We start from the raw sequence: 40,863 nt of genomic DNA, 5'->3' as shown, positions 1-40,863 counted from the left end.
TCTTTGGTCAGAACTATTTTGAGTGTAGCACAAATGGCTTTTTTAGTTGTCTAGCTTAATTTTACAATCGGCGTAATATAAAAAATGGATGCGACAAGAATTTGTCGCATCCATTTTTTTTAAAATTATTTATCTTCTTTAGGAACTTGGTTTTCTAAGTCAGTCCGGACAATCAATACATCACAACTTGCATTACGAATAACATATTCAGAAACTGATCCGATGAATAAACGTTCCACCGCATTCAATCCGGTCGCACCCAGCATGATCAAATCGATTTGGTTGTTTTCAGGAATTTGAGTGGCGATCAGTACTTTGGGAGCGCCGTATTCAATAACTGTGCTAATGTGTTCGACACCAGCTTTTTTTGCATCCGCTTCATAATCCGATAACGTTTGTTTTGCCATGTCAGTTGCTTGTTCTGCTAGCACATTATCGAAAGAAGAAACTGTTTGAAACGCACGTGTATCAATGACATGCGCCAATAATAATTCCGCTTGATTTCGTTTTGCGACGTTTACAGCTTTTTTGAAAGCTAATTCTGCTTCGCTCGAACCATCAACGGCCACCATGATTTTACTATATTCTTGATCCATCATTACCAACTCCTTTTCACACTTTTATTTTAAAACAAAATACTTAAAAATGGTACTGTTAACCTTTTTTTGTTTTTGCGCCCATTAATAATGCGAAGACAGCCGCTGCGACTAAAAGCAAAATTAGATACAGCATAGAATAAGTTCGCTGATTAAAAATGGCGACAACGATGCCGAGGATTCCAAGCAGTCCATAAAGATAACCAAATTGCCGCAAAAAGATGCGAGATTCAGTTTGGGTCTGTTTGCTAAAAAGGACTAGCAGTCCTTGTGGTTTTTTGATCAAATAATAGCTGCAAGTCAGTAGAATAAGTGCAAGTAAAAATAATAAGATCCGGATCATTTTTTTCCTCCAATAATATAAGAAAAAGCAATTTGCGTACGCAAATTGCTTTTATTCCAAAAAAAATGGAAAATTCCGTCGATGCCGTTATTCACCCGATAGTATTGATCCCGCAAAATCTAGCAGGTGGGTTCCATGGTCTAAGCATCGAACTACCAAATGAAAAGGCATGTTACCAACTTTGACACAAGACGGATCCCAAGATATCAATAAAAATGTTCGGTCAACACTGAAATAGGCAACGCGTACATCACAGAATTTCCATCTCAATCATAGCACAGTGTGCATAGAGACGCAATGAAGTGGCTTATATTTATAAACTTGAAATAACCCAAAGCCGATTCGTCTTCTATACGTATATTGTATAAAAAAGGAGACGAATATGTCAAAAAAAATCGCTTATTTTGTACTCTATCTTTTCATTTTTTTCTGTGGTCCTTACGCAGTGCAAGCTGAAACCGAATCTTTAGAACTTATTCCGCCGGTTACCCAGCAAACAAACTATCCTTTAAGCAGTGCAGGCTTGCAAGAATTGTTACTGGATCTCCATCAATTTGGCAAAGAGGACACTTATACGATCCAACTTTCCGGCAGTCTTGATCTGAGCCAGACAACGGTTGGAGAAGACGTGATTTATCCCAATCCAACGCGTGAGACAATCAATTTTGTTAGTATTCCTACAAAACTAAAAGTTAAAGGGATTTCTGCTGCTGAATTGAAGTTGCCAAATACTTGTTTTTTCGGTCAAGCTGTCCAGTTTGAAGATTTAACTTTGCAAGGAAATAAAATCTACGGAAACGGTCATCAACTTCTTTTTAAAAATATCCAACATCGCCAAGCGACGCAATTATTTGGCGGTAGCAATCGTGATCTGATCGGTGATCCCAAAATTATTTTTCAGCAAGTTACCGGCGGCAGTTGGGAAATTTATGGCGGAAATGAATCCGGGACATTGATAGGAAATCCTTCGATCCAAATTTTAGATATGACTGGAAACATCACTCAATTATGCGGTGGTTCGTTGGATGGAAAAGTTTGTGGAAATGTCACAACGGAGATCAGAAAACTGGAAGGGATACTGGAACGTTATTATGGCGGCGGTATAGGCACAACAGCTCCAGTTGAAGTGACGGGTGAGATAACCAATTATTTAGCTTCTAGTTCAGAAAATTTTCTGCTGTGCAATTTTGTCGGCGGTGTAGCTTTTGGGAGAACGGGGACGATCAATAACAATATTTCTGGCAGTGGCAGTTTTTCCAGCGAAGGAATTTTGATTGGCGGTTCGCAAGCAGGCGAGATAATTGGACACGATCGAGCAATCACCACCAAAATTGATACCCGCCGCTTTCAAAAAGGCGAGCGCAGTTTTGTTGGGGGGAATCAGTACAGCGGTAAAATCGTTGGTGACATTGAAAATCAAATCCATGCCGGCAGTGCCAATAAAGGATCCTTTATCCGAATCGATGGTGCCGGTGGAATGGATCTGCAGAAAAAAAGTCTGTCTAACTCAACTGATTTAGTCCCCGAGGTCAATCAAATAGATCCGCAAAAACGAACGGCTGAAGAATTAAGGTACGATCAGCTGAAAGCAGCGGAACGTTTGTCATTGGCCAAAGATAGTTCTGCTTTTTTAGTCGAAGGCGATGTCACAACGCGCTTGTTAGGCGGCTGTGTCAGCGGCGGGTCAGGAGTCAGTCAAACTGTTCGCGGTGCCGGTTTTGCCGGCGTGATTGACGGAAAAGTCCGTCTAATTTTAGGCGAAGTAGGGCTGGTCTACAGCAAACTTTGGGGCAATCATGCTCAGCAAGTCGGGATTAATCCGAATGTTTTGCCGAACGTAACAAATTTAGCGTCTAATTATGGTTTTAATGCGGCGGCAGGTGGCGGCGATAATCGAAACACCTGGGAAAATACATTATTCATTAACGGGTCAACAGAATTAATTGTCGAACAAGCTTTGCTGAATTTTGCTTACGGCGGGAGCACCAGCGGAACGATCGCAGGAACGCGGTACGCTCAATTGCTTGGCGGCAAGGTCAATCGTTTTTTCGGTTCAGGCGGGGGTTGTTACAGACTTTATGGAGATAGTTTTCTAGAAATAACTGGCGGCGAAGTAGAAGGGATTGTTACCGCAGGAAGTGATTTAGATCGGCGGATGATCGGCAATGCTTACACAAAAATTTTAGGCGGCGAGTTTCTAGGCCAGCTGGCCGGTTCATATGGCGCGCGTTCCAACCATATGATCGACGGAAATGTTGAGACAATCGTCCAAGGCGGTCATTTTAAGAAAAATGGGAATGTCACGCAAATTATGGGCGGTGTCGCTAAGGAAGGAATGATCAGCGGAAACGTTTCGCTGGAATTAACGGAGTCAGTGGCACTGATGTCTGGCCTGAGCATTGCGGCGGCTCGACCTAAAAATGCGGAGCGAACCAATTTGCTAGGCGGCGCTGATCAGCAAATTGATTTTACACTCGCAACAAAAACAAGTTTTTCTGAGCTGGAAGTATTAGGCGATGGCGGTACGGATGCACGTTCATTGATCACTCCGCTGATCAAAATGGATATCAATGCTCCTAACGGTGATTTTTCGCTGATTCAAGGAATGGTCAAAAATAGCTATGCTGGGCGCTTGACTCATGGGTTGGTGCTTGATATTCAAGCGGCTCAGACAATCAAGGCACTCATCGGCAGTGATCAAATTTCTTTTACCAATTCGCTGATTGAAAATAGCACTGCTGAAATTGCGATAAAATTTGGAACGCTCGCAAAGTCAAGTTTTGTTGAAACAATCCATAATTTTACTCAGCTGACTGTTGAAAATCACTTAACTGCGGGTACGATTCTAAACGGCAGTGCGGCGAATAATGCTGATTTTGGCCAAACGTATCATCGGTTTGGTGAACTTATTTTAGCAGAAGGTGCTCAGTTAGCGGTAAGCAAATTAAAAACGGGAGAACTCATCACAGCGGCAAATGCGGAGATTCATTCGTCAGCCGGAGCACAAACTATTTTTTTAAGAAAATTGACTCCAGAGAAAAAATTAATTTGGCGCTTGCTGACACCGGCAGAACCAGAAGCAGTTTCAGGAAACTATTTTGCTCAGCAAAAAGGCTATTCTGTTATGACGTTTGCAGGAAACGAGAGTTCATTATCGCCTGAAAATTTTATCGGCTTTGATGAGACAGGTCATGCTTATACGGGAGATAGCAACGGTGCAACCGGACTGGCAGTAGCGGCTACAATCGTTGAGTACCAAGTGATTAGTCCTTTAGGTAAGATCAGCCATCAGCTTTCTCCTAAGTCCAACAATCAACCGTTGGATTACTGGGCGGTTGCTGATGACAGACAAGGAGAAATAATTATTCCGGCTGAGAATGGACGGACTCTTCGACTAGAATTTCTTGAAACGGATCAAGTTTCTTTTCAGCAAGCGGAAATAACAGTGAGTAATGGGGAAAAAAGCAGCTGTACGGAACCTGTTTGGGTGGCTAAAGAAAACTATTATTATCAAATCCAAGCAATGTTTCAACAAACAGCCGAAAGTTTGAAGCTCTTGACGCTTCCGGATTTGATTGATTTTGGACAGCGATCGATCGGAGAGCAAACAAAATTTTATCCTGATGTTATTGGGCAGTTGGAAGTCCAAGATACGCGGACAGGATCAGCGCCGTGGCAATTGACTTTACATGCCGAGACGCCTGAGATTGGTGAATTGTATTTTCAAGAAGCGGGGCAACTTTCTTCATTGGAGACAGCCGTCCCACTCTTTAGCCGAAATGGTTCATTTGTAACGACGTTTGCTGATTGGTCTGAGACAAAAGGAATTTTTTTAGACGTGCCGACGAAACAGCAAAAAATGGGTACGTATTCACTAACGTTTTATTGGACGTTAACGACAAAAGTTGAGTAATTCAGTCGAAACAAAGACAGAAAAAAACACAGTCGAAAAATTTATTCGGCCGTGTTTTTTTGCTTTTTCCATTCTGCGATCCGCTGGTATTGTTGAGCTAAAGCTTGTTCATATTTCCCCGTAGTTTTAGGTTCATAATAGTGTGCGTCTTTGATTTTATCAGGCAAATACTGCTGATCGACCCAAGCTTGTTCAAAGTTATGGGGATATTGATAACCGATCCCGCGATTCAATGCTTTTGCACCTTTATAATGACTGTCTCGCAAATGGTCGGGCACTTCACCAGCATTTCCTAAACGAATATCTGCGATTGCTGCATCTAAAGCGGCATAAGCCGAATTTGATTTAGGTGAAAGACAGAGATCCACGACTGTATCTGCCAGCGGGATTCGTGCTTCAGGTAATCCTAATTTTTCAGCGGCTTGAACAGCTTGGACGGTACGAGCCGCTGCCGCCGGATTGGCTAAGCCGATGTCTTCATAACCAATCACCATCAAGCGCCGGCAAATAATCGGCAAATCACCCGCTTCGACCAACCGACCTAAATAGTGCAGCGCAGCGTTGACGTCACTGCCGCGGATAGATTTTTGCAACGCAGAGATCACATCGTAATGAGCATCGCCGTCTTTGTCATGAGTCAGCGCTTTTCGCTGAACACATTCTTCAATGATCGAAAGAGTCAAATGAATGTGTTCCTTCTGATCTTTAGGAGTCGATTTCACCGCTAATTCTAAACCGTTTAAGGCACTTCTTAAATCGCCGTTTGTTGCACGCGCCAAATGATTCAAGGCTTCTTCATCAAGGATCACCGGAAATTCACCGAGCCCGCGTTCCTCATCTGACAAAGCTGATTTGATTGCGGCAATGATATCAGTCTCATCCAAAGGTTTTACTTCAAAGATTTGAGTTCGGCTGCGGATCGCCGGATTAATGGTGATATATGGATTTTCTGTCGTTGCGCCGATCATGATGATGCGGCCACTTTCCAGATGGGGCAATAAAAAATCCTGTTTCGTTTTATCTAAGCGATGGACCTCATCGAGTAATAAAATGACTGTGCCGCTCATCTTGGCTTCTTCTGCGACAATTTGCAAATCTTTTTTCGTATCAGTTGCCGCATTCAACGTACGAAAAGCATAATTTGTTGAACCAGCAATGGCGCTGGCGATGCTAGTTTTTCCTGTCCCAGGCGGTCCGTATAAAATCATTGAAGAAAGCATTTTGGCATCCACCATGCGGCGAATGATTTTTCCTGGACCAACTAATGACTGTTGTCCCACGACTTCATCCAAGTTGCGGGGACGCATGCGATAAGCTAAAGGCTGCTGCATAAGAAACCTCCTAATCTGAAAGATAGTTGAACTAAAAAATTCGTTCAAATGAAAGTATTCGTTAAAAAATGGATTTGAATTTGTGTACGTCATTTGCGCTTTTTTTAAAATCGGTAGTGAACGTTCAAACTAAAAAAATGAGCAAATGTATGTTCTCATTATAGCATTTTTATCTTATGCACGCCGAGTTTTGATTGCTAGGCATAGCGTGTGGCAAGATTATTGTGTATCATGGAGAAGGTGATAAAAATGGAACAAGTAATCAATTATTTTACTACTGAAACGACTGAAAATATAGCAAAATATTTATTAGGAATGTATTTGGAACACGAGACACCCGCAGGAAAATTAGGCGGGTATATCGTTGATTGTGAAGCCTATTTAGGTCCTGATGATCAGGCAGCGCATAGTTATGGAATGCGCGATACTCCGCGTGTCCGTGCGATGTATGAAAAATCAGGGACGATTTATTTGTATACGATGCACACGCACTTGATTTTGAATATGATCACACAGCCGGAAGGGATGCCCCAAGGTGTGATGATCCGCGGATTTGAACCGGTGGAAGGGATCGAGCGAATGATCCAAAATCGTCATGGAAGAGCCAATGCTGCACTTTCAGATGGCCCGGGAAAATTAGTTGAAGCGCTAGGCATTTCACGTGAGTTATATGGTGCATCGATTTTCTCAAGTCCGCTGCATTTAGTTCCGGAAAAAAGACGGATCCCTAAAGAAATCGACGCACTTCCGCGTATCGGGATCCCGAATAAAGGAATTTGGACGGAACGCCCGTTGCGCTACGTCGTCCGCGGCAATCCTTACATAACAAAACAACGCAAAGCTTTAATAGATGAAAATAATGGATGGAGGAACTAACAATGGCAAAAGAGACGATGATCACTTATTTAGATGACTATTTGAACAAAAAAATTCCTGATTATGAATTAGCACTGGACTGGGATACACGCAATCATAGTTTCGAGATCGCCTTTCGCATCTACGCGGAAAATAAAGGACAAATTGAGATCGACGACGTGGACGGCGTGGCTTCTGAAGAAGAGGTCATTGAGTTTGAGGACGCGATTTTATTAGCAGATCCGGCTAAAACCGTCTATGATCCCGCTGATTTTTTAGCGGTTATTCCGTACGAAGGCAAAAAAGGAATGAAAAAAAGTGAATTGACGGCTGTTGTGGATTATTTGAAAGAGGTAATTGAAGAAGGCCAAAGTGATCTATTGGATTTCTTAGCAGACGACAGCGAAGACGCACTATTTGAAATGAAATGGGACGACGCGGCTTACAAAGCATTGATTAAAGCAGGCAACGATTACTTGCCGTATCCAAGCTACTAAAGACAAAGGGAGTACAAACAGATGAAATGGAATGAAGTAAAAGTTACCACTGAAAGTGAAGCAGTCGAAGCTGTTGCCAATATTTTAGTGGAGGCCGGCGCATCCGGTGTTGCCATCGAAGACGCGTTTGATTTTGTGAATTATCAAGAAGATCAGTATGGGGAATTGTTGGATCGGGAGAATTTTTTTAGTTTAACAGAAGGGGCTATCGTGAAAGCTTATTTCCCTGAAACAATTTTTTTACCGGAAATTCTGCCGTTCATTAAAGGCCGGATCGACGAATTGCCAGAGTTTGGCTTGAACATCGGCAAAAATATCGTTGAAGTCAGCGAAGTGGAAGAAAGCGACTGGGCAACGGCTTGGAAAAAATATTACCATCCGGTTCGTGTGACCCGCTATTTAACGATTACTCCTAGTTGGGAAAAATATGAAGCGCAGCATGAAGATGAAAAAATCATTACATTGGATCCCGGCATGGCTTTTGGCACGGGAACACATCCAACCACCAATCTGACCTTGCAAGCATTGGAAACGGTTCTGCGTGGCGGCGAAACCGTATTAGATGTAGGAACAGGTTCTGGCGTGTTAAGTATCGCCAGCTCACTTTATGGAGCAAAAGATATTTATGCTTACGATTTGGATGAAGTCGCCGTTCATTCAGCGCAAGAAAATGTCGATTTGAATGCCAATACTGAAAATATCCACGTGTCCGCGAATGATTTGTTAGTCGGAGTCGAACACGAGGCGGACGTGATCGTGGCTAATATTTTAGCCGATATCATCGTCTTGCTGGTGTCAGATGCGTGGCGCTTGTTAAAACCAAATGGGACATTGATCGTATCAGGAATCATCGAAGATAAAAAAGATATGGTGCTAGAAGAAATGAATGCGCAAGGCTTTGAAGTAGATCGGATCTTCCAGCAAAAAGATTGGTTTGCCATTATTTTGAAGAAGCCTGAGGAAGACTAGTATGCAGCGCTATTTTATTGATCAAGCGTATCAATCGACCGTGGAAATCAGCGGGGAACCGCATCATCATATGTCGCGGGTAATGCGTATGGTAGCAGGTGATCAAGTTTTTCTGGCTTTCAATGATCAAACGACCATCAAGGCCAAAATCCTTGCTATCACCAGCGACAGTGTGACATTAGAAGAAGTTGAAAAAGAACAATTGCAACGGGAATTGCCGATTAATATCACGATCGCCAGCGGTTTTCCAAAAGGTGAAAAATTAGAGCTGATTGTCCAAAAAGGGACAGAATTAGGCGCTTTTGATTTTATTGCCTTTCCCGGTGAAAGTTCAGTAGCCAAATGGGATGCGAAAAAACAACAAAAGAAACAGCAGCGGTTGAATAAAATCGCACAAGAAGCGGCAGAACAAGCCCATCGGCAAGCATTGCCTAAAGTCCGTTTCGCCGCTGAAAAAGAATTAATCACCATGTTTGCTGAATACGATGCGGTCTTGATCGCTTATGAAGAATCGGCCAAACAAGGAGAACAGGCACAACTTGTCCAAACGCTGCAGCAATTAACGGCGGGACAAAAATTATTAGTCGTTTTTGGACCAGAAGGCGGACTGACGCCAAATGAGATTGAACGATTCCAAGCAGCGGGCGGAAAACTTTGCGGGTTAGGTCCGCGGATTTTGCGAACAGAGACGGCACCTTTTTATCTTTTGAGCGCGGCGAGTTTCTATTACGAACTGCAGCACTGATTTGATTGAAAAAGTGTACTAGAGTTTGTATAATAAGAACAATCATTTTCAGAAAACAAAGGGGGAACGTCACTTGGCAAAAGAAGTTGAATTAACTGGTCCTGACGTCATCAGGATGGTTAGTACCTACATGGGAAAAGAGCACGTGACGTTTGTACAAAGGGCTTACGACTTTGCGTACGAAGCGCATAAAGAGCAAGTCCGCAAATCAGGAGAACCGTATATCATTCACCCGATCCAAGTTGCCGGAATTTTAGCGGATCTGCACATGGACCCACATACGGTTGCGACCGGCTTTTTGCACGATGTAGTGGAAGATACACCGGTAACTTTGGAAGATTTAAAGGTTGAGTTTGGGGAAGACGTGGCTTCATTAGTCGATGGGGTAACCAAATTAGGAAAGATCAAATACAAATCCCATGAAGAACAATTAGCAGAAAATCACCGAAAAATGTTGTTGGCAATGGCACAAGATTTACGAGTCATCATGGTCAAATTAGCGGACCGTTTGCACAACATGCGGACACTTAAATATTTACGCGACGATAAACAGCGCAGGATCGCGCGTGAAACGCTGGAAATCTATGCGCCGTTAGCGGATCGTTTAGGGATGAGCCGAATCAAATGGGAACTAGAAGATACGGCATTACGCTATTTGAATCCGAAACAATACTATCGGATCGTTCATTTGATGCGCAGCAAACGCGATGAACGAGAAGCGTTTGTAGATGAAGCGGTCAATGAGATCAAAGAAGCAACGAAAGAGTTAGGCATTGAAGGCGATATTTATGGCCGGCCGAAACACATTTATTCTATTTATCGCAAGATGCGAGATCAAAAGAAACAGTTTGATGAAATTTATGATTTATTAGCAATTCGAGTAATCGTAGAGTCAATCAAGGATTGTTACGCTGTCTTAGGAGCAATCCATACGAAATGGAAACCGATGCCGGGGCGTTTTAAAGATTATATTGCGATGCCTAAGACCAATATGTATCAATCATTACATACTACGATCATCGGTCCTAGCGGCAATCCGGTCGAAGTACAAATTCGGACTCACGAGATGCATCAGATCGCTGAATTCGGGGTTGCGGCTCACTGGGCATATAAAGAAGGAAAAACAGAAAAACAAGACGAGACACAAGACAACAAACAATTGGATTGGTTCCGTGAAATTATTGAGTTACAAGATGAAAGCTATGACGCTTCTGAATTTATGGAGAGTGTGAAAGGCGATATTTTCAGCGATAAGGTGTATGTCTTTACACCAAAAGGCGATGTGACTGAGTTGCCGAAAGGATCCGGTCCGTTAGATTTTGCCTACAGCATTCATACAGACATCGGAAATAAAACGACGGGTGCCAAGGTCAATGGCAAGATGGTGCAGCTGGATTATAAATTGAAAAACGGGGACATCATCGAGATCATGACCTCGGCCAACTCTTTTGGTCCAAGCCGCGACTGGTTGAACTTAGTAAAAACCAGTAAAGCAAAAAATAAAATCAAACGTTTCTTCAAAACGCAAGACCGTGAAGGAAATGTTGTCAAAGGACACGATGCAGTCGTCAAATGTATCAATGATCTAGGTTTTGTACCGAAAGAAGTACTGACAAAAGACAAGCTTGCGGAAGTATTGGACAAATTTAACTTCCACAGCGAAGAAGATCTGTATGCGGCGATTGGTTTTGGCGAGATGAGTGCTTTGACTTTTACGAATCGTTTGACCGAAAAAGAGCGCCGCGAGCAAATGAAACAAAAACAGCGCGAAGCTGTTGATGAAATGGTCAGCAACCCGAAAGAACCTGAAAAAATCAAGATCCGGCATGAAGGCGGGATCGTCATCCAAGGAATCGATAATCTATTGATCCGGATCAGCCATTGCTGCAATCCAGTTCCTGGCGATGACATCGTCGGCTATATCACAAAAGGCCGCGGGATCTCGATCCATCGTGCTGATTGTCCTAACATCACAAAGCAAAAAGATATCCAAGAGCGTTTGATCGAAGTTGAGTGGGAAGATACTGCCAACTCTGTTCAAGATTACAATGCCGATTTGGAGATTTACGGATTCAATCGTGATGGGTTGTTGAATGATGTGTTGAATATTGTCAGCGGAATGACTAAAAAATTAGTCAGTGTTGAAGCAAAACCAACGAAAGATCGCTTAGCAGTTATCAACTTGACCTTCAAGATCCAAAACTTGAATCACCTTTATTCGATCGTTGATAAAATCAAAACGATTCCAGATGTGTACAGTGTGAAACGGACGAAAGGATAACGTCCAATACGAATAGTTGGAGGAAGAGCAATGCGGGCAGTGATACAACGAGTCAGTCGGGCAAGTGTGACCATCGATGAACAAATAATCGGCAAGATCGATCGGGGATTCATGATCTTACTTGGGATCCATGAAGAAGATACTGAAGCTGATGCAGATTATTTAATTCGCAAAATTCCTTTGCTGCGTGTGTTTGAAGACGCTGAAGGAAAAATGAATCAATCGCTCCAAGATGTTGCAGGCAGCGTATTGAGCGTGTCGCAATTCACCTTGTACGCAGATACAAAAAAAGGCAATCGTCCAAGTTTTGTAAAAGCAGCGCGGCCAGAGACGGCGATTCCGTTATACGAATATTTTAATGAAGGCTTGCGTCAAGCCGGTTTAACTGTGGAAACAGGGAAATTCGGCGGCGACATGGATGTGGCACTGGTCAATGACGGCCCTGTTACGATTCTTTTTGACACACGAGACAAATAACAAATGAAGAGGTTGTGACACAGTCACGACCTCTTTTTTTCAAGTCTGATTTTTTCGATTTGAAAGATAGCCAACTATCAATTAGACGACTAGCCGCAAAATTTAAAAAGAAGAAATTTAAACTAAGATAGTTCTACCTTTTTAACAAAAAATAAGGGATAATTGAACAAAATAGTCGAGAGGAGAATGACATGGAAACACGCACTGAGCACGATTCAATGGGCCCAATCGAAGTCCCCAAAGACGCATGGTGGGGCGCACAAACCGAACGGAGTCGACAAAATTTTAAAATCGGCGGGGAAAAAATGCCGCCTGAATTATTGCATGCACTTGTTTTAGTCAAAAAAACGGCGGCTATCGCAAACCAGCAGACAGGGAAATTAGCAGCAGAGAAAGCGTTAGCGATCCAAAAAGCAGCAGACGTATTATTGACCGGAGAAAATTGGCAGGAATTTCCATTAGTCGTTTGGCAGACCGGCAGCGGGACACAAAGCAACATGAATACGAATGAAGTGATCGCCCATCTAGCAAGCCAGAAAAATCTGCCGATCCATCCCAATGATGATGTGAACATGAGTCAGAGTTCCAACGATGTCTTTCCAACGGCAATCCATATCGCTGGAACGATGGCGCTCGAAAAGAATTTATTGCCGGCGGTTCGTGAAATGATCCAAGTATTAGAGCAGCTGGAAGAAGCCAATCAAGAAATCATTAAAATAGGCCGTACTCATTTGCAAGATGCGACACCAATAACTTTTGCTCAAGAGATCAGTGGCTGGCGCTCAGCACTGGAGCACAATGAAAATATGTTGATTCACGGATTAGCCGAATTGCGTCAATTGGCGATCGGCGGAACAGCAGTTGGAACCGGCTTGAATGCGTCAAAGGCATATGAAGAAGCATTTATCGCTGCGTTGAAAGAAGAAACGGGGATCCATTTTATCAGCGAAGCAAATAAATTCCATGCATTAGCCAATCGGGATGCGGTCGTTTTTGTCAGCGGTGCATTAAAAGCGTTGGCGGCGAATTGTTTGAAAATGGCGAATGACATTCGCTGGCTGGCCAGCGGTCCTCGCAGCGGATTAGGCGAGATCACTATTCCGGCGAATGAACCTGGCAGTTCGATCATGCCGGGGAAAGTCAATCCGACGCAATGTGAAGCCTTAGCAATGGTAGCCGTTCAAGTGATGGGAAATGATACGGCAATCGGGATCGCGGCATCGCAGGGAAATTTCGAATTGAATGTCTATTTGCCGTTGATCGCTTTTGACTTGTTGCAAAGTATTCGTTTGTTGACTGACGCTTTACATTCTTTCAATGAAAATTGTCTAAAAGGTTTGACTGTCAACAAGGAGCGAATGGAAGAATTATTGAAACAATCTTTAATGCTGGTAACCGCTTTGAATACGCAGATCGGTTATGACAAAGGTGCGGAGATCGCTAAAAAAGCCTACAATGAAGGAACGACTTTAAAAGAAGCCGCTTTGACATTGGGCTATGTCACGGCAGCAGAATATGACGCTTGGGTCAGACCAGAAAAGATGATCGGAGAGAGATAGAATGACGATTTATGAGGAAGCTTTAGCTGCACACAAACAGTGGCGTGGAAAGATCGAAGTAACGAGTAAAGTAAGTGTGCTCAGTAAAGATGATCTATCGCTGGCTTATACACCAGGCGTGGCAGAACCGTGCCGCAAAATTGCTGAAGATAAAACATTAGCCTATGACTACACGTGGAAAGGCAACAGTGTCGCGGTCGTGACTGATGGAACAGCGGTGTTAGGCTTAGGGGACATCGGTCCAGAAGCCGCTTTGCCTGTAATGGAAGGTAAGGCCTTGCTGTTTAAAGAGTTTGCCGGTATTGATGCCGTGCCGATTTGTTTAGCTACAAAAGATCCAAAAGAAATCATTCAAATCGTCAAAGCAATCGCGCCAACTTTTGGCGGAATCAATCTAGAAGATATCAGTGCTCCACGCTGTGTTGAGATCGAGCGGGCATTGATCGAGGAATTGGATATTCCCGTTTTTCACGATGATCAGCATGGAACGGCAGTCGTCGTGACAGCGGCTTTGATCAACGCGTTGAAGCTGGTGAAAAAAACGCCGCCAGATTTGAAAGTTGTCATTTCTGGGACCGGTGCTGCCGGTAGCGCGATCATCCATATGCTGGTCGATTTAGGTGTGAAAAATATCATTGCCTTCAATAAAGATGGGGCCTTGAACGCGGAGATGACAAACGCGACGTTTGTTGAAAAAGAGATTTTAGAATTGATCACACCGCAAGATTTTAGTGGGACGCTGGCAGAAGCATTTGTCGGAGCGGATGTTTTTGTCGGTGTCTCTGCGCCTAATCTAGTGACTAAAGAAATGGTCGCTTCTATGAATGAAGGCAGCATCGTTTTTCCGATGGCAAATCCCGAACCAGAAATCACGTATCATGAAGCGCTGGCGGGCGGGGCGGCAGTTGTTGGGACTGGCCGGTCGGATTATCCTAATCAAATCAATAATGTGCTGGCTTTTCCAGGTTTGTTCCGGGGAGCTTTTGCGGCAGAAGCGAAGAAAATAACTCCCGGGATGCAATTAGCTTGTGCGTATGCCATCGCGGATTCCATCACCTATTCAGAATTAAATTCCGGCTACATTATCCCATCAGCCTTTGATGAAAAAGTAGTCGATTTGATTACACTGAAAGTTGCGGAAGCGGCGCGAAAGGACGGCGTGACACGTTAATCAAGATTAAACGGATGCGACTATCGCTAGTTAGAGGAGGACCATAAAATGAGCAGAGTTTTTAAAATGAGTTTTAGTGGTATTTATAAAATGTACATCGAAAAAGCGGAACGAAAAGATCGAACAAAAGACGAAGTCGATGAAATTATTTATTGGCTGACTGGTTATGACGAGGCATCATTCCAAGCGCAATTAGAAAAAGAAGTCAACGTCGAGACTTTCTTTGCGGAAGCGCCTCAAATGAATGAAAATACTTCATTGATCAAAGGGGTAATCTGCGGTTATCGAGTAGAAGATATCGAAGATCCTTTAATGCAAAAAATTCGTTACTTGGATAAATTAATCGATGAATTAGCCAAAGGCAAAAAGATGGAGAAAATATTACGAAAATAATCGCAAAGGGTGTGACAGAAGTCTTGTCACACCCTTTTTTTGATTAAACGGTGTTCCAGCTTTTTTGGAAATAAGCCGAAATTGCTTGAAGCTGTCCACTTCCATCATAACCTCTGTTTTTGGACCCAGCTAAAAGTAGCTGAGAACGATTCTAAATTGGACGTGATTTGCTGAGTGGTATCGTGCTGTCAAAAGCGGCGGACAGATTCTGATCGACGGGTATTTTTTTCCAAAATCGCTAGTTGTTTTGTGGTATACTACGTAGGAAACTATTTTTAAAGGAGGAGCCTTATGGCAGAGAAAGAAACGTTTTATATCACATCGCCAATTTATTATCCTAGTGGCAAACTGCACATTGGGAATTCTTATACAACGATTGCCTGTGACGCGATCGCTCGCTATAAACGCATGATGGGCTTTGATGTGTTTTATTTGACCGGGGTTGATGAACATGGACAAAAAATTGAAAAGAAAGCCGATGAACTTGGCGTAGAACCTCAAGAATATGTAGATAAAATGGCAACGGACATCAAGAAATTATGGAAGACGCTGGACATCAGCTACGATAAATTCATTCGGACCACGGATGATTATCATCAAGCGGCGGTCAAAAAGATTTTTGATCAGTTATTGGATCAAGGCGATATCTATCTTGGTGAATATGAAGGCTGGTATTCAGTCTCAGATGAAGAATATTTTACAGAAACACAGCTGGCTGAAGTCTACCGTGATGAAGAAGGCACTGTGATCGGCGGAAAAGCTCCAAGCGGTCACGAAGTTGAATTGGTTCGTGAAGAATCTTACTTTTTCCGTATGAGTAAATATGCGGATCGTTTATTGGAATATTACGATAATCATCCAGAATTTATTCAACCAGAGTCACGTAAAAATGAAATGGTCAACAACTTCATCAAGCCAGGTTTAGAAGACTTAGCTGTTTCACGGACGACCTTTAAGTGGGGGATCCCAGTCAATGCGAATCCAAAACATGTAGTGTATGTTTGGATCGATGCGTTATCAAACTATATCACCGCTTTAGGTTATGGGTCAGATGACGACAGTCTATTCCAAAAATATTGGCCTGCTGACGTTCACATGGTAGGAAAAGAAATCGTTCGTTTCCATACGATCTACTGGCCAATCATGTTGATGGCACTCGATTTGCCGTTACCGAAAAAAGTTTATGGCCACGGCTGGTTGATGATGAAAGACGGCAAGATGTCGAAATCAAAAGGGAACGTAGTCTATCCAGAGATGTTAGTGGAGCGCTATGGTCTTGATGCATTGCGCTATTATTTGCTGCGGGCTGTGCCATTTGGCTCAGACGGCGTCTTCACACCAGAAGATTTCGTTTCGCGGGTAAATTATGATCTAGCCAATGATTTAGGCAATTTGTTGAACCGGACAATCGCAATGATCAACAAATATTGTGAAGGTACGGTACCGGCTTATAAATCATTAGTCACTGAATTTGATAGTGAATTATCGACAACTGCTGCGAATGTAGTCAGTCGTTACCGAGAAGCAATGGACAAAATGGAATTCAACACGGCGTTGGCAGAAGTTTGGACGTTAGTTTCGCGGGCAAATAAATATATCGATGAAACTGAGCCTTGGGTTTTAGCAAAAGACGAAGAGCGCAAAGCTGAGCTTGACAGTGTGATGGTCCATTTAGCTGAAAGTTTGCGGATCGTAGCGATTCTCTTGCAGCCAATCATGACACAATCACCAAAACGTATTTTTGATCAATTAGGTTTGAATTCAGAAATGATGAACCTTTCAACGATCCACTTTGGAGAATTTCCAGAAAATACGAAAGTGACGCCAAAAGGCCAACCGATCTTCCCACGTTTAGATATGGATGAAGAAGTCGCTTATATCAAAGCAAAAATGACTGAAGGTGGTCAACCTGAAGAAGAAAAGATCAAATGGGACCCAGAAGAAACAGAACTGGTATCAGTCAAAGACAAACAAATCAAATTTGATGTGTTTGAAAAAGTCGAGTTGAAGGTCGCAGAAGTCATGGAATGCAAACCAGTCGAAGGCGCGGATAAATTATTACAATTCCGTTTAGATGCCGGCGATGACCAAGATCGGCAAATCCTTTCTGGAATCGCACAATTTTATCCAGATCCAGAAGCTTTGGTCGGGAAAAAATTAGTGATCGTAGCTAACTTGAAACCGCGTAAAATGCGCGGTGAGATCAGCCAAGGCATGATCTTGTCAGCAGAAGCACCAGACGGAACATTAAAAGTAATAGAAGCCCCTAAAATGATGCCAAACGGCGCGATCGTTGGGTAAACTAGGAGGATGTGACGCTTGTCACGTCCTTCTTTTTTTGAAAAAATAGTGAGAAATCGCGGCTTCGGAAATAAGTTGAAATTTTACAAAAAAATAAACAGTAATTTTTAACAATTCCTGCTTATTCTTGAAGCTCGCCGCTTCTATTACGATTTTTTTTATAAAAAGCCGAGAATATTTTTACTGGAAATAGTAAAGATTTGAATAAGCACAGCTTCCGATCTGCGTAACTGTTTAAAAAATCTGCTATAATACAAGTACACGAAAGATAATTGTTATGCGATATTTTAACTCATTTTGATGAAATTTAATCAAACTGGCGTAACTATAGGGTTACAAGGATGTATTAGAAGGAATTGGGAATACATCGTTTAAACGAGAAATAGTTAATTTTAGTAATAGTCAACACCCTCAACTTTAAAATAATAAATATTGATTAGTTAGATAGCCCGCTCAAGTTTGAGTGGGCTATCGTTCATTTTATAGCGGTTTTTATTCTAAATCTATTCGCAAAATGCGTCCATTTGATTAAAATATACCATTTATTTTGATTATACCAAATTTCTAAAAAAGTGGATGAAATGCCGTTAAATCAACATCTTTTTATCCGGTACCACTTGAATAAAGCGCAATTATTTTATATAATTGCATAAAATCATTCTATTCTAAACTTGGGATAGTATGGGTAATTATTTTATTAATTTAAAAAATACCATGTACAAGAAATAATTGATGTTCACATATTACCTATCAAAGTTTTATTGAATGAAGGTTAATTTTATAAGCAGTTATATGCACTATTCTGGGGGAAATTATTATGAAATGGACTTACTTGTGGGAAGGTACATTAGACGAAAAACTTGCCATGGCTGAAGAACGGTGGTCAGGGAAGGACTTTTTGTCGGATGTTAGAACTACAGAGATTCCTGAAGAATTTTATCACTACTTTCAATCTTTGCAGCAGCAAATGCAACAACTTTTAGCTGAAGATGTGGATGATAAGCTTGAATATTTAAGAGAAGTTATGGATTTGGATGCAAAGATGGCATTCTTAGTTCGTGAGTTAGCTTCTGGATTTCCTGAAAATTTTGAAGATTATTTGGTCCATGAAAAAAAATTCTATTGGCATGATTATATTTTGAATACGAGTTATGGTGAAAATACAATCATCCATCGACTTTTAGTTTTGAGCAAAAATGATTCAGATCTTTATTTCTAATAATAATCAGAATTTTTTTAATCAATCGAAAACGTAGAGGAATGTGAAATCTAGCGCGCTCCTATCGAGAATAAGTCTGTAAACGATTCAGGGTTGATGCAGACGCAGTTAAAACAAGCGAAAAAGCCAAAAATCGATCAGCGATTTTTGGCTTTTTTATATCTTTTTTGGCAAAGAATCAGGCATGCAAGACTTCGAGCATTTTTTCATTGAAGTCCGGCAGATCATCCGGTGTCCGGCTGGTCACTAATTTTCTATCGACGACGACCGGCTCATCTTTGACTGTGGCACCAGCGTAACCGATATCGGGGCGAACAGTCGTATAAGCGGTCATTGTGCGTCCTTTGGTCAAGCCAGTTTGAATGAATAACTGCGGACCGTGGCAAATTGCAAACAGCGGTCGGTCCTTTTCTAAGAAGTAGGCGACAAACGAAACAAAACGCGGATCGCTGCGCAGTTGATCGGGTGAAAATCCGCCAGGGATCAGTAAGGCATCAAATTCTGCTGGCTTCACTTCATCGATCCCTTTATCACTGGTAAATTTGGTTCCTTTTTTACCGGTAATCTCTTTTTGAGCTTCAAAGCTGATCAAAGTCACTTCGTTTCCATCTTTTTCAAGGGCTTCTTTTGGAGAGGTTAGTTCAATATCTTCTACTAAATCGGTTGCGAGAATAGCAATTTTTTTGGTCATTGATTCGACTTCCTTTCCTATTTGTTAATTTCAGCCTAATCGATTCCTAGCAACAATTCAATTAATTCGTTTTATTTCTTCAAAAAAATAAGTTTTTTTAACTGAATTTCCAACAGGAATTTTGTGAGAAACAATTGCTCAACTCGTCAGTTTTTAGTGAAACAACATAAGAGATTTGAATGATTTCAGTGACTGTTACGAACTTGAAGCAGTATCGAGTTTAGCTAAATGCAAGTCACATTCAAAAAAGCCGCTAAGAAGAAGTCTTCTTAACGACTAATGTTTCATTGCTTGCGATGGCGTCCGAAATAGTTTTTTAAAGCGTTTTGGCAAAATAAGTGAAAGCAATTCAAATGGTGTAGCTAAAATCGTCCAAGCGACTTGGCGAACATTTGGATGGAAATAATACACTTGCAGCAATACAAAATGCAATAATAACAATCCGGGTAATAGTTCAAGGCCGATTTGCCAAGGTGCATCCCACTGTGTCAAGGAGCGAAGCACACTCAACCCTAGGGGATACAAATAAAATAGGGAAGTGACTAGATTCACCCGCCAGCTTTTAGTTAATAAACGAATATTTAATAAGAAGAAAAGTGCGGAAAGAACGATTCCAATCGGTGGAAACAGACTGACTAAAAAAGAATAAAGCGCGCCGAAAAATAAAATTCCTGGTCCTTTGATTAAGGCGGAAAAGAGTACCAAAATTCCGATCAGCAACAACTGCTGTTTGATCGCGGCCACACACAGCAAACTAAATAAAGCCAATGTCGCCCAATGCCAGAAACTATTCAATGGTTCCTTGCTGGGATATTTTTGTTTTAAGTAGCGGGCAGTTTTAGGAAATTCTTGTTGGAAATTAAGCATAGGAGCCCTCCTTTAGTTGTAGTATAGAGCGAAACCTTGTCGGAAACATCCGACTTTTGGCGGATTTCATCGTAGACTTTTGGACAAAGCTGGCTAGATTTTTCGTTAGTTTTTGCGGATTGTGTTAAAATAAGTTGATTTTAGAGAAGAGGTCAGAGGAGACTTTTAGAAAATAAGTTAGCGAAGTAGGAGGATTTTAAATGATTTTTGATTCACATACGCATTTAAATGCGGAACAATTTGAAAACGAGATTCCAGAAACCGTTGAACGCGCTCGTGAGCTTGGTGTGACAGAGATGGCAGTCGTGGGTTTTGACACACCGACGATTGAAAAAAGTTTGGAGTTAAATCAACAATACGATGGAATTTATTCCATCATCGGCTGGCATCCAACCGAAGCGGGAAGTTACACTAAAGAAATTGAAGAAGATTTGATCAAGAAGCTGACACTGCCGAAAGTCGTTGCATTAGGGGAGATTGGTCTTGATTATTATTGGATGGAAGACCCAAAAGAAGTCCAAGCCAAAATTTTTCGTCGGCAAATTGCTATCGCAAAAGAAATGAACCTTCCAATCAGTATCCACACACGCGATGCATTGGAAGACACTTATCAGATTTTACAAGAAGAGGACATTCGCGATATCGGCGGGATCATGCATAGTTTCAGCGGCAGCGGAGAATGGGCGAAACGCTTTTTAGATTTAGGGATGCACGTATCTTTTTCCGGTGTAGTGACATTCAAAAAAGCGCTGGATGTGCAAGAAGCGGCAAAAATCGTGCCAATCGATAAATTATTAGTAGAGACCGATGCGCCTTATTTGGCGCCAATGCCTTATCGCGGCAAGCGGAACGAACCCGGTTATACACGTTATGTCGTTGAGAAAATTGCGGAATTGCGGAATTTACCGTTAGAAGAAGTCGCGTACCAAACGACTCAAAATGCTCATCGGCTGTTTAGGATCCCAGCACATGGCTAAAGAACGAATCGAAGAAATCATTGTCGTTGAAGGAAAAGACGATACAAAACGTTTAAAAGAAGTCTATGATGTCGATACGATTGAGACGCGCGGATCAGCGATCGATGAATCAATCTTGGAACAAATCGAGCATGCACAAGAAACCCGCGGCGTGATCGTCTTTACAGATCCTGATTTTTCGGGGGAAAAGATTCGTAAAACAATCATGGAGGCTATTCCCGATGCCCAGCACGCCTTTTTATCGCGACGGATGGCGGCACCGCAAAAACGCGGTAGCAGTCTAGGCGTTGAACATGCTAGCGACGAAGCGATTATTGAAGCGCTGCACAAAGTCGTGACACCCGCGGCTGATGATGACTTCAAAATAGCTAGACAAACACTGTTAGATTATGGTTTAATAGCGGGAGCTCAAGCCCGTGAACGGCGGGAACGGTTAGGCGATGAATTGAAAATCGGCTACACGAATGCCAAACAATTGGAAAAACGGTTAGCGATGTTTCGGATCACCGAAGCACAATTGCAGATGGCAATGAGGAAAGTAGAGGAAAACTTGTGAACAAAGACATAGCAACACCTTCGAGAACCCGCGAGATTTTACAAAAACACGGATTCTCATTTAAGAAAAGTCTCGGTCAAAATTTCTTGACGGATCCTAATATTTTACAAAAAATCGTCGCTGCGGCTGAAATCGATGAACATACTAATGTAATCGAAGTTGGTCCGGGAATCGGCGCATTAACAGAACATTTAGCGCGTGCAGCGCATCAAGTCTTGGCTTTTGAGATTGATGATCGACTGATCCCAGTCTTAGCCGACACATTGAGTCCTTATAACAATGTCAAAGTCGTACATCAAGATATTTTGCAAGTTGATCTGAAAAAAGAAACCGATTATTTTGATCAAACAGGTCCGATCAAAGTTGTGGCCAATTTGCCGTATTACATCACGACTCCGATCATGATGCATATTTTAGAATCCGATCTTATTGTTGATGAACTGGTCGTTATGATGCAGCGAGAAGTCGCAGATCGAATATCAGCTAAACCAGGAACAAAGGCTTACGGATCCCTATCGATCGCTGTCCAATATTATATGGAAGCGACGACGGCTTTTATCGTGCCTAAGACCGTGTTTATCCCGCAGCCTAATGTCGACTCGGCAATTTTACGGTTAGTCCGCCGCAAAACACCGGCTGTTGAAGTAACCAACGAAGCCGAATTCTTCAAATTGACCAAGGCGTCTTTTATCTTGCGGCGCAAAACATTATGGAATAATTTATTGAACAGCTACGGCAAAGATGACGCGGCTAAAAGTTGGTTGGAAAGCAGTTTGCAACAAGCAGAGATCGACCCGAAACGTCGTGGCGAGACCCTTTCGCTGGAAGAATTCGCTCGCTTGTCGAATGCGCTGGAAGCCAATAAAAAATAAGCCGCTCGTTTAAAAATTTTCTGCTTTTTTACTCGCTTCAGTTCTTTTTATTTCGTTAAATCCACACAAAATTTGCCATACAAAACGAAACTCGCCTATAATAGAAGACATAAATCTATTCTTGGAGGACACAATGAAAAAAATTATCATTGGATTAATCGTGATCGTACTTGGTGCTGGCGGCTATTACGCTTACACTACTATGAATAACAAAGAAACAACGAAACAAGAGACACGTAAAACGTCGATCAAACAAGTAGAACCGAAAAAAGCTGGGGAGACGATCAAAGCTAGCGACTACAGCAATTCGGATAACTGGCTAGCTAAGCCAACTGAAATCACGAGTCAAGCAGATGTCTTCATGTTGTATCCAACAGCTTATGCCCAAAAAAATAAAAATTCATCCCCTATCGCTAAAATTGGCGACGCATCAATGCAGGCTGGGGCACAAGTGTTTTTAGCTAGTCAAGGATCTGCCTTTGAATCAAGCGGCAATATCTTTGCGCCGTATTACCGTCAGTTAGATGCTAATTGGCTGTATTCAAAATCAAAAGCGGAACAGACTGAATATGTTGACGGTGTACCTAAAGCCGATGTGTATGCGGCGTTTGATTATTATATCAAACATGAAAATAACAATCGTCCATTTATTTTAGTCGGCCACACGCAAGGGGCTCGGATGATCAAAGCGATCATGTATGATTATTTCAAAAATAATCCAGGGGTCAGCGACCGAATGATTGCAGCTTATGTCCTAGGTCAATCGGTTACCCAACAAGAGATGAATGACAATCCACAAGTGAAATTTGCGACAGGACCAGATGATACGGGTGTCGTAGTATCCTATAACACAGTTGCTCCTAATTTTTCCGGTGAATTACCAACCTGGGATGACGGGGCGCTAGCGATCAATCCAATCAATTGGAAAACAGACGGTACTCCAGCAACAGCTGAGGAAAACTTAGGTTCTTATGTCCGCAGTGAATCTGGCGATTATACGAAAGTCATGAATCTTGCTGACGCAACCGTCGATACCACAAGAGGTTTAGTCGTTTCTTCAACAGTGGACCAAGCCGAGTATGAAATGCCGGAAAGCACTCGCGAGCTTTATCCAGCGGGATCGTATTTAAATAATGATATTAGTTTCTATTACTACAATCTGCAGCAAAACGCAGAAAATCGCGAAGCGCAATACTTTGCGGCCCATCCGCAATAAAGTCTATCAACTAAAAAAACGCTCAAACCTTGAAAATGGTTTGAGCGTTTTTTTATTTTAGTATCAGATTATTTAATCCAAGCTCTTATCCAAAATTGAGCGGAGAACAGTTTCTCTTAGTTCAACGGAGTTCACGTTATTCTCAACTTCATACTTTTGGACAAGCAGATCGCATAAATACAATTGCGAGATTTTTCCTGCCAATGAAGCGCCGTCTAAAAATTCCTCGATTGCCGTTTGCAAGACGATGTCTGCCAGCTGAGCGATGGGCGAGAGTAAATAATTGGTGATCGCGAGGATCTTCGCGTGATTTTTTTTCGCGATATTTAATGAATCATACGTGTCTTTAGTTCTTCCAGAAAGTGAAAAACCGATGACTAGATCTTGTTCAGTCAATAGTGAAGCAATCTGCGCTTGAAAATGTGGATCAACAACTGAGCGTGCCTGAACGCCTACGCGCAATAACATCGCTTCTAGATCATTACCGGTATTTCCACTTGAACCGACGCCGAAAATATAGATTTGCTTTGCTTGGGTGATCAATTGAACGGCTTGAGTCAGTTTGTCGCTATCTAACCGCTGATTGGTTGTTTGCAATGCTTTGTTGATCGTCAGCGTACGTTTTTCAAAAAAATCTGCCGCTTGCGAATTCTCCTGCTGCTTGCTGAAATCTTCTTTCGCGATCGCTATTTTTAAATCAGAGAAACCTGAAAAACCAATTTTTTGGCAAAAACGAATGATCGTACCATCGCCAACATTTGCCGCTGCTCTAATATCGCTCATCGTACTATAAACAATTTTTTCTCCGCTGGACAAAATATAGTCGGCGATTTTTTTTTCGGATTTTGTCAAAGTTGAGTAATTCTCATGGATCGTATAAGTAATGGACATTTGTTCTCCTTTTGTGAATACATTGTCAACTTGAATTATACGTCAAAAAAGTTTTTTTTTCATTTGCTATTTACTTTTTTGAAAGCGCATGCTATATTTTTGGAGTAATAATCCATGATATTTTAAAAATTGGAGTGAAAATGGAGTATGAAGAAAAAAGAGTTTTTGAATGCAATCAAAGGTGGCTTGATCGTTTCTTGCCAAGCCTTGCCGGGGGAACCGCTCTATACAGTAGAAGGCGGGATCATGCCATTGATGGCCTTGGCGGCAAAAGAAGCAGGCGCAGTTGGGATTCGAGCGAATACGGTGCGAGATATTTTACAAATCAAAGAAAAAGTCGAGCTGCCGATCATTGGGATCATTAAGCAGACGTATCCAGATTCAGAAGTATTTATCACACCTACGATGAAAGAAATCGATGCGTTGGCAGCCACAGGAGTTGAAGTTATTGCGCTTGACTGTACGTTGCGAAAGCGGCCAGATGGACAATCGATCAATCAATTTATCCAACAGATCAAAGCAAAGTATCCTGATCAATTGTTGATGGCTGATATTGCGACATATGAAGAAGGAATCAATGCTTGGCAAGCAGGGATCGATTTTGTGGGAACAACTTTAAGAGGATACACAGCAGCCGCGGCTTCATCCAGTGAGGAATTAGTCAAAGCGTTAGTTGCTGCAGATATTCAAGTGATTGCGGAAGGACAGATCCATACGCCGAAAGAAGCGAAGAAGATTCAAAATCTGGGAGCGGCAGGAATTGTTGTTGGCGGCGCGATCACTCGACCAAAAGAAATTGCAGCACGTTTCATCCAAGCGTTGACCAAGAAAGGAGAATAACAATGTTTAAGAAATTTTCACAGTTAGGGCGGGCATTTATGCTGCCAATTGCTATCTTACCAGCGGCCGGTCTGTTATTGGGACTAGGCGGCGCGCTGACGAATAAAAGTGCAGTCGCTGCCTATCCCTTTTTAGATCAACCGTGGCTGCAAACGATCCTCAGCGTGATGAGTTTTGCTGGGAATGCTGTTTTTGCGAATCTGGCGCTAATCTTTGCAATCGGAATTGCAGTCGGTCTTGCTAAAGGCGACAAAGGGACAGCTGGCTTAGCCGGGGGCGTAGCATTTTTAGTTTATACTGCGACGATCAGCGGCTTATTAGAATTATTTGCAGGCAAAGATGCCAGTATCGACACTGGGGTAGTTGGTTCGATTGTGATTGGTGGGACCGTCGCATTCTTGCATAATCGCTATCGAAAAATTGAGCTTCCGCAATTTTTAGGATTTTTTGGCGGTTCGCGTTTTATCCCGATCGTTTCTTCTTTTAGTGCGATTGCAATCGGCTGTGTTTTTTATCTGATTTGGCCGCCGATTCAAAATGGGCTGGTTGTAGTAGGACAGCAAATTGCGCAAATGGGCAGCATTGGTACATTCTTTTATGGATTCTTGCTTCGTTTGACTGGTGCGGTAGGATTGCATCACACGATTTACCCAATGTTTTGGTACACTTCATTAGGCGGCGTAGAGACGGTTGCCGGCCAATCAATAGCTGGCGCACAAAATATCTTTTTTGCTCAACTGGCAGATTCTAGCCATACGGGATTATTCACTTATGGAACACGCTTTTTTGCCGGACGTTTCGCGACGATGATGTTTGGATTGCCGGCGGCTTGTTATGCGATGTATCGTGCGATTCCAAAAGAAAATCGGAAGAAAAACGGCGGCTTATATTTTAGCGGCGCGTTGACTTCTTTCTTAACTGGAATTACTGAACCGATTGAATACATGTTTTTATTTGTTGCACCATGGCTGTATGTCATTCATGCATTCTTAGATGGTTTATCATTTTACTTTGCGGACATTTTAAATATTCGAATCGGAAATTCATTTTCTGGCGGCTTGATCGATTTCTTATTATTTGGTGTTCTACAAGGAAATGATAAAACAAATTGGCTGAAAGTCATTCCATTCGGGATTGCCTGGGCGTTGATTTATTTCTTTGTATTTAGTTTCTGTATCAAAAAATTCCGCGTAGCTATTCCAGGAATGACCGAAGAAGAATTTTCTGATGAACCAGCTGACTTTGGCTCAAAAACTTTGCAGGAAGAATCTTGGCAGATCATTGAAGCACTAGGTGGCGATGAAAATATCGAAACAGTCACGGCCTGCGCAACACGCTTGAGAGTCGCTGTAAAACAAGGAGAGAAAGTTCAACAATCAGTATTCAAAAGACTTGGTGCAACGGCTGTCTTCGAAGTCCAAGGCGGGATCCAAGCCGTTTTTGGCGGGAAAGCCGATTTATACAGTCAAGAGATCAATCAGTTATTAGGGCGCGATGATTAATATCAAAGATTGGAGCAAAAAGTAATGTTTGAACGATTTAAGAAAAAAAAGACCGCTTTTTTTACACCTGTCGATGGTATTTTCGTCCCATTGACAGCTGTTTCAGACCCTGTTTTTTCTCAAAAAATGATGGGCGAAGGTTTTGGGATTCAACCAACTTCAACAAAGATCTACTCACCGATCAAAGGAGTAGTAACGACGATTTTCCAGACGAAGCATGCGATTGGTTTAACGAGTAAATCGGGTACAGAAGTGCTGCTTCATATCGGATTAGACACCGTTGAATTAGCAGGACGTCCTTTTGAGGTCTTAGTTCAAGTGGGGCAAATAGTTGATGAAACGACATTATTAGTTAAGGCTGATTTTGAGCAGATTCGAGCAGTCGGAAAAGACGATGTTGTTTTAACGTTGCTGACAAATGGCGGAGAAAGTTTTGATACACTGGATAAAAAACAGGTTGCACACGGTGAATTATTAAAAAGATAATTTAGTACATTTTCAAATTCAGTCGTTTTTAAGTTATTGCATCGACTATTCGTAGATAAAAAGGGTTTGACAAAAGAATGTGGACCAGTTATTCTTACCTTATAATAATATTAAAACACGATGAGAAAGAAAGTAGAGATAACGATTTCCAGCAGAGAGTCTCGGCAGCTGAAAAGAGATGGAACGCAATTATTTTGAAAATGGCTTTTGAGTGGATTTTCTGACTAGTTAAGAAGATACGGAAAGGTTCCGTTAAACAACAGGAGTCTCCCAGTTTGGGGTACTTGTCGAGGCGGTGCTCGTGAGAACACTGTGGATTAAGGTGGTAACGTATATCTATTATACCCTTAGACAGTTTTTAGCTGTCTAAGGGTTTTTTATTATTTAAAAAAGGGGAAGATAGTATGAGTAAGATTCCATTTCGTTTTGATCAAGTAGGCAGTTTATTAAGACCCGAGAAGTTGAAAAAGGCGCGTGAAGCGTTCAAACAAGGAACGATCACAAAAGAAGCATTAACTAAAGTTGAAGATGAAGAGATCCGCAAAGTAATCCAAAAGCAAAAAGAAATCGGATTGCAGGCAGTGACGGATGGCGAGTTTCGGCGGCGCTGGTGGCATCTAGATTTCATTGCGGGACTTAATGGGATCACTGTTTATGATTTCGAGACGACAGCTTTCGGGATCACCACTGAAGCACAGGGAACTTTTGTCAGTGGTCCGCTGTCATTTGATCCTGCGCATCCGTTTTTAGCTCATTTTAAATTTACAAAGGAACAGGCGGGCGAGACCGTTGCCAAACAAACGATCCCTGGACCTAACATGATTTTTTTAGATTCTTTCATCCTGTCGAAACAATATCATGAACAGCCTGTGTATGCTGACAAAAAAGAATTTATTCAAGATTTAATCGCTACTTATCAAGCGGCAATTCAAGCTTTTTATGATGCCGGCTGCCGCTATTTACAATTAGACGATACTAGCTGGGGCGGACTATTTGATGACCGATTCCGCGAATTGATCGCAAACAACGGCTATGATCCAGACGAATTGATCCAAGAGTTTGGTGATATAACAGAAGCCGTTTTGGCTGATAAGCCTACTGATCTAGTAGTAACCTTCCATTTTTGCAAAGGAAATTTCCAATCTCATTGGCTGTACAATGGTTCATACGATAAAATCGCTGAACGTTTATTGTCCATCACCCAATTCAACGGCTTCTTCTTAGAATTTGATGACGAACGTTCTGGCAGCTTTGAACCGTTGAAAAATATCCATGATCAGCGAATCGTTTTAGGCTTAGTTACTACGAAGTCACCTGAATTAGAAGATAAGACCGTCTTGAAACACCGGATCAAAGAAGCGACTGAGTTTGTTCCTTTGGAGCAGCTTTGTTTAAGTCCACAATGCGGATTTTCTTCTACTCATGAAGGAAATAAAGTCACCGAAGCAGATCAATGGAAAAAATTGAAACTAGTAATCGAAACGGCGAAAGAAGTTTGGAACGATTAGCGAAGCGGGGGTGTGACAAAAGTCTTGTCACGCCCCTTGTTTCTTGAAGCTGCCCACTTCTGTCGCAATCTCATTTTGTAAAAAGATCCACAAGCACGAAGTTCGAAAAAATGATTTTCATCTCCTATAGTAAGAAAAGAATGAAAGAGGAGGAAAATCATGATGGACTATCGTGTTTTGCTTTATTATAACTATACAAAAATTGAAGAGCCGGAAATGTTTGCTAAAGAGCACTTGGCTTTTTGCCGTAGTTTGGGGATCAAAGGCCGCATATTAGTTGCTCCAGAAGGAATTAACGGGACACTTTCAGGAACAAAAGCAGCGACGGATCGCTATATGCAGCAGTTATTGTCGGATGAACGTTTTAAAAATACTTATTTTAAAATAGATAAGAGCGACGGTCATACGTTCAAAAAATTATTTGTCCGTCCACGAACCGAATTGGTGGCATTGCATTTAACTGAAGACGTTGATCCTCAGCAACTGACGGGAAAATATTTAGAACCGCAGGCATTTCGTACGGCTTTGCTCGCCGAAGATACTGTCGTGATTGATGCTCGCAATGATTATGAATATGATCTAGGTCATTTTCGCGGAGCAATTCGTCCTGAGATCCATAATTTTCGCGAATTGCCAGCATGGATCCGCGAGAATAAGGAACGATTTATGGATAAAAAAATCGTAACGTATTGTACCGGCGGGATTCGTTGTGAAAAATTTTCTGGTTGGCTGCTGCGAGAGGGTTTTGAAGATGTCGCCCAACTTCATGGCGGAATCGCAGCTTATGGAAAAGATGAGGAAACTCGCGGCGAACTTTGGGATGGAAAGATGTATGTTTTTGATGAGCGGATTGGCGTAGAAATCAATCAAGTGGATAAAAAAGTTATCGGGAAAGAGTGGTTTGACGGAAGCCCTTGTGAGCGCTACATCAATTGCAGCAATCCTGAGTGCAATCGTCAGTTTCTTGTTTCTGAAGAAAACGAAGAGAAATATTTAGGTGCGTGCTCGATCGAATGCGCAAAGCATTCGAAAAATCGTTACGTAAAAAATCATCAATTGCCAGCGAGCAAATGGGCGGATCAGCTGGATTTTTTAGAAAAAGCACAAAAGAATTGATATCGGTCTCCTAGCTGTCTTGACACATCCGCTTTTTTAAACTAAACTTAGGAACGAATTAAGTGTCTTGACATATCAAGGAGGATGAAATGAAAAATAATTCTGTTAGAAATTTGACGATCTCGGCGTTATTGATTGGATTGGGGATCTTGATCCCAATGGTCATGCCAAAAATTGTGATCGGACCAGCATCATTTACTTTAGCGAGCCACGTACCAGTATTTATTGCGATGTTCTTCTCACCGTTAGTTGCGATTGCGGTCGTTTTTGGAACGACGTTTGGCTTTTTTATCTCAACGACACCCATTATCGCGTTACGGGCGTTCTCTCATTTGATCTTTGCGGTGATTGGCGCAAAATATTTGCAAAAACATCCTGAGATCGTTTTGAAAAATGGAAAATTCACGTTAGCAAATGGCCGTTTCCAAGTTTTCAATTTAGTGATCGGCGGCATTCATGCGGTTGCTGAAATGCTTGTAGTCTCAGCTTTTTATTTCATGGGGAATATGCCAGATACTTTTTATTCGCAAGGTTATCTGTATACGATTTTTCTCTTGATGGGAGTTGGCGGATTGATCCACAGCTTGGTTGATTTCAATATCGCTTACTTTGTGGCAGGTGCGTTGTACAAGCAGTTCAACTTGCCAATCTTTGAAAAAGCAATCAAACAGGAAAAGAAATTGAAAAAAGCAATCGTTTAAACCATGATTATTATCATGGTTTTTCTTTATTTCAAATTAATAAAAACGAGATAGTTTGAAATGTTCATAATTTTATTTTATATCATCTAAAAAAAGACCTTTTATTTGCTGAAATTTAAGTTATATTCTAGTCATAATCATTATTAATTAGAAAATGAGGGTGGCTAGATGATCAGAGTTTTAGTTTTGACCAAAAATATTTTAGCAGAAGAAATTATCACTAATAAATTGCAATATTTAAATTATGAGGTTTTTTGTTCTACCAGTATTTTAGATGAGCTCCAAATGAATGGGCGAATGACAGATTTAGTGGATCACTTTCCAATCATTATTATTGGTGAAACAATCTCAAGTTATGAGATGGAATGGCTGCTGCCTAAACTGAGCAATCGAGGACAAAGTATTTTACGCGAAGTGGATCATCCAATCACTGAGAATGAACGCGCGGCATTAAAAGAACATGGGTTGAGCGGGGCGGTCCAAAACAGCGACTCAGTCGAATCATTGCGTGAGCAGTTGGCAGAAGTGGCTGCGCAATATCGCGTTCGGACATTTACGCCGATTATTTCGGAAAAAGAAACCATCGCTGAAAAAGAGCAAGGACTTTCAGCTTTGACCTTGGTCAATCTATCTTCACTTGAGCTGCAAGTCTTGGAGAAATTGCGTAATCAATGCGGCGAGATCATTTCTCGTGACGAGTTGTGCCTATCGTTGTGGGGCAATGTTTCGCAGTCTCGTTTAGCTCAGCTGTCTTCTTTGATAAAAAATATCAAATTAAAGCTGGAAACACTTGAAATGGATCGCGAAGTTATTCAAACGATTTGGGGCAAAGGGTATCGTATTCGAAAAGAAGGCGCGATTCTGAATAAATAGTAGTGTCGAGAAAAAGTGATCCTGCTTTTTCTTGGCACTTTTTCATTTGCAAACTTAAAACGCTGCGTTCTTTCTGCCAGCTATGCTAAAATGAATCATATCCTAGTTCATATGCTTGTACCTTTTAAATGAACGAAAATTTGAGGTACTGGAATCGAACAATTATTTTAACTAAGGAGTAAGAAAAGTGAAAAAAAATATTTTGGTGAGTTTGATGGTTTTGTCGGCGGTCGTACTTTTAGCCGCTTGTGGAAATTCAGGTTCGAAGCCAGCGACTAAATCGAGCAAAACAACGGACTCAATAGCAGAAACGCAAACATCCGAATCTACAAAAACGGAATTGACAGTGACTGAAGAAGTTAATCAACTAATGCAAGAAATGACGTTGGAAGAAAAAGTCGGGCAACTATTCATGGCCCGTGTGCCGGAGCAAAACCAAGTGGCGGATATCCAAACGTATCATCTCGGCGGTTATTTGCTGTTTGATCGCGACATGGAAGGCAAAGGCCAAGCTGAAGTAAAGCAAGCCATCGCAAGTTATCAGTCAGTCAGCAAAACGCCGCTGTTTATCGGATCAGATGAAGAAGGTGGCAGCGTTAGCCGTTTAAGCAGAAATCAAATCGTCTCGCCGGCTTTTAAAAGTCCGCAAGCGTTGTACAAAGAAAACGGCTGGGAAAGTATCACTCAAGAAATTGATCGGAAAGCCCAAGTTTTTTCGGAGTTAGGCATTCAGTTGGGAATGTTTCCGGATGCGGATGTATCAACAGACCCGCAATCATTTATCTATGATCGAACGATTGGAATGGACGCGGCCGGAACTAGTCAGTATGTCAAATTAAGCGTGGAAGCAATGAAAAAACAAAAACTTGGTTCGACATTGAAACATTTTCCAGGTTATGGCAATAATCGTGATTCTCATGTGGAAATTGTGACGGATGATCGTTCAATAGAGGAATTACGAAAAAATGATTTCTTGCCTTTTGAAGCGGGAATCAAAGCAGGTGCTGACAGCATCATGGTTTCTCATAATATTGTTAAAGCCATTGACGGGGATTTCCCCGCTTCAATCTCAAAACCGGTACATGATGTGATTCGCAACGAGCTCGGATTTACTGGCGTAATCATGACAGATGATATGGACATGGCGGGGCTGGCAAACTTTATTTCTCAAGAAGAGGCTGGATTGCAAGCGTTAAAAGCTGGAAATGATCTAATTTTATCTTCAAGTTACAGCACGCAGATTCCCTATGTTTTAACTGCTATCCAAAATGGAGAATACAGTGAAGAGCAATTGGATCAATCAGTTGCCCGTTTATTGAAGTGGAAAATCGAATTAGGTTTGATGGAGACAATTAAGCAGTAGCAGACGAAAAGCGAAATAATTAATGGCACTAGAAAAATTATTATAAATTAGGAGGGATTTTTATGTATTCTATTCGCTTGAGAAACGAACTAGTGATCAAATAATCAGCGTTTGACGAACTTCTTGTTTGTTCAAACGACAAACAAAGGAGCAATTATGGAAAAACAACAATGGAGAAAAAAATATTTAACAATTTTATCTGGTCAGACGGTATCTTTGATTGGAAGTTCCGCCGTCCAATTTCCCCTGATCTGGTGGCTGACTAACGAATCAAAATCAGCGATCATGCTGTCTTTAGCCGGGTTATCGGCGTATTTGCCTCAGCTATTCTTAGGACCTTTTGTCGGTGTTTGGCTTGATCGACTGAAGCGAAAATATATTGTGATTTTTGCGGATTTATTCATGGGTCTAGTCGCACTCGTTTTATCCTTTTGGTTTTTATTAGGAAATCCGGGCTATTTAGTTGTGATCGCAGCATTGTTTTTACGAGCGTTGGCAAATGTTTTTCACACACCTTCGATTCAAGCAATTGTCCCATTATTAGTCCCAGAAGAAGAGTTGGTCCAAGCGAATAGTTGGAATCAATTTTTGCAATCCGGTGCGTTTATGTTAGGTCCGGTTATAGGTGCAGCAATGTTTGCTGTAATGCCTTTATGGCTGATTTTGTTAACGGATTTGATTGGTGCTTTAGCAGCCTGTGTGACGTTATGGATCGTTGAAGTTCCCGATGTTCCGCGCAGTGAAGAAAGTATGCAACATTATTTGAAAGAGTTAAAGGCTGGTTTTGCTGTCTTTAAAGAAGATCCGCCGCTGTTAGTAGTGACATTCTTCTCCTTTTTTATTATGATTTTCTATTTGCCATTGGGCGTTTTATTTCCTTTGATGACAAATGTGCACTTTGAATTATCGGCCTGGTTTGCCAGTATAGTTGAATTTTCTTATGCTGTTGGAATGATGCTCAGTGCCTTTTTGATCGGAATAAAGAAGAATTGGCAAGAAAAATTACTAGCTTCTCAACTAGCAAATGTCGGTTTGGCTATTACATTTATCGGCAGCGGATTAGCTCCGGCAAATCTAACTGGTTATTGGCTGTTCATTTTCTTCTGTGTCTTGATGGGCGGTGTTGGGAATCTATACAATATTCCGTTTACTTCTTACTTACAAGAAACAGTCCCGCCAGAAAAATTAGGACGCGTCTTTTCACTATTTGGCAGTGTGATGTCAGGTGCGATGCCGATTGGTCTATTGTTGGCTGGACCTTTATCAGAAAAATTTGGAATTGCTCGGTGGTTCTTGATTTCAGGTTTTCTAACACTAATCATCAGTCTTTTATGTTTGGCGTTTTACCGTCGAGCGAGGGTAAAAAAGAATCAGCAGGCGAGTTAATTTGCCTGCTGATTCTTTTTGTCTGCAACTTGAAATAGTTGTAATGATTCTATTGAAAGGTTCATCAGCTTTGAGAAAATTGGGCTTGGTAGAGCTTTTTGTAATAGCCGTTTTTTTGCAGGAGTTCGTGATGCTGACCGATCTCGACGATTCTCCCGTGATCGAGTACAAGGATCTGATCGGCATTTTGGATTGTTGATAAGCGATGAGCGATGACGAAACTCGTATGATCGTTCATCATAGCGAGAAAAGCCCGCTGAATTTTTTGTTCGGTCAACGTATCGACAGAACTAGTGGCTTCATCAAGGATCAGCATGGCTGGACGGCTGATCATGGTGCGAGCAATGGTCAATAACTGTCGTTGACCATCAGAAAGTTTGATTCCCGCTTCACCTACAAGTGTGTCCAATTTGTCAGGTAAGCGCATGACAAAATCGTACATGTAGGCATCTTTTAAAGCCGCGTAGATTTCTTCATCGGTTGCAGATTTCCGACCGTAGCGTAAGTTTGCTCGCAAACTAGTGTCTAACAACCATGTTTCTTGCAGGACCATCCCGAATTGCCGGCGCAAGCTGTCGCGGGTCAATTGGCGAATGTCGGTCCCATCGATTGTGATTTTGCCTTGATCGACTTCATAAAAACGCAGCAGCAAATTCACTAAGGTCGATTTTCCGGCACCGGTTTTTCCGATGATCGCGATCGTTTCCCCCGGCTCAACAGTCAAGTTGAAGTCTTCAATCAGCGGTTGATCTTTTTGATAGGAGAAAGCCACCTGATCAAAAACAACTTTTCCTTCCGCTGTAGACAATACATGTGCAGCAGGATCATCTGCTTGTTCGATCGGTTCTTTTAATAATTCAAATGAACGATCAAGCCCGGCGACCGCTGTTTGGATTTGGATCGTAATCCCAGAAAGTTCGATAAAAGGTTTGGTGAATTGACTGGAATAGATCGTGAAACTGGAAATGATCCCGATCGTCACATCGCTGTTTGTTTTCAACGCTAATAACCCTCCGACAAGTCCCACGGTCAAATAGGCCAGATGATCGACAAAACGTGAAGCAGGATTGGTTATGGCAGAAGCAAACTGAGCTTTTTGACCCCGCACATATAATTCTTGGTTCAACGCTTCGAAATTCACTTGGTTTTGTTCTTCACGCTGGAAGGCTTTGACGATTTTTTGATTGCCGACCATTTCTGTAATGAAACCTGAGATCGAACCGACTAATTGTTGCTGGCTAGTGAAGTATTGCTGAGACGTTCGAGCAACGATATACGTCAATAAAAAGATGATAGGTGTCGCTGCTAAGACAACTAATGTCAGCAATGGGCTAAGAAATAACATAAAGACTAAAGCGACTAAAACGACAGTCATTCCAGAAAAGACTTGATTAAAAACGGCTGAAATTGCAGTCGAAATAGTATCCATATCATTCGTAAAACGGCTGACGATATCACCTTTAGAACTTTGATCGTAATAACTTAAAGGCAATCGATTCAGATGAGCAAAAGTTTCTTCCCGCAATTTAGCGACAGAATCAAAGGCGACAGTATTTCCTAGACGTTGAATAAAGTATTGGCTGACGACCGTCACTAAAAAGATTCCGATAAACAATTGAAGAATCTGAAAGAGCCGCTCAAAATCCACGGCACCTTGATTGACCATCTGATCGACAGCTACCCCGATATAATAAGTCATCAATACAGAAGTGATCCCGCTGGCGATGCCTAAAACAATCGCAGCGATCAACTCTTTCGGATAAGCCGCAAGATAAGGAAGAAACAATTTTAACGAACGAAAGAAATTCTTTTTGATCATTGGAGTGCCTCGCTTTCTGCTTGAGATTCGACCAACTCTTGATAAAGTTCAGAAGTTTGCAAGAGTTCTCCGTGGCGGCCCTGAGCCGCAATTCTCCCATTATCCAGCAACAAGATCGTTTCAGCAGCTTGAAGCGAGCGAAGGCGCTGGGAAATAATGATGACGCCGCAATCTAGATCGCGTTTTAACGCTTGCCGCAACTCTAAATCAGTCTGATAATCCAAAGCAGACAAGGAATCATCTAGAATCAAAAGTTTTGGTTTGCGGATCAACGCGCGGGCAATCGTCAAACGTTGCCGCTGTCCACCGGAAAAGTTTTTCCCATTTTCTAAGATGACAGTATCTAAACCCTCCGGCAGTGTTTCAACAAATTCAGCGGCTTGAGCGGTAGCCAGTGCCGCCCAGCATTCTTCATCGGTGGCATTGGGTTTTCCCCATTGCAGATTTTCGCGAATCGTTCCGCTGAATAAAACAGCGGTTTGTGGAACGAGCGCGATCATTGAACGTAAATTGTCTAACGACCAGTCTTTGACATTGCTGCCGGCAAAATAAATCGCTCCTGCAGCGGTATCATAAAATCGTGGGATCAAACTGATCAACGTCGATTTGCCGCTGCCAGTCACGCCGGTAATGCCAAGAATTTTATTTTTTTCCAAAGTAAAAGAAACAGCCTGCAAAGCTAGTCCTGATTTTTCAGTATAACGAAAGTCTACATTATCAAATACAACTAATGGAGCTTGTTCAGCTGTTTGGTGTACGGTACCAGAATCGATCAACGTTGAATCGGTGGCAAAAACTTCATTGATTCGATTGGCTGACGCTGCTGCCCGAGTAAAAAGAATGACTAAGTTTGAGACGACGATCAAAGCTAAGAGCATTTGATTCATATAATTGATCAAAGCTAAAATCTGTCCTTGTTCCAAGTGTCCAATATTTACTTTAAAACCGCCAAAATAAAGCAAAGCGACAACACCAGCGTTCATGATCAAAGTCGTAGTAGGAGAAAGTAGTGCCGAGATATTCGCAACATTTTGATTCAAACGAGAGATTTCTTCGGTTTCTTTAGTAAAATGATCGGTCTCGGTCTTTGTTCGAGCAAAGGCGCGAATGACCCGCACACCGCTTAGATTTTGAGTGACCAGCTGATTCAATTGATCTAATTTTTGCTGGATCTTTTTGTATAAGGGAATTGAAAAATGGATAATCAAAAATAAAATCAGACAAAACAGCGGCAATAAAATCAAGAAAATGAGCCCCATCTGCCAATCAATATAAAAAGCCATAATGACAGAACCGATACTTAAAAAAGGCGCACGAACGACTAAGCGGATCAACATCGCTAAAGCACCTTGCATTTGATTGATGTCGTTAGTCATACGAGTGATCAGAGTATCCGTCCCAAAGCGGTTCAGCTCTTGATGTGAAAAACGATTGATTTTTTCCATCAGACGATTTCGCAGAACTGTTCCGAATCCTTGCGAGGCAATCGACGCATAATATTGACAGATCAGCGCACAAATCAGACCGACAAGCGATAGTCCCAACATAGCGATTGTCATCTCGATTACCTTTTCTTGATCGTGCTGCGCGATGCCTTCATCGACTAAGCGGGCCATGAATAACGGCAAGATCAGTTCGAAGACGGCTTCTAAGAATTTGAAAAAAGGGCCGAGGATAATCTCCTTGCGATAATTTTTAGCATAACGTAAAAGTTGAAACATATTCGTTCCTCCAATAAATAAAATAGCTGACACGTAAAATAGAATTGCTTCTATTGTAACGTATTTGTCAAACTGTTCCGAAAGTTAAACGCTGAAAGCCGAAATTTCGAGCAGTTCTTTTGGGGTAAGATGTTAGCTGATTGGGAAAGTTTTCAAACTCAGCTAAGTGATTTGTAAAAACTAGCATTTTCTTGTTATCCGTGGAATAATTGAGTTCGAGAATAGGGGGCATAAAATGGAACGAGAATTTACCAACGTAGTGCTATTATTTTTTTGTTATTCGTTGATCGGCTGGTTGTGGGAGACGGTCTATTGTTCGCTCAAAGCGAAACATTTTGTGTATCGCGGTTTTTTATTGGGCCCGATCACGCCGATTTATGGTTTTGGAGTCGTCGGCGTTTTATACTTGATCGAGCCGTACCAGCAGAATCTCGTCTTGCTGTTTGTCTTAGCACTACTATTAGTGACGGTATTAGAATATCTCACGAGTTTTCTATTGGAAAAAATCTTTCATTTATCACTCTGGGATTATAAAGACGTACCGTTGAATATCAACGGCCGAGTTGCAGTACCGGTATCGATTTTTTGGGGATTGGCCTGCGTTTTCATTGTCCGTGTTTTAAATCCGTATCTAATGAACCTGATTACCGAATGGCAACAGCGTTTTGGTATTTTTCTGCCAATGATCTTATTGATGATTACGAGCTTTGATTTAGGTTTTACCTTAGCCAACCTAGCTTCATTACGCCAAGCAATCAACAAGATGAATTTGACGATCCAAGACAAAAAAGAACAGCTTTCTTCTGACTTTGGTGAATTGAAAGTCGCGGCAGAGGAGCGTTTGCAAAATCGTCAATGGCTGACAGAACTCAAGGAACAACCAGAGTGGCGCAAGCAATTACCTAAGTTGAATTTTCAAGAACGCCGCTTTTTGAATGGTTTCCCAAATATGAAATCAAAAGATATAATAGGTCCTTTAGCAGAGATTCGGCAGTTGGCTAAAGAGTTGCGGAAAAAATAATATTACAAAAACATGACAAAAAGATTGTTCTGGCGATGCTTGCGGGAATAATCTTTTTTCTGTAGCTAAAATAAAATAGGCTGCGATGTATTTAAAATCACTTTATTTTGTAATGAAATGTAATATTGCTGAAACAAAAAGCCATCTTTTTTTTCGTATAATAACGAAGGGTAAATAGAAAGGTGGACTTTTTAAGTGAAAAAGCAAATGTTTGGGTTCGCAGCGACACTGTTGTTAGGCGCTAACGTACTTTTACCAGTCTTTGCACAAGCAGAGTCACTGAATGAATTAGATAAAAAAGAATCTGCGATCACTCGTCAAAGCGATAAAATCAGCGGAGAATTACAGATCGCATTGAATGATGTCAATGAAAAATATCAAGAAGTCAATGATATTCGAACAAAGATCAGCCAAAATGAGGCGACTTTGAAAAAAATAAAAACCGATATTACAGAAACCGAGCAAAAGATCGAGCAGCGGAAACTAGCAATCGCTGAACGGATGAAAACGGCGCAAGTCAATAGTATGACCAATCGTTCCATCACGGCATTATTGGAAGCCAAAGATCTAGGCGAATTTCTGGACCGGGCATTTGCGATGTCAGTGATCCAAAATGCAGAAAAAACAAAGGTAGCCAGCTTAGGCGAAGCTAAAGATAAATTGACCGAGTTGAAAGTTACGCAAGAAAAAACACAAGTACAACTAAAAAAAGACAGCCAAAGTCTTGAAGCTGAAACGACTAAACTGGACAATAAAATGGCGAATTTAAAACAAGAACTGGCCGATAATAAAACAAGTTTAGAAAAAATCAGCCAAGACAAAGAAGTCGAGAAAGCCCGGGAAGCTGCTGAAAAAGCGCAAAAAGCGCAAGCGGAAAAAGAAGCGAAAGCCGAAAAAGCGGCTCAAGCAGAAAAGGCTGCACAAGCCGCAGCTGCGAAAAAAACAGAGGAAGCAGCCAAAGTTGCAGCAGCACAAGAAAAAGCGCAAGCTGCTTCACAGGCAGCTTCACAAGTTTCAAAACCAGCTAGTTCACAACAAACGACGACAAGTGAACAACCAAAACCGGCAGCCGAAAAGCCGGCTGAACCAAGCACGCCGACAACTTCTGGTCGGACCCTGCAAATGGAATCGACTGCGTATTCTTGCGCGGAGTCAGTCAATACTTACTTTACGGCGATGGGAATCGATTTACGCCAAAATCCGCAAGTCGTCGCGGTCGATCCAAGCGTCATCCCACTAGGATCAATGGTGGAAGTCTCTGGGTACGGAATTGCGATTGCGGGCGATACCGGCGGCGCGATCAAAGGAAACATTATCGACTGCCACTTCTCAACTGTTGAAGAGTGTATCCAATGGGGCCGCCGCTCTGTCACAGTGACAGTTATTAGTTAAATGAAAGAACCGTTTGAATTTTTAAATTCAAACGGTTCTTTTTTAATAGTTACAAGTCGGGTTCTTATTTTATCTGATCATTAAAGCAAAGTGCAGCGAACGATTCCGAATCATTAAATAGTTTGCCAATAAAGCTGATTGCTGGATGCACAATCAGCTTTTTCAGGTTCAAAGAAAATCTTGAGGAATAGATTGAAAAAATCAGTTTTTTCACAAATACTTTAGCTGATACCGAAAAAAGCCGATAACAAAGCGGGAACCAGCCTTTTTTAATAGATATTTTGCATAATTAAATTATTTTAATGTAATTTTTACGCATAAAATATTATTTTTAAATATATCTTAATTGTCAAATTAAGTTAGACAAATCATCAATACTTACGTAACTCAAAAATACTTCCAAAGGTGTTCGATA

The 40,863-nt window shown here is 41.6% G+C and carries 35 protein-coding genes and 1 other RNA gene; 27 read left to right on the top strand and 9 right to left on the bottom strand.

Annotated elements, in window-relative coordinates; translation table 11 throughout:
* Positions 1–125: 125 nt before the first annotated feature.
* The 3 genes from FFM63_RS08785 to ssrS all read right to left on the bottom strand — a co-directional run bounded on the left by FFM63_RS08785 (position 126) and on the right by ssrS (position 1,201).
* Positions 126–596: a universal stress protein gene (locus FFM63_RS08785; RefSeq protein ID WP_137609919.1), complete on the bottom strand. Its 471-nt coding sequence runs from the start codon at positions 594–596 to the stop codon at positions 126–128.
* A gap of 58 nt (positions 597–654) precedes the next feature.
* On the bottom strand, positions 655–939 hold the full coding sequence (locus tag FFM63_RS08780; protein WP_137609918.1) for a hypothetical protein: 285 nt from the start codon (positions 937–939) through the stop codon (positions 655–657).
* Between the two features lie 68 nt (positions 940–1,007).
* Positions 1,008–1,201: non-coding RNA, 6S RNA (gene ssrS / locus FFM63_RS08775), on the bottom strand.
* Between the two features lie 120 nt (positions 1,202–1,321).
* On the opposite strand from ssrS, the gene FFM63_RS08770 reads away from it, so the two are divergent.
* Positions 1,322–4,852: a hypothetical protein gene (locus FFM63_RS08770; protein ID WP_137609917.1), complete on the top strand. Its 3,531-nt coding sequence runs from the start codon at positions 1,322–1,324 to the stop codon at positions 4,850–4,852.
* Between the two features lie 41 nt (positions 4,853–4,893).
* Here FFM63_RS08770 and FFM63_RS08765 read toward each other — a convergent pair whose 3' ends face one another.
* On the bottom strand, positions 4,894–6,183 hold the full coding sequence (locus FFM63_RS08765) for a replication-associated recombination protein A (RefSeq protein WP_137609916.1): 1,290 nt from the start codon (positions 6,181–6,183) through the stop codon (positions 4,894–4,896).
* 249 nt (positions 6,184–6,432) lie between these two features.
* Between FFM63_RS08765 and FFM63_RS08760 the strand changes: the two genes are divergently transcribed.
* The 11 genes from FFM63_RS08760 (at position 6,433) to FFM63_RS08710 (ending at position 18,650) form a co-directional block, all read left to right on the top strand.
* Positions 6,433–7,059 (top strand): DNA-3-methyladenine glycosylase, encoded by a 627-nt coding sequence (locus tag FFM63_RS08760; RefSeq protein WP_137609915.1) that lies wholly within the window; start codon positions 6,433–6,435, stop codon positions 7,057–7,059.
* Between the two features lie 2 nt (positions 7,060–7,061).
* Positions 7,062–7,535, top strand: coding sequence for a DUF3013 family protein (locus FFM63_RS08755; RefSeq protein ID WP_137609914.1), 474 nt, complete (start codon positions 7,062–7,064; stop codon positions 7,533–7,535).
* A 21-nt stretch (positions 7,536–7,556) separates the two neighbouring features.
* Positions 7,557–8,504, top strand: coding sequence for a 50S ribosomal protein L11 methyltransferase (prmA, locus tag FFM63_RS08750; protein WP_137609913.1), 948 nt, complete (start codon positions 7,557–7,559; stop codon positions 8,502–8,504).
* Position 8,505: 1 nt separating this feature from the next.
* A complete protein-coding gene (locus FFM63_RS08745) occupies positions 8,506–9,249 on the top strand; it encodes a 16S rRNA (uracil(1498)-N(3))-methyltransferase (protein ID WP_137609912.1) in 744 nt (247 codons plus the stop codon).
* A 73-nt stretch (positions 9,250–9,322) separates the two neighbouring features.
* Positions 9,323–11,530 carry a RelA/SpoT family protein gene (locus FFM63_RS08740; RefSeq protein ID WP_137609911.1) on the top strand — a complete coding sequence of 736 codons (2,208 nt, stop codon included), beginning with the start codon at positions 9,323–9,325 and terminating at the stop codon, positions 11,528–11,530.
* A gap of 30 nt (positions 11,531–11,560) precedes the next feature.
* The gene (gene dtd, locus FFM63_RS08735; RefSeq protein WP_137609910.1) at positions 11,561–12,007 is read left to right on the top strand and encodes a D-aminoacyl-tRNA deacylase; all 447 of its coding nucleotides are present in this window, start codon (positions 11,561–11,563) and stop codon (positions 12,005–12,007) included.
* A 191-nt stretch (positions 12,008–12,198) separates the two neighbouring features.
* Positions 12,199–13,566, top strand: a complete 1,368-nt coding sequence (fumC, locus tag FFM63_RS08730) for a class II fumarate hydratase (protein ID WP_137609909.1) — start codon at positions 12,199–12,201, stop codon at positions 13,564–13,566.
* 1 nt (position 13,567) lies between these two features.
* The gene (locus tag FFM63_RS08725; RefSeq protein WP_137609908.1) at positions 13,568–14,737 is read left to right on the top strand and encodes an NAD(P)-dependent malic enzyme; all 1,170 of its coding nucleotides are present in this window, start codon (positions 13,568–13,570) and stop codon (positions 14,735–14,737) included.
* A gap of 48 nt (positions 14,738–14,785) precedes the next feature.
* Positions 14,786–15,130: a DUF2200 domain-containing protein gene (locus FFM63_RS08720; protein WP_137609907.1), complete on the top strand. Its 345-nt coding sequence runs from the start codon at positions 14,786–14,788 to the stop codon at positions 15,128–15,130.
* Between the two features lie 291 nt (positions 15,131–15,421).
* Entirely contained in the window at positions 15,422–17,431 is a 2,010-nt protein-coding gene (gene metG, locus FFM63_RS08715) for a methionine--tRNA ligase (protein WP_137609906.1), read from the top strand.
* 817 nt (positions 17,432–18,248) lie between these two features.
* Positions 18,249–18,650 carry a hypothetical protein gene (locus tag FFM63_RS08710; RefSeq protein ID WP_137609905.1) on the top strand — a complete coding sequence of 134 codons (402 nt, stop codon included), beginning with the start codon at positions 18,249–18,251 and terminating at the stop codon, positions 18,648–18,650.
* A 178-nt stretch (positions 18,651–18,828) separates the two neighbouring features.
* Here FFM63_RS08710 and FFM63_RS08705 read toward each other — a convergent pair whose 3' ends face one another.
* Positions 18,829–19,341: a type 1 glutamine amidotransferase domain-containing protein gene (locus tag FFM63_RS08705; protein WP_137609904.1), complete on the bottom strand. Its 513-nt coding sequence runs from the start codon at positions 19,339–19,341 to the stop codon at positions 18,829–18,831.
* A 276-nt stretch (positions 19,342–19,617) separates the two neighbouring features.
* Positions 19,618–20,208, bottom strand: coding sequence for a hypothetical protein (locus FFM63_RS08700; protein WP_137609903.1), 591 nt, complete (start codon positions 20,206–20,208; stop codon positions 19,618–19,620).
* A gap of 200 nt (positions 20,209–20,408) precedes the next feature.
* Here FFM63_RS08700 and FFM63_RS08695 point away from each other — a divergent pair, with 200 nt between their 5' ends.
* The 4 genes from FFM63_RS08695 to FFM63_RS08680 all read left to right on the top strand — a co-directional run bounded on the left by FFM63_RS08695 (position 20,409) and on the right by FFM63_RS08680 (position 23,829).
* Entirely contained in the window at positions 20,409–21,185 is a 777-nt protein-coding gene (locus FFM63_RS08695; RefSeq protein WP_137609902.1) for a TatD family hydrolase, read from the top strand.
* Positions 21,178–21,741 carry a ribonuclease M5 gene (gene rnmV, locus FFM63_RS08690; protein ID WP_137609901.1) on the top strand — a complete coding sequence of 188 codons (564 nt, stop codon included), beginning with the start codon at positions 21,178–21,180 and terminating at the stop codon, positions 21,739–21,741. The genes FFM63_RS08695 and rnmV overlap by 8 nt, the downstream gene beginning before the upstream one ends.
* The gene (gene rsmA / locus FFM63_RS08685) at positions 21,738–22,613 is read left to right on the top strand and encodes a 16S rRNA (adenine(1518)-N(6)/adenine(1519)-N(6))-dimethyltransferase RsmA (RefSeq protein ID WP_137609900.1); all 876 of its coding nucleotides are present in this window, start codon (positions 21,738–21,740) and stop codon (positions 22,611–22,613) included. The genes rnmV and rsmA overlap by 4 nt, the downstream gene beginning before the upstream one ends.
* Positions 22,614–22,746: 133 nt before the next feature.
* Positions 22,747–23,829, top strand: a complete 1,083-nt coding sequence (locus tag FFM63_RS08680) for a DUF3089 domain-containing protein (protein WP_137609899.1) — start codon at positions 22,747–22,749, stop codon at positions 23,827–23,829.
* Between the two features lie 72 nt (positions 23,830–23,901).
* On the opposite strand, the gene FFM63_RS08675 is transcribed toward FFM63_RS08680, so the two are convergent.
* Positions 23,902–24,720: a MurR/RpiR family transcriptional regulator gene (locus FFM63_RS08675; protein WP_137609898.1), complete on the bottom strand. Its 819-nt coding sequence runs from the start codon at positions 24,718–24,720 to the stop codon at positions 23,902–23,904.
* A gap of 147 nt (positions 24,721–24,867) precedes the next feature.
* Here FFM63_RS08675 and FFM63_RS08670 point away from each other — a divergent pair, with 147 nt between their 5' ends.
* From FFM63_RS08670 to FFM63_RS08630, 9 genes are all read left to right on the top strand, one after another.
* Positions 24,868–25,560 carry an N-acetylmannosamine-6-phosphate 2-epimerase gene (locus FFM63_RS08670; protein ID WP_137609897.1) on the top strand — a complete coding sequence of 231 codons (693 nt, stop codon included), beginning with the start codon at positions 24,868–24,870 and terminating at the stop codon, positions 25,558–25,560.
* A gap of 2 nt (positions 25,561–25,562) precedes the next feature.
* Positions 25,563–27,062, top strand: a complete 1,500-nt coding sequence (locus FFM63_RS08665; RefSeq protein ID WP_137609896.1) for a PTS transporter subunit EIIC — start codon at positions 25,563–25,565, stop codon at positions 27,060–27,062.
* A 24-nt stretch (positions 27,063–27,086) separates the two neighbouring features.
* A complete protein-coding gene (locus FFM63_RS08660) occupies positions 27,087–27,548 on the top strand; it encodes a PTS sugar transporter subunit IIA (RefSeq protein WP_137609895.1) in 462 nt (153 codons plus the stop codon).
* Positions 27,549–27,952: 404 nt separating this feature from the next.
* Positions 27,953–29,056, top strand: coding sequence for a 5-methyltetrahydropteroyltriglutamate--homocysteine S-methyltransferase (locus FFM63_RS08655; RefSeq protein ID WP_137609894.1), 1,104 nt, complete (start codon positions 27,953–27,955; stop codon positions 29,054–29,056).
* Between the two features lie 162 nt (positions 29,057–29,218).
* Entirely contained in the window at positions 29,219–30,172 is a 954-nt protein-coding gene (gene trhO, locus FFM63_RS08650) for an oxygen-dependent tRNA uridine(34) hydroxylase TrhO (protein WP_137609920.1), read from the top strand.
* An 89-nt stretch (positions 30,173–30,261) separates the two neighbouring features.
* Positions 30,262–30,873: a hypothetical protein gene (locus FFM63_RS08645; protein ID WP_137609893.1), complete on the top strand. Its 612-nt coding sequence runs from the start codon at positions 30,262–30,264 to the stop codon at positions 30,871–30,873.
* 168 nt (positions 30,874–31,041) lie between these two features.
* Complete coding sequence (locus tag FFM63_RS08640) at positions 31,042–31,746, top strand: helix-turn-helix domain-containing protein (RefSeq protein ID WP_137609892.1); 705 nt, start codon at positions 31,042–31,044, stop codon at positions 31,744–31,746.
* A gap of 187 nt (positions 31,747–31,933) precedes the next feature.
* Positions 31,934–33,109: a glycoside hydrolase family 3 protein gene (locus FFM63_RS08635; protein WP_137609891.1), complete on the top strand. Its 1,176-nt coding sequence runs from the start codon at positions 31,934–31,936 to the stop codon at positions 33,107–33,109.
* Positions 33,110–33,265: 156 nt separating this feature from the next.
* Entirely contained in the window at positions 33,266–34,495 is a 1,230-nt protein-coding gene (locus FFM63_RS08630) for an MFS transporter (protein WP_137609890.1), read from the top strand.
* A gap of 64 nt (positions 34,496–34,559) precedes the next feature.
* Here the strand turns inward: FFM63_RS08630 and FFM63_RS08625 are convergent, their stop codons facing one another.
* Positions 34,560–36,314, bottom strand: a complete 1,755-nt coding sequence (locus FFM63_RS08625; protein WP_137609889.1) for an ABC transporter ATP-binding protein — start codon at positions 36,312–36,314, stop codon at positions 34,560–34,562.
* Complete coding sequence (locus FFM63_RS08620) at positions 36,311–38,035, bottom strand: ABC transporter ATP-binding protein (protein WP_137609888.1); 1,725 nt, start codon at positions 38,033–38,035, stop codon at positions 36,311–36,313. The genes FFM63_RS08625 and FFM63_RS08620 overlap by 4 nt, the downstream gene beginning before the upstream one ends.
* 235 nt (positions 38,036–38,270) lie before the next feature.
* On the opposite strand from FFM63_RS08620, the gene FFM63_RS08615 reads away from it, so the two are divergent.
* Together FFM63_RS08615 and FFM63_RS08610 are read left to right on the top strand one after the other, a co-directional pair.
* On the top strand, positions 38,271–39,056 hold the full coding sequence (locus FFM63_RS08615) for a putative ABC transporter permease (RefSeq protein WP_137609887.1): 786 nt from the start codon (positions 38,271–38,273) through the stop codon (positions 39,054–39,056).
* Positions 39,057–39,251: 195 nt separating this feature from the next.
* Positions 39,252–40,448, top strand: a complete 1,197-nt coding sequence (locus FFM63_RS08610) for a 3D domain-containing protein (protein WP_137609886.1) — start codon at positions 39,252–39,254, stop codon at positions 40,446–40,448.
* Positions 40,449–40,863: the final 415 nt, after the last annotated feature.

Source organism: Enterococcus pingfangensis (assembly GCF_005405205.1).
GTDB lineage: Bacteria > Bacillota > Bacilli > Lactobacillales > Enterococcaceae > Enterococcus_A > Enterococcus_A pingfangensis.
Note: the sequence above shows the minus strand (reverse complement) of the source record. Positions and strands in the feature narration are given on the sequence as shown.

Bases quoted from the DNA above. Each gene is read 5' to 3' on its own strand.
- FFM63_RS08785 (WP_137609919.1), bottom strand. From the start codon at position 596: ATGGATCAAGAATATAGTAAAATCATGGTGGCCGTTGATGGTTCGAGC.
- FFM63_RS08780 (WP_137609918.1), bottom strand. From the start codon at position 939: ATGATCCGGATCTTATTATTTTTACTTGCACTTATTCTACTGACTTGC.
- FFM63_RS08770 (WP_137609917.1), top strand. From the start codon at position 1,322: ATGTCAAAAAAAATCGCTTATTTTGTACTCTATCTTTTCATTTTTTTC.
- FFM63_RS08765 (WP_137609916.1), bottom strand. From the start codon at position 6,183: ATGCAGCAGCCTTTAGCTTATCGCATGCGTCCCCGCAACTTGGATGAA.
- FFM63_RS08760 (WP_137609915.1), top strand. From the start codon at position 6,433: ATGGAACAAGTAATCAATTATTTTACTACTGAAACGACTGAAAATATA.
- FFM63_RS08755 (WP_137609914.1), top strand. From the start codon at position 7,062: ATGGCAAAAGAGACGATGATCACTTATTTAGATGACTATTTGAACAAA.
- prmA (WP_137609913.1), top strand. From the start codon at position 7,557: ATGAAATGGAATGAAGTAAAAGTTACCACTGAAAGTGAAGCAGTCGAA.
- FFM63_RS08745 (WP_137609912.1), top strand. From the start codon at position 8,506: ATGCAGCGCTATTTTATTGATCAAGCGTATCAATCGACCGTGGAAATC.
- dtd (WP_137609910.1), top strand. From the start codon at position 11,561: ATGCGGGCAGTGATACAACGAGTCAGTCGGGCAAGTGTGACCATCGAT.
- fumC (WP_137609909.1), top strand. From the start codon at position 12,199: ATGGAAACACGCACTGAGCACGATTCAATGGGCCCAATCGAAGTCCCC.
- FFM63_RS08725 (WP_137609908.1), top strand. From the start codon at position 13,568: ATGACGATTTATGAGGAAGCTTTAGCTGCACACAAACAGTGGCGTGGA.
- FFM63_RS08720 (WP_137609907.1), top strand. From the start codon at position 14,786: ATGAGCAGAGTTTTTAAAATGAGTTTTAGTGGTATTTATAAAATGTAC.
- metG (WP_137609906.1), top strand. From the start codon at position 15,422: ATGGCAGAGAAAGAAACGTTTTATATCACATCGCCAATTTATTATCCT.
- FFM63_RS08710 (WP_137609905.1), top strand. From the start codon at position 18,249: ATGAAATGGACTTACTTGTGGGAAGGTACATTAGACGAAAAACTTGCC.
- FFM63_RS08705 (WP_137609904.1), bottom strand. From the start codon at position 19,341: ATGACCAAAAAAATTGCTATTCTCGCAACCGATTTAGTAGAAGATATT.
- FFM63_RS08700 (WP_137609903.1), bottom strand. From the start codon at position 20,208: ATGCTTAATTTCCAACAAGAATTTCCTAAAACTGCCCGCTACTTAAAA.
- FFM63_RS08695 (WP_137609902.1), top strand. From the start codon at position 20,409: ATGATTTTTGATTCACATACGCATTTAAATGCGGAACAATTTGAAAAC.
- rnmV (WP_137609901.1), top strand. From the start codon at position 21,178: ATGGCTAAAGAACGAATCGAAGAAATCATTGTCGTTGAAGGAAAAGAC.
- FFM63_RS08680 (WP_137609899.1), top strand. From the start codon at position 22,747: ATGAAAAAAATTATCATTGGATTAATCGTGATCGTACTTGGTGCTGGC.
- FFM63_RS08675 (WP_137609898.1), bottom strand. From the start codon at position 24,720: ATGTCCATTACTTATACGATCCATGAGAATTACTCAACTTTGACAAAA.
- FFM63_RS08670 (WP_137609897.1), top strand. From the start codon at position 24,868: ATGAAGAAAAAAGAGTTTTTGAATGCAATCAAAGGTGGCTTGATCGTT.
- FFM63_RS08665 (WP_137609896.1), top strand. From the start codon at position 25,563: ATGTTTAAGAAATTTTCACAGTTAGGGCGGGCATTTATGCTGCCAATT.
- FFM63_RS08660 (WP_137609895.1), top strand. From the start codon at position 27,087: ATGTTTGAACGATTTAAGAAAAAAAAGACCGCTTTTTTTACACCTGTC.
- FFM63_RS08655 (WP_137609894.1), top strand. From the start codon at position 27,953: ATGAGTAAGATTCCATTTCGTTTTGATCAAGTAGGCAGTTTATTAAGA.
- trhO (WP_137609920.1), top strand. From the start codon at position 29,219: ATGGACTATCGTGTTTTGCTTTATTATAACTATACAAAAATTGAAGAG.
- FFM63_RS08645 (WP_137609893.1), top strand. From the start codon at position 30,262: ATGAAAAATAATTCTGTTAGAAATTTGACGATCTCGGCGTTATTGATT.
- FFM63_RS08640 (WP_137609892.1), top strand. From the start codon at position 31,042: ATGATCAGAGTTTTAGTTTTGACCAAAAATATTTTAGCAGAAGAAATT.
- FFM63_RS08630 (WP_137609890.1), top strand. From the start codon at position 33,266: ATGGAAAAACAACAATGGAGAAAAAAATATTTAACAATTTTATCTGGT.
- FFM63_RS08625 (WP_137609889.1), bottom strand. From the start codon at position 36,314: ATGATCAAAAAGAATTTCTTTCGTTCGTTAAAATTGTTTCTTCCTTAT.
- FFM63_RS08620 (WP_137609888.1), bottom strand. From the start codon at position 38,035: ATGTTTCAACTTTTACGTTATGCTAAAAATTATCGCAAGGAGATTATC.
- FFM63_RS08615 (WP_137609887.1), top strand. From the start codon at position 38,271: ATGGAACGAGAATTTACCAACGTAGTGCTATTATTTTTTTGTTATTCG.